Raw genomic sequence first — 56,107 nt, forward strand, 5'->3', positions numbered from 1 at the left:
ACTCCTCACCCAAACCGCCTAACTTAGCGGTATTGGCCGGCGGGCAGGCTCCAGGATGATGGACCCCAACGGGACCTCACCTTCGCGAGGTGGTCGAGTTGAGTGATCATCCCGTCGCCTGCGGTTTGTGCATATCACTTTGCCCCAGGGCCGCAAGCTTTGGTCTTTCGGCTGCGCGTTCCGGCGCATGTTGCGGCCCTGGCTCAAAGTGATCCACCGGTATCAGGCGACGGGATGATCACCCAACTCTCGGGTGTACTGCGGGCCTAACGGCCCCCCTAATCCTCATCCACCAGCAGCGCTTCCAGCGCCACCAAACCCGCCGCGAGATCCCGCTGCAGTTCCTCCGGTAGGCGGTCGATGCGCTTGTTCAGCTCGTGCACCCTCGTGGAACGCACGCCCGACAGCATCCGCTCGCCGTCCTCCGTGGCCGTCGCCAGCCAGGCTCGCCTGTCGATGGGGTCGGGTTCTCTGCGGGCGTAGCCGGACTCCACGAGTGACGCCACGATGCGGGACATCGTCGCCGCCGCCACGCCCTCCTTCACCGCCAGGTCGCCCAGCCGCATGGGGCCCGAGGCGACCAGCGTGGCCAGCGCGGAGATCGAACCGTGCCCCGGACCGGGACTGCCCGCCTGCCGCAAAGATCGTGACAGCCTGCCCACCGCCAGGAACAACCGCCCGGCGACGTCCTCGGTCGTCGACGTGTTCACCTCGAGCTCCTTCTGCTCGCCGTCCCCCGTTGCCAAGAGTTCGGACCACGATACGTGCACCCCACGTCTGGGTACGGTGAACACCGTAATCCGGACGTTCTCGGCAACCCAGGGTCAACGGGCGGGAGAAGAAGCCTGCGCCCAGAACCGTTGTGGAATGCGGCCCGCGCCCCGCGCCAGCCGTCCCGCGACGACCGCCGAGCGCATCGCCTGCGCCATCCGTTCCGGGTCCTGCGCGCGCGTCACGGCCGTGGACAGCAGCACCGCGTCGCAGCCCAGCTCCATCGCGAGCGCCGCGTCCGAAGCCGTGCCGATGCCCGCGTCGAGCACGATCGGCACGCTCGCCCTGGACACGATCAGCTCGATGTTGTGCGGGTTCCGGATCCCCAGGCCCGTCCCGATGGGCGCGCCGAGCGGCATCACGGCCGCACAGCCCGCCTCCTCCAGCCGCAACGCCAGCACCGGGTCGTCGTTCGTGTACGCCAGCACGGTGAACCCGTCGGCCACCAGACGTTCCGCCGCGTCGAGGGTCTCGATCGGGTCCGGCAGCAGCGTCCGGTCGTCGGCGTGGACCTCCAGCTTGATCAGGTCCGTCTCCAGCGCCTCACGCGCCAGTTGCGCCGTCAGCACCGCCTCCGCCGCGCTCCGGCAGCCCGCCGTGTTCGGCAACAGCCCGATACCCAGCCGCCGCACCAGTTCCAGCACCCCGGAACCGCCCTCGGCGTCCGCACGGCGCATCGCCACGGTCGTCAGCTCGGTGCCGGACGCGACCAACGCGCGTTCCAGCACCGCGAGGTTCGCCGCGCCGCCCGTGCCGATGATCAGCCGCGAGCCGAGTTTGTGCTCGCCGATGACCAGCTGGTCCCCGTCCACCGTCTCACCCACCTTGCACCGCCGTCAGGATCTCCAGCCGCGCGCCCGCCGGCACGACCACGTCGTCCCAGTCGCCCCGCCGGACGACTTCGCCGTCCAGCGCCACGGCGATGCCACGCGGCGCCGTGCCGAGCGCCTCGACCAGCCCGGCGACCGTGGTGCCGTCGGGGAAGGCCCGCCACTCGCCGTTGACCTGTACTTCCATCTACTTCTCTCCCAGCCGGTGTGGATCGGCCGCCGCCACGTGCGGAGGCGGCGGGGCGCCGTCGAGTAGGGCGACGACCGCGTCCGCCGTGACCGGTGCCAGCAGCAGCCCGTTGCGGTGGTGACCGGTCGCCGCCAGCACGCCGGGGCCCAGTTCGCCGATGAACGGGATGGTGTCGACGCTCGCCGCGCGCAGCCCCGACGCGCATTCCACGAGCTCGTACTCGTCAATGCTCGGGAAGATCCGTTCGGCGCCTTCCAGCAGCTCACGCACGCCCCGCGCGCTCACTGTCTCGTCGAACCCGGCCTCGTACTGCGTCGCCCCCAGCACGAGTTCCCCGTGCTCACGCGGCACGAGGTAGATCGGGCGCCCCTCGACGACGCCCCGCACGGTGCGCGCCGGCGGTGGCAGGCTGGTGCGCCGCGCCCGCAACCGCAGGATCTCGCCCTTCAGCGGCCGGACCGCGAGCGCCGGGTGCAGCCGGCCGCTCCGCGCCCCGGCGGCGATGACGGCGACGTCGCACCGCACCTCACCGGCGAGCGTCCGGACCCGGCCGGGTTCGAGACCCGTCACCTCGTCGTCGGCGAACTTCACGCCCCGCCGGACGGCCGCGGCCTGCAACGACCGCAGCAGCCGCCGGTTGTCCACCGCAAGATCACCGGGCACCAGCAGCGCGCGAATCCCGTTGACGCCGGGCTCCAGCGCCCGCAACTGACGGCCGGTGACGGACTCGACCTCGCGCCCCAGTGAGGCGAGGTATCCGGCGAGCACTTCCAGCTGCCCCGCGTCACCCCGGTCGAGCGCGACCACGACTGTGCCCGCGGTCGACAACCCGGGATCACCCCCGTCGCGGGTCAGCTCGGCCGCGAACGCCGGCCACCGCCGGAGCGACTCCTCGCCGAGGTGCAGCGCGGCCTCCTCGCCGGGCCACGCCTCGGTGACCGGCGCGAGCATCCCGCCCGCGACCCACGAAGCCCCGCGACCGGGCGAAGGATCGACCACCGTGACGTCGTGCCCCGCGAGCGCGGCGCGCCATGCCACCGACAGACCGATGACCCCGCCGCCGATCACGGCTACTCGTTCGACCACAGAAATCACGCTCCCTGCGCCGGCATTATCCGGATCAGGTTCCACGGTCGGAGCGGTCGCGGCTCCCTCTCAGCCCGTGCCTCGGGCTCCCGTGCGGACCCCTCCACCATAACCCGTCGGCTACCGTGACGACCATGCCAGGGCTCAGCGGGGACCAGATCAGGAAGCGGCTCGACGAGGCACGGCTCTACCTGTGCACCGACGCGCGGCGGGACCGCGGCGACCTCGCGGAGTTCGCCGACGCGGCGTTGGCCGGCGGGGTCGACATCATCCAGCTCCGCGACAAGACGGGTGGCGCGCCGCTGGAGGCGAAGCAGGAGCTGGCGGCGCTGGAGGTGCTCGCCGAGGCGTGTGCCCGCCACGGCGCGTTGCTCGCCGTGAACGACCGCGCGGACGTGGCGCTCGCCGTGGACGCCGACGTGCTGCACCTGGGCCAGGACGACCTGCCGGTGCCGGTCGCGCGGCGCATCCTCGGCGACGGACCGGTGATCGGCCGCTCGACGCACTCCGTGGACCAGGCGCGCGCGGCGGAGGCGGAGCCGGGCGTGGACTACTTCTGCACCGGCCCGTGCTGGCCGACGCCGACGAAGCCGGGCCGTCCCGCGCCGGGGCTCGACCTGGTGCGGGCGACGGCCGGGGCACGCCGCCCGTGGTTCGCCATCGGCGGGATCGACGAAAAGCGCCTGCCCGAGGTGCTCGAGGCAGGCGCTTCGCGAGTGGTGGTGGTGCGGGCCATCACCGAGGCCGACGACCCGCGTGAAGCCGCCCGGCGGCTGGCCGAGCGGCTGCGCTGACGGCTCAGCCGCTGGTCGGGGCCGCGCTCTGGGTCGGCGTCGCCGACTGGGTGGGAGTGGCGCTGGTCTGCGACTGCGTCTCCTCCTGGGTGGGCGTCGCCGACTCCGACGTCGACGTCCGCGTGGTCGACGAAGGCGCCGACGAGCGCGAGCGCGACGACGGGGTCTCCGTGACCGTCCTGGTCGTGTCCGTGGTCGGCTCCGACCCGCCGGACTTGCCACCGCCGCCGACGACCTGGCTGAACGTCGTGCCCTTGCCGCCGGAGACCGCGTGCCCGGTCACGGACTCGAACCCGGTCAGCGCGAGCATGCCGATGACGAACGCCGCCACGCTCGTGCCCACGATGAGCGTCCACCGGTTCTTCCACCAGGGCTTCTTGGCCGGCTTCTCCGGCGCCGCCAGCACCGTCGTCCGCATCCCCGTCATGCCCGTCGCCCCCGGCTTCGGGATGTAGACCGTGCGCTGACCGGCGGCGGACTGCCCGGCGCCCGCCATCGGGATGTGCTGCGTCGGCTGTGCGGCGCCGCCCCCGGGTACCTGCCGCGTCGGCTGCACCAACGGGTTCACCGACGTCGCGGGCGGTTCGACGAACCGCGTCTCCTGGCGCAGTCGCGTGTCGTTGAGCGCCAGCATCTCCGCCGTCCTGCGCGCCGCTTCCTTCGTGCGTTTCAGCGAACGCAGGTACAGCTCACTGCCGATCGTCGTGATGATGCTGGCGATCCCCGCACCGGCGACCGTGCCGCCCACCCCCAGCGTCGAGCCCAGGAACGCGGCCGTGATCGCGGCCAGCGCCGACGCCACCACCTGTGCCGGCTTGAGGCCGGACTTCTCTTTTTCTTCCTCGGCCATGATTCCGATCTGCTCGCAGGTTGCCACGCCGTGATACCACGGTGTTCAACGTGTTAGTCGATCGAAATGCTCCCGGTGTTAGCAGTTTCGTGAGCCGCACCACGGCGTCTGTCCACAGTGGACTCGAATACTCACGGGTACTTCACCGGCCCAGCTGCGTCGGCGGCCCGTCGACCGCGCAGTGCAGGCAGTGCTGCCCATGGTCTTTCCCTTGTGGCCCAACGTGTTCCGGCTTCAACACGGAGTTGCTGACGCCGAGCGCGAGCAGGCCGCCGAGCGCCGCGAGACCGGCGCAGACGACCAGCGAAACCCGCCAGCCGGCGGTGAGCGCCACGGGATCGGCGTAGGACTCCCCGGACAGCCCGGCGACCGCGGGCAACACGGCGATCGCCAGCAACGTGCCCGCCCGCGCGATCGCGTTGTTGACCCCCGAGGCGACCCCGGCGTGCTCGGCGGGTGCCGCGGCGAGCACCGTCGCCGTCACCGGTGCGACCACCGCCGCCAACCCGAGCCCGAACACGAGGACCGCGGGCAGCACGGTCCCCAGGTACGACGAGCCCGGTCCGACGCGCGTCAGCAGCAGCATGCCCGCGGCCAGCACGAACGGCCCCGCGACGAGCTGGAGGCGGGGGCCGATCCGCTGCGCGAGCGCGCCGGACCGGCCCGACAGCACGAGCATGACGACCGTGATGGGCAGCCCGGCCAGGCCCGCGGCCGTCGGCGAGTACCGCAGCGACACCTGCAACTGCAGCACCAGCAGGGTCATCACGCCGCCGAGCGCCGCGTACACGACGAACGTCAGCGCGTTGGACGCCGTGAACGTGCGGTCGGCGAACATCCGCGGCGGCACGAGCGGGTCCGCCGACCGCCGCTGCCGCACCACGAACGCGGCCAGGGCGACGAGCCCCACCGCGCCCGCGACCAGCACCAGCGGGTCCGCCACACCCCGGGCCGGCGCCTCGACGAGCGCCGCCGTGACCCCGGCGAGCCCGGCCGCGCCCAGCACCGACCCGGTCACGTCCAGCCGCCCTTCCGCGGTCTCGTCGCGCGACTCGGGCACGTAGCGGCGGGCGAGCCAGACGCACGCGACCGCCACCGGCAGGTTGATCAGGAAACCCAGCCGCCACGACCACGCCTGCACCAGCAACCCGCCGACCAGCGGCCCGGCCGCCGCCGCGAGCCCGCCGAGCCCCGACCACGCGCCGATCGCCCTCGGCCGGTCCTCCTGCGCGAACGACGACTGGAGGATCGCCAGCGAACCCGGTGTCAGCAACGCGCCGCCGACACCCTGCAGCACGCGCGTCACGACGAGCATCGGCGTGGACACGGCGAGCCCGCACAGCAGCGAAGCCGCGCCGAACCAGACGACCCCGACGAGGAACACGCGCCGCCTGCCGAAGCGGTCGCCCAGCGAACCCGCGATCAGGATCAACGCCGCCAGCGCGAGCAGGTAGCCGTCGAGGATCCACTGCAGACCCGCCACCGAGGCGTCGAACTCCGCCCCGATCCTGGGCAGCGCGACGTTGACGATCGAACCGTCGAGCATCGCCATCCCGGACCCGAGGATGGTGGTGGCGAGGACACCGCGCGCCCGCGCGGTGCCCCAGCGCACGGTCACGGGGTGGTCAGGGTGGTGACGAACTTGTACCGGTCACCGCGGTAGATGGAACGGACGAACTCCACGGGCTTGCCGTCCGAACCGAACGAGTGCCGGGACAGCAGCAGCACCGGCATCCCGACGTCGGCGCCGAGCAGCTCCGCCTCGACGGGGCCGGCGAGCGAGGTCTCGATCGTCTCCTCGGCGCGTTCCATCTGGACACCGAACTGCTCGCGCAGAACCGCGTACAACGAGCCGCCGCCCGAGATGTGCTTGCGCAGCCCCCGGAACCGGGACAGCGGCAGGTGCGTGGTCTCCAGCGCCATCGGCTCGCCGTCAGCGAGGCGCAGCCGGCGCATGCGCAGGATCTTGGCGCCGCTGCGGATGCCGAGCAGCTTCGACATCTCCGGTTCGGACGGCAGCTCCTCGATCTCCAGCAGCTTCGACGACGGCTCGCGGCCCTGCGCCCGCATGTCCTCGGTGTACGACGACAGCTGGAGGCGCTGGGCGAGCTTGGGTTCCGCGGCGAAGGTGCCCTTGCCCTGCACGCGGTGCAGGCGCCCTTCGGCGGTCAGGTCGGCGAGCGCCTGGCGGACGGTCGTGCGGGAGACCCCGAAGTCGGTGGCGAGCGCACGCTCGGTGGGGATGGGCGAACCGGGGGGCAGGCTCTCCAGGAGGTCGAGGAGGTGCTGCTTCAACGCCCAGTACTTCGGTTCGCGCTGCCCGCGCGTGGGTGACTCCAACATGACCGACTCCCTCTTTCGACACGCCTCCCGGCGCGAGAAGAAACTACCCTTTCGCCCCGTCTTCCCGCCCGGGTTTAGTATTGGTCTAGACCTTAAAGGGGTAATGCTGCGAAGATGCGGGAAAACCTACCGGATTCCGGCCTCGGTTCGCCCTGGCGGCACGGTGCCGACCACGCGCACAATCGCAGGAGCACGAAAGGGAGAACTATGACCCGCCCCGGACAGCACATGGCAGCGGAGATCGCCGAGCAACCTGAGGTGCTGGCCGGCCTCGTGGCCCGGCGCGCGGAGATCGCCGAGGTGGCGCAGGTCATCGCCCACCGTCCGCCGCGGTTCGCGCTGCTGGCCGCGCGCGGGTCGAGCGATCACGCGGCGTTGTACGCGAAGTACCTGATCGAGGTAATGCTCGGGCTGCCGGCGGGGCTCGTGTCCCCGTCGACCGTCACACTCTACGGTGCGCGCCCCGACCTGCGCGACGTCCTGCTCGTGTCCGTCAGCCAGAGCGGCGGCTCCCCTGACCTGCTGGAATTCACCGAGACCGCGCGCAAGCAGGGGGCGCTGACCGTCGCGGTCACCAACACGCCGGACAGCCCGCTGCACCGCGCGGCCGAACTGGGCGTGAACATCGGCGCGGGCACGGAGCGTGCCGTCGCCGCCACCAAGACGTACTCCGCCACACTGCTGGCGCTGTACCTGCTGATCGACGCCGTGCGCGGGGGCGACGGCTCCGCGGCCGCCGAGCTGGGCCCGCTCGCCGAGCAGGCGCTGCAGGCGCCCGTGCAGCGCGCGGTGGACCGGTACCGCTTCGTCAACCGCATCATCACCACCGGCCGCGGCTACTCGTACGCCACGGCGCTGGAGTCGGCGCTGAAACTCGCCGAGACCAGCTACCTCGCCGCCCGCGCGTACAGCGGTGCTGACCTGTTGCACGGTCCCGTCGCGGCGATCGACGAGGACACCGCGGTGCTCGCCGTGACCGGCACCGGGCGCGGCGGTGCGGCGATGCAGGACGTGCTGAAAGCGGTTGCCGAGCGGGGCGCGGACGTGCTGGCGCTCGGTTCCGCGGCCGACGACGTGCCCGCGGCGCTGCGGATCCCCGTCCCGGCGGTGGCCGAGGAGCTGGCGCCGGTGCTGGAGGTGCTGCCGGTGCAGCAGCTCGCGCTGGGCCTGTCGGTCGCGCGCGGTGGCGACCCGGACAGCCCGCGCGGCCTGCTGAAGGTGACCAGGACGCGATGAGCTTCGTCATCGGGGTGGACGCGGGCGGCACGTCCACCCGCGCCATCGCCGTGGACGCGGCGGGCACGGTGCTCGGCACCGGCCGCTCCGGTGGCGCGAACCCCAACTCGCACTCGCCGTCGATCGCGGTCGCCCACCTCGCGGAAGCGATCGAGGGCTGCCTGTCGGGGCTGAACGTGCAGGAGGCAAACGCTTGCGTCGTCGGCATGGCCGGCAGCAGCAAGCTCACCGACCCCGCGGTGGCGGAGCTGTTCGACGCCACCTGGCAGCGGCTCGGCCTCGGCGAGGTCCAGGTGCGGACGGATCCCGAGGTGGCGTTCGCGTCGGCGACCTCCGCCCCGGACGGCACGGTGCTCGTCGCGGGCACGGGGTCGATCGCGGGCCGCATCCGCAAGCGGCGTCTGGTCGCCACGGCCGGCGGTTACGGCTGGTTGCTGGGCGACGAGGGTTCGGCGTTCTGGCTCGGCCGCGAGGCCGTCCGCGCGACGCTGGACGCGCTCGCCGCCCGGCGCGAACTCGGCGAGCTGGCGCGGTCCGTGCTCGCGGAGGCGGAGGTGGAGACGGATGATCCGCTCCTGGCGTGGCAACAGCTGATCACGGTGGCCAACGCGGAGGCGCCGATCCGCCTCGCCCGGTTCGCCCCGCTGGTCAGCACGGCGGCCGACGCGGGTCCGATCCTCGACCGGGCCGCGGACCTGCTGGCCGGCCTCGCCCGCGAGGCCCGGGAGCCGGGCGAGGACACGCCGGTGGTGCTCGTGGGGAGCGTGCTGGCGGGCCCCGTCGGCGAGCGCGTGCGCGCGAAACTGGCCGGGCTCGACGTCCTGACCAGCACCGATGGCGTGCTGGGCGCGGCGTGGCTCGCCGCGGTCGAGGCCTACGGCGAGGGCGCCGTCAGGCCTGCTCCTCCTGCTCCGGCTCCTTGAGCCGCAGGCCCGGATGGTCGTCGGGCAGGGTCCGGTAGAGCACCCAGCCGCTCACCGCGATCGTCAGCGCCTGCAGCGGCCACGTCAGCACCGTGCGCGCGATGCCGAGCGCGACCAGCTGGCCCGTCCACCACAGCGGCAGGTAGACCGCCACCCGCAGCAGGTACTGGCACGACCACGTCAGGCTCGCCCGTGAGTACGCGCGCAGCAGGTCCGGGTCACGGCGCCAGCGCGTCTTCTGCCCCAGCAGCAACCCGACGACGACCCCCAGCAACGGCCACCGCACCACCACGCTCGCCGCCCACAGCAGGGCGCTCGCGATGTTCGACAGCAGCTGGATCAGGAAGAAGTCCTGCGCGCGCCCGGTGTGCAGGGCGATCAGCGCGGCGACGATCACGGCGGCGAGGCTCACCACGACCGCCCGCGCCTTGTCCCCCCGCACCAGCCGGAACACGCCCACGACGACGGCCGTCGCGATGGCGGCCGCCGAGCCCCACGCGATCGAGTTCCCCGCGATCAGCCAGCCGAGCACGAAGGCCAGCGGCGGCAGGCTCGCGTCCACCGCACCCTTGCGGCCACCGAGCACCGTGGCCAGCGACTCCCGCTCCCGCGTCCCTTGTGAGGTCACCCTTACATGCTGCCCGAAGAATCCCGTTCCGGGAACGTCCGGGGAGATCTTGCCCACAGGGCGCCGCGCACGGCGGTAATACGGAGGCGCGGGTGACCGACAACGTAAGAGACTGTGACCTCACGGGAAACCGACGGTGGCGCAGGTCGGGAACAGGAGTGCATCCTCGCGGTGTTGGCTCCTGGGGGGAACTGAATATCGGTGCTGGAGAGAGGGGATCGCAGCGTGTACGGCTACGACAGCTATGTCGCCCTGGGTGACAGCTTCACCGAGGGCCTCAACGACGAACTCCCCGACGGCACCTTTCGCGGCTGGGCCGACCGGCTCGCCGGGATCCTCGCGGGGGACACACCCGGTTTCCAGTACGCCAACCTTGCGCTGCGCGGCAAGATGCTCGCCGAGATCGTCGACGAACAGGTACCCGTGGCGCTCGAACTCAAACCCGATCTGGTGACGTTCTGCGGTGGTGGCAACGATGTCATCGTCCCCGGCACCGACGTGGACGAGATCTCCGCGCAGATCGACTCGGTGGTCGCCGCGCTGCGGGGCGCCGGCATCGAGGTGCTGCTGTTCAACGGTCCCGACACGAAGACGCTGTCGGTGATGAGCGTGCTGCGCGGCAAGATCGGCATCTACAACACGAACCTGTGGGCGATCGCGGCCCGGCACGGCGCGCAGGTGGTTGACCTGTGGACCATGGACGTGCTGCGGGACCCCCGCGCGTGGAGCGACGACCGGCTGCACTTCACCGCCGAGGGCCACCGCCGGATCGCCTTGCGCGCGGCGGAGATGCTGGGCGTCCCGGTGACGGAGGACTGGCGCGAGCCGTGGCCCGCGCTCGACCTCCCGCGCAACTGGGTGGCGCTGCGCCGGGCGGACCTGGCCTGGGGCAAGACGCACCTGCTGCCGTGGATCCGCCGTCAGCTGCGTGGCGAGTCGATGGGTGACGGCCTGTCCCCGAAGCGCCCGCAGCTCACGCCGTTCGTGCTGCCGTCGCTGTCGTCCTCGGACGAGCACGCGCACACCCGCTGAAGCAGGGTGGTGGGTGGCGCCGATGGTGCCGCCCACCACCCTGGCCAGTGCCGTAGGTACCACTGATAGGGCCAGCCACTTCCCCACCACCACCCTCAACAGAGACGCTCCGCGCCACTGCTAAGGCCAGCCACTTCCCCACCACCACCCTCAACAGAGACGCTCCGCGCCACTGCTAAGGCCAGCCACTTCCCCACCACCACCCTCAACGGAGGCGCTCCGCGCCGCTGCTAAGTTCTCAGGCATGCCGCTCCCGCACTGGACCATGGAGGGCGTACTCCCGCCAGGGCGGCTGCCAGCCGATCTCGCCGACATCTACGAGCGGCTCGTCTTCGACGCGCCGCACCAGAACGAGCGGGAAATCCTGTTCAGCGCGCTCAACAGCTACCTCGGCGCGGTCGCCCGCGTCATCCCCAGCGGACGGGCCTGGATCGGCGGCGCGTTCATCGCCCGCACCGAGCACGTGCCCAGCGGGCTGGACGTGGTCCTCATGCCGGACGACTGGGGCAGCCTCAAGCGCATGACCGGCCCGGTCCGCGACGCGCTCTACGGCCTGCTCACGCTGCGCGGGGTGATCATCGGCCAGCCCGCGATGTACCTGGACCAGGTGCAACCGGTGGGCGGCCTGCTCGACGGCTTCCTGTGCTTCCCCGGTGACGAGGACATCTGGGCGCAGACCTGGTCGATGTCCGGCACGCGCGGCTTCCCCGAGGTGATCTGGTGACGGAGTTCCGCAGGATCGCCGACGACATCCCCGGCGGCACCTGGCTCGACGACCTGGCGCGCGCGTCGGCGATGGCGGCGCACGCGAAGTTCGAGCGCACGTCGCGCTCCCCGCTGTTGCGGGTGTCGATGCTGGGCTCGACGAACCTCGACGCGTACACGTTCTCCGACATCAGCCGCGCGCTGCAGGACGCCACGGCCAAGATCGGGCACATCATCCGCAACCCGCAGGCCGAGGTCACCTACGTCCAGCCGACGGACCGGGACAAGGCGCCGCTCATCCAGCGCGGTCAGGCGGGCAACACGATCTTCTTCGGCTTCCCCGAGCCCGCGCTCGACGACGCGCTGATCCACGACGGCATCGAGAGCCTGTCCGAGCGCGCGGTGAAGGAGCTGTGCGACTTCCTGCCCGCCAACGGCTCCGACGACGGCGCGCTCGACGCCGTCCTGCTGCAGCGCGACACCGTGCGCAACGCGGTCAGCGACATCGTCAACGCGGTGGTCAAGAACGTCGGCATCGGCATCCAGCTGACCCCCACCTCGGGTGACGACGTGGCCCGCAGCATGACCCTGGACCAGGCGAAGGTGCTGCACGGCAGCCTGCGCGAGTCCCGCGAGGCGGTCGGGTACGAGACGGTCTCCGGCCGCCTCGACGGCGTCCGCACGCGGCGGCGGATCTTCTACCTGGAGCGCGAGTCGGGCGGGACCATCCAGGGCGCCGTCGCGCCGGACCTGCTGGGCCAGATCAAGGAGAACCTCGACCGGCCCGTGACCGCCCGGCTGCGGGTGGTCCGCACGACGACGATCGACGGCCGCCGCGGCCGCCCGGTGCACGAACTGCTGGAGATCACGCCCGAGGTCAACCTCTTCGACCAGTGACAGGGGCCCACCCCCGCCCCCGATCTCGCATCGTTCAACGGCCGTCACGGTGCGTCAAGGGCGCCTCCGGCGTCGCTTCGCGATGGCTTCGCCACCCTGGACCCACCGCGCCGGCCGCTGGGGAAGCTGGGGATCGGGAACGAGGGTGGGGTGTGGGCGGTGGGCCACCGGGTCGCGCCGCCGGGTTCCATATCCACCGCCGGGCAGCGAAAACGGACAACGAAACGGCCTCGTGCCACCAGTCCCGATCTGGTGGCACGAGGCCGTCCCGGTGAAACATGCGACGGGGCGGAAAACGCCCCCGCCGATCTCATTGTCAGCGGTCGTACAGGACTCACCCGAGCAAGGAGAACCCACACCACCGACGACAACCTGGGGCCGCTCCGGACTCCGCCGTTGCGGTGGCGCTCACCGTAACAGCCTGCGCTGGAGCGGCTACAACCGACCCACGGTTCGCCGGTGTGATTTCCCGCTCACCGCGTGATGGGCGTGAACTCCCTGCTGCCGATGAACGTGGGCCGGGGCTTGCTCGCCGCGAACGGCTCCACGAGCGCGTTCTCGACACTGTTGAACACCAGGAAGATGTTCGACCGCGGGAACGGCGTGATGTTGTTCCCGGAGCCGTGCATGATGTTCGAGTCGAACCACAGCGCCGAGCCCGCCGGGCCGGTGAACTGCTCGATGCCGTACTCGGCGGCGAGCTTGGTGATGTCCGCCTGGCTCGGCACGCCGATCTCCTGCTCCTTCAGCGAGGACTTGTAGTAGTCCTCCGGGGTCTCGCCGACGCACGGCACGAACGTGCGCTGCGAACCCGGCATGACCATCAGCCCGCCGTTGAACGGGTAGTTGTCGGTCAGCGCGATCGAGCAGCTCACCGCCCGCGGCCGCGGCATCCCGTCCTCGGCGTGCCACGTCTCGAAGTCCGAGTGCCAGTAGAACCCGGTGCCCTTGAACCCGGGCATGTAGTTCACCCGGCTCTGGTGGATGTACACCTCGGAGCCGAGGATCTGCCGCGCCCGGTCCAGGATCCGCGGATCACGGATGAGCTCGCTGATCAGCTCGCTGATCTTGTGCACCTCGAAGATCGACCGGACCTCGCCGCTCGCCTTCTCGGTGATGACCCGCTCGTCGGCCTTCAGCTCCTCGTCGCCGGACAACCGGACCAGTTCCTGCCAGTAGGTCTGCACCTCGGCGGGGGACAGCAGCCCCTCGACGACGTGGTAGCCCTTCGCGTCGTGGGACGCGAGCGTCGCCGCGTCGTCCGGGCCGTCGGCCTCCGTGCCCCAGACCGTCGGGTCGGTCCGGTCGATCGGTTCCGCGGTGCCGGTGACCCGCGTCGGGTAGAGGTCCTCGATCCCGGTGTCCATGGTGGTCAAAACGGTTCGCCTCCTCGGCTTCCCTTTCTTCGTGCGTGGCGGGGGTGGTGCGTCAGTCCTCTTCGGTGATCAGGGGGTACACGCCGTTCTCGTCGTGCACCTCGCGGCCGGTGACGGGCGGGTTGAACACGCAGATGGTCTTCATGTCGGTCTTCGGGCGGACCTGGTGCTTGTCGTGGTCGTTGAGCACGTAGATCGAGCCGGGCCGGAGCTGGTGGGTCTCGCCGGTCGCCTTGTTGGTGACCTCGCCTTCACCCTCGTAGACGAACACCGCTTCGATGTGGTTGGCGTACCAGAAGTCGTTGACGGTGCCCGCGTACAGCGTGGTCTCGTGCACCGAAAAGCCGACGCCGTCCTTGGCGAGCAGGATGCGCTTGCTCCGCCAGTTCGGCTCCTTGATGTCGGCCTCGGTGTCGGTGATCTCGTCGAGGGTACGGACGATCAAAGCTTCTCTCCCGTTCTACTTGCCCAGTACTGCCTTGACGGAGGCGTCGATGATCTCGAGCCCCTCGCCCACTTCGGCGTCGGTCAGCGTCAACGGCGGCAGCATCTTGGCCACCTCGCTGTCCGGGCCGGAGGTCTCCATCAGCAGGCCCCGCTCGAACGCCGCGGCGCACACCTTCCCGGCGATCTCGCCGCTTTCGAACTCGAGGCCACGCGCGAGGCCACGCCCCTTCGCGGTCAGGTTCGCCTCGGGGTAGGCCTCGACGATGCCCTGCAGCGCCGCGCCGATCCGCTCGCCCTTGGCGCGCGTGGACTTCTCCAGCTCGTCGTCGCTCCAGTAGGTCCGCAGCGCCTCGGCGGCGGTGACGAACGCGGGGTTGATGCCGCGGAAGGTGCCGTTGTGCTCGCCGGGCTCCCACACGTCCAGCTCGGGCTTGATCAGCGTCAGCGCCATCGGCAGCCCGTAGCCGCCGATCGACTTCGACAGGCACACCATGTCCGGCTTGATGCCGGCGTCCTCGAAGCTGAAGAAGGGACCGGTGCGGCCGCAGCCCATCTGCACGTCGTCGACGATGAGCAGGATGTTGTGCCGCTCGCACAGGTCGGACAGGCCACGCAGCCACTCCAGGCTCGCCGCGTTGATGCCACCCTCGCCCTGCACGGTCTCCACGATCACCGCGGCCGGCTCGTTCAGCCCGCTGCCGGAGTCGTCGAGCAGCCGCTCGAAGTACAGGAAGTCCGGGTAGGCGCCGTCGAAGTACTGGTCGTAGGGCATCGGCGTGGCGTGCACCAGCGGGACACCGGCGCCGCTGCGCTTCATCGAGTTGCCGGTGACCGACAGCGCGCCCAGCGTCATGCCGTGGAAGGCGTTGGTGAAGTTGATGACGGACTCGCGCCCGGTCACCTTGCGGGCCAGCTTCAGCGCGGCCTCGACCGCGTTGGCGCCGCCGGGACCGGGGAAGATGACCTTGTAGTCCAGCTCGCGCGGCTTGAGGATCTTGTCCTCCAGCGTCTCGAGCAGGTCACGCTTGGCGACGGTGAACATGTCGAGCGCGTGGGTCACGCCGTCGCGGGCGATGTAGTCGAGCAGCGCCTGCTTGAGGACCGGGTTGTTGTGCCCGTAGTTGAGCGCCCCCGCCCCCGCGAAGAAGTCGAGGTACGGGGTGCCGTCCTCGGCGTAGAGGCGGCTGCCCACGGCCCGGTCGAAGACGACCGGCCAGCCACGGCTGTAGCTGCGCACCTCGGACTCGAGTTTTTCGAAGATGCTCACTGGCTATTCCACTCCCGACTGCTGGCTTGCGGATCGCCGAATTCCACGTTATTGCGCGGAAAGCGGGCCTATTCGGTACAGATCCTCTTGCTCGTGCGGCCCGCTGTCCGCCGGAAAGTCCGAGCGGGCGAACAGTTCCGTGTGCTCCATCGGCGCGTTCCAGCGTTTCGCGAACGACGCGAACGTCCTTATCGATGCTTCGTTGTCCGGGGTCACGGTCGTCTCCAGGTAGCGGACGCCCCGGCCCACCAGACGCGTGAACAACTCGTCCAGCAATGCCCCGGCCAGGCCACGTCCGCGCTGTGACGCGTCGACGGCCACCTGCCACACCAGCGCGGTGTCGGGCGCCGAAGGCCTGCGGTACCCGATCACGAAACCGACCGCCTGACCGTCCACTTTGGCCACGACGGAGGTGTCAGCGAAATCCCGGCACCACAACAAATACGCATATGGCGTGTTGAGATCCAGCTTCTGCGAATCCCGTGCGATTCGCCACAGCGCAGCGCCGTCGGCCTTGGTCGGGAAGTCGATCAAGTGCTTTCCGGACATGTCAAAACAAGCTAACAGAGGTTCTTAGCCCGTTCAGCGCAAGACGAAGCGCGCACGTTGACTACCTGCAACGACGACGAAACACATGTGACAATAACAACAAAAATGTACCTTTTCGCGGCTGGATGTGCTATACGCCCAGCACGGACCCGCCGCGGTGGCCGGTTTCCCGGATCGCCACCGGAGAAGCGCTGCGGCTGCCGGTTTCGTTACACGGTAGTGGTCCGGGTCACGTCACGCGAATCGGCCGCCGTCGGATCGCAGGACGCCCAGAAGCGGGACCCGAACCGCGACAGTCGCAGGGTGTGACGGACCAGCTTGACCCGGCGCGCCCCGGCGGCCGCTGTCCGCACCAGCTCGTCGGTCGCCAGCACCTCGTACTGCGAACCGAGCGCCGGGTCCTCGGCGGTGACGTCGACGAGACCGAGCCCGGCGAGCCGGGTCACGTAGCTCGGGACCTCGTCGGGCAGGGTCACGCCGGCGGCTTTGCCCACGGTCGAGGCGTTGCGCAGCAGGATCTTCTCGCCGCGGGCGACGACGTCGAGCACGGGATACGGCTCGCCGTCCGACAGCACGACCAGGATGCGGGCCTCGTCCGGGGTGAGCTGCCGCAGGACCGTGGCGTACAGGTACTCGCGGGCGCGGTCCCGGTCGAAGGTGACCGACCGGTCCAGCAGCTCCTTCATCGCGGCGCGCAGGGGCTCGGGCGCCGGCACGACCTCACCGGACGGTTCGCGCGTCCCCGCGGCGCTGAGCGCCACGACGTACGGGTCGTCGAACTCGTCGAGGCGACGGCGCAGGCCGCTGAGGACCTGGCGTTCGACCTGGCGCAGGCCCTCGCCCGCGTTCTCCAGCCCGGGCAGCCTGCCTGCCAGCGACGCGCCCGTGCGCGCGGCGAGACCGGCGAGCCTGCCGACGCGGCGCAGCAGGCCGTCGTCGTCTTGCGCGGCGTTCACGGCGGACAGGCCCTCGCTGGTCACGCCGCAAATGCTAGCGGCAGCGTGCCGCCGGTCAGCGGACCGCTCGGCTCGCCCGTTTGGTCGCCCGCCGCAGCTGCATGATCCGGGCCGCGCCGATGAGCGCGACGAGCACCGCGCCGCCGATCGCGGCGAGCAGCAACGCGACGCCGAGCGGCAGGCCGGCGCTCATGCCGAGGAAGTTGACGGTCGCCGACGCCAGGTTCTGCAGGATGAAGATCAGCAGGAAGACCAGGACGATCAGCGCGACGATCACCGCCACCCACGTGCCGCTGACGCGGGTCCGTTTGATCGGCGCCGGACGCGGCGGGGCGGTGGGCTCCACCGGGGCGTCCGGGGTTGGCTGTCCCGCGGGAGACGCTGGTTCGGGTCGTGCCGCGGTGGTGGACTCGGGGTCCTGCGCGGAAGTCATGTCCGAATTATCGGCCGGACGGCGGAGTCTCGCTGGTTCACACCGTCCGATCGGGTGACCAGACCAGCGTCCGGAGGCGGCGTTTTTCCAGCGGCTCGCGTTCGAGCACGGCCGCCACTTCGGCGGTCCGCTCGACGCCGAGGCACAGGCGGCGGCGCGTGACGGCGACCAGTTCGTCGAACGGCATCGGGGCGGCGTCCTTCTCCCAGCACACGACCTCGGGCTCGAACCCCAGCTCGCGGACGGCTTCGACGGCGTCGGCGGCGGTCGGCCCGTCGGGGCGCTCGATGCCGTGGAAGTGCCGCCACAGGGGGTTCATCCGCGCCATCGGGTGCCGTTCGGTCAGCTCGACGACGACCCGCCGGGCGTGCCGCGCGAGTGCTGTGAGGAAGGGCGGCAGGTCCGGCACGTTGTAGAGGACGTTCGCGCACACGGCGACGTCGAACTCGCCCACCTGCTCGTGCACGTCGGGCCAGCGGCCCTCGACGGCTTCGTACGGCAGGGAAAGCGCTTTCGCGCGCTCGGCGAACGAGGCGAGCAGGGCGGAGTCGGTGTCGACGGCGGTGATGCGAGTGAGCTTGGCGGCGCAGGGCAGGCTCGCCGCGCCCGCTCCGGCGCCGACGTCGAGCACTGCCCCGCTGACGGCCCGGTGCGTGGGAGTCGCGGGCTCACCCAGCTGGCGGTCCACCCGGCGGACGAACACTTCGCGGGTCGGCTCCCAGGGCGATTCGGGCGCCCGCGTCAGGATTTCCGGCGGGATGGCCCATTCGGCGAGGCGCGTGGCCCACCGCTCGACGGCGCTCATGCCGCCGACGATAACCAGCGCTTCGCCTCCGCCCCGGCGTCGAGGGGGATCTGGTGCCCGCCGGGCTCCCTCACTGGTCCGGTCCGCTCTCCGGAACGGTTCCGCCATCTCCGCCCTCGATCAACTCGTACTCCAGCGTGGTCACGCCCGCTCGGGGTTGTTCTCGCTGGGCAGGTTCAGCTTGGGCAGCGTGTGCTCGATCTGCTCGCGGTCGGGCTCCAGCCACGGCGGCAGCTTGAGCGCGCGGCCCAGCTCCAGCAGCGGCTCGTCGATCGCGAAGCCCGGGGCGTCGGTGGCCACTTCGAGCAGGGTGCCGCCCGGTTCGCGGAAGTAGATCGACCGGAAGTACTGGCGGTCGAGGATGGACGTGACGTTCACGCCGCGGTCCACCAGCTCCTCGCGCCAGGAAGCCTGGGTCTGCTCGTCGGGCGCCCGCCACGCGACGTGGTGGACGGTGCCCGCCGCGACGAGGCCGCGCGGTGCGTCCGGGGTGACGAGCACGTCGACGATCGTGCCGGGACCGCCCTCGCCGGCGCTGAACCGCAGGCGGTTCGAGTCCTGACCGGTGAACGTCAGGCCCAGCTCGCGGAACATCTCCGCGGTCGCCTCCTCCTCGGCGACCGACAGCGTGACCGAGTGCAGGCCGCGGATGGCGTGCTCGGCGGGCACGTGCCCGTTGTCCCACGGGTCGCGCGGGTCGCCCTGCGGGTGCGCGACGAGAGCGAGCCGCAGCCCGTCCGGGTCGTCGAAGGTCAGCACGTCCTCGCCATCCCGGTTGGCGATGCGGCCGGTGGTGATCCCGGCCTCCGCGAGGTGGTCCTTCCACCAGCCGATCGAGTTCGGCGGCACGGAGAACGAGGTGGTGGTGGCCTGGCCGGTGCCGCGCGTGCCGCTCGGGGCGTCGCGCCAGGGGAAGAACGTCATGAGCGAGCCGGGCTTGCCGGACTCGTCGCCGTAGTACAGGTGGTAGGTGCCCGGGTCGTCGAAGTTCACGGTGGTCTTCACCAGCCGCAGCCCGAGCGTGCGCAGGTAGAAGTCGGCGTTGCGCTGCGGGTCGCCGCCGATCGCGGTCACGTGGTGCAGGCCGCTGGTCTTGATGGACATCCGGTCCTCCTTCGAGGGGATGGGAAGAAGCTATCTCGGAAACCTCTCGCTCGCAAGATATATTCCCGCAAGATACCTCCGCGTATACTGTTCGCGTGGCAGAGGATGACGAGATCGTGACGTGGTGGGGCCTGGTGATCGAAGGCTACGTCGCGACGCAGGACAAGTTGATGGGTGAGATCGGTGAGCGGTTCGGACTCTCGCCCGCGCAGTTCGACATCCTGATCCGGCTCGTCCGCACGCCCGGGTACCAGATGCCGATGACGCGGCTGGCCACCGAGGCGGCGCTGTCCAGCGGGGGGTTCACGAAGGTCGCGGACCGCCTGGTGGCGGCGAACCTGATCGTCCGCCGCCCGAGCCCGAACGACCGGCGGGTGACCTACGCGTGCCTGACGGAGTACGGGAAGCGGGTGGCCGAACAGGCGCGCGAGTTCTGCGCGTCCATCCTCCGGCGGAGGGTTCTGGAGCCGCTGGGCCCGGACGCCTCAAAGGCCCTCGCCGAGGCGATGCGCACGCTGCGGAGCGTCAACGGGGAGTAGCTGGAAGGCCGGTCTTGCTCCGCGCGGTGAGTTTGGCTCCGCAGGAGGCGGGGGTGGGTCGGTGACCGGGGTGGGTTCGGACGGCGGGCTTGCCTCGGTCCGGGGACGGCGAAACGGCCCCGGGTCCCCGGGGCAGCGACTGGGAGCGGTAGGAAGCCGCGAAGGCGGATTCGGGAAGCGGGGCTTGCCTCGGCCCGCGGACGCGAAACGGGCCCGGGGCGGCGGCGGGGAGCGGTAGGAAGCCGCGAAGGCGGGTTCGAGAGGTGGGGCGTGCCTCGGCCCGAGGACGGCGAAACGGGCCAGGGCGCCGGGGGCGGCGGCTGGGGCAGCGGCGAGGAGCGGCGGGAAGCCGCGAAGGCGGATTCGGGAAGCGGGGCTTGCCTCGGCCCGCGGACGCGAAACGGGCCCGGGGCAGCGGCGAGGAGCGGCGGGAAGCCGCGAAGGCGGGTTCGGCGGGAGGGAGCTTGCCTCGCCCCGGACCGACGACGGCGAACACCGGGTGGCGGAGAGCGGCAGGAAGTCCCCTGGCCACAAAGGCCGGATCGGGAGGCAGGGCCTGCTTCGGCCGGATCAAGATCCTCGTCTGGTAGCAAGCGGGGCCCACGACTGGGGCCGGGCTCACACCCCAGCCGCCATGCGATCGCTCAAAGAAAGATCCTTGCGATGTCCAGCCACTTCTGGGCGTCTTCGCCGGTGGCGGTGAGGTCGGTCTCGGCTCGGGGTCTGCGTTGGGTCACCCGCAGGCAGAAGTCGAGAGCACTGCCCCGGACCCGCTGCCGGGCGTCTTCCGGGCCCCAGGTCCAGACCTCCCCACCGGGACCCGCCAGCTCCACCCGGAACGGCTCCGCCGGGAGCGGCAATCCGGCGACGTGGAACGAAAGTCCGCGCCCCACGAACCCCAACGTGGCTATGTGCCGCAGCCGATCGGTCGGGCGGCGCCGAACCCCCACCGTGTCGAGGACGTCCTGCCCGTGCGCCCAAGTCTCCATCAGCCGGAGCGGGACCATGAGCGCCGCGGTCAGCTGGGAGCCGAACCACGGAAACGTGTGCTCCAGCGGAACGTCACGCAGCGCCGCCGCCACCTCGGTCCGGCCGGCGCGCCACCGTTCCAGCAGCTCCGACCGCGGCTGCGCCGCACCCGCGGCGGCCTCCCGGTCCGCGTGCCCGCTGCCCCCGGCTTCCACCTCCTCCAGCACCGCGCCGAACGCCTCCGGCGTCCGGATCGCGATGAGGACGTTCGCATCGGCCGCGGCCAGGTGCGCGATCTGGTGGGCGATCGTCCACCCCACCGCGGGCGTCGGTTTGGACCAGTCGGGTTCCGCCGACACCACCGCGTCCAGCTCGTCCCCCTCCGCCACCAGACCGGACAACACCAGGTCCCGCGGAACCCCGGACAGGTCAAGGCCGTAGTCCACCATCGAAGTCACCCGGCCAGGCTAGGCCGGAGCGGTACCGGGCCGCCGAACTTTTCCCCTTCGAACGCCGTCCTTACCCCGCACCCCCTAAACGCCCAGACCCGGGAACAGCTTCGCGGCGTTGCCGGACAGGACCGCGCGTAACACAGCCGCCGGGAGACCCAACTCCGCCAGCGCGCGCACATTTCGGGCCGTGCCGGGCACACCTGGCCAGTCCGTGCCGAAGACGAACTTCTCCGCCAGCCGCGCGAAGTCGAAACGGGCGTAGTACTCCGGGAGCTTCTTCGGCGGCAGGCCGGCCAGGTCCAGCCACACGTTGTCCTTCGCCAGCGCCAGGAACGCCGCCACGTCGTACCACCAGCCGCGACCACCGTGGGCGAACACGAACTGCACGTCCGGGAAGTCTTCGACCACATCGGACATCAGCTCCGGATTGCCGAAACTCGCCCGCGCGCCGGGAAAACTGCTCGTGCCCGAGTGGATGATCACCGGCACCCCGCGTTCCGCGCACACCTGGTACGCCGCGTACAGCTCCTTCTCCGCGGGCGAGAAAGCGCCGTGCACCGGGTGGATCTTCAGCGCCACCGCGCCCAGCCCCAGCTGCCGCTCCACCTCCGCCGCCACCGGGTGGTGCAGGTACGGGTTGACGTTCGCGACCAGCCGGAACCGCGATGGGTTGTGCTCCACGATCGGCAGCAGGTCCTCGATCGGCTGGATACCCGTCGCCCGTGGGCTGTACTCGCAGAACAACAACGCCCGGTCCACGCCCTCGGCCTCGAGCAACGAGTCCAAAGCGGACGGAACCGGATCGCCGGCCGAGTCGTACGCCGCGCGCCAGTCGTGCGGGCCCGAGAACTTATCCGCCCAGTCCAGCCACGCCTGTTTCAACGTCGAAAGCCGGGGCACGTGGACATGCGCGTCCACCACCGTGAAACCGTCGATCACGCGAGCGCCCCCGGGCGCAGCGAGTCACGGACCTGCTCACGGATCACGTTCCGGCGGATCTTGCCCGTCGCCGTCTTCGGCAGCTCCGCGACCGCGACCACGGCACGCGGCCGCTTGAACGACGCCAGCCCCTCCCGGCAGAACTCGATCAGCGCGCCGGGCTCGACCACCCGCCCGGCCACCGGCACGACACACGCGACCGGCTTGTCGATACCGTCCGCGTCCGGCGCCGCCACCAGGGCCGCCTCCGCCACATCCGGGTGCTGCAACAGCCTCTGCTCCACTTCGGCGGGCGACACCCAGATCCCGCCCGCCTTCAGCATGTCGTTGAACCGTCCCAGGCAGGTGTAGGTGCCGTCGGCGTTGCGCACGTAACTGTCACCCGTCCGCAGCCACTCCCCCTGGAACACGCGCTTGCTCGTCTCGTACCGGCTCCAGTACCCGAACGCAGTCGACGGCCCGCGCACGAACAGCTCACCCGGCTCGCCCACCGCGTCGATCGGCACGCCGAGCGCGTCCCGGATCTCCACTTCGTAGCCCGGTACCGCTGTGCCGGTGGTTCCGGGCACCACCGCGCCGGGACGGTTGGACAGGAAGATGTGCAACGCTTCCGTGGACCCGATGCCGTCGAGGATCTCCACGCCGAACCGGGCCAGGAACCGTTCAAAAAGGACAGACGGCAGTGGTTCACCGGCTGAAACCGCCTGCCGCACAGAGACAAACGTGTCATCGGGGATGTCGCTCGCGAGCAGGGCGGCATAGAACGTGGGCACGCCGAAGAACAACGTGGGGCGTTCCGCGCGGACCCGTTCGGCCACCGACTGCGGACTGGGGCGTCCGGCTTCCAACACGACGGAGGCGCCCACGGACAACGGGAAGAACGCCGAATTCCCGATGCCGTAAGCGAAAAACAGCTTGGCGACCGAAAAACAACGGTCCCCGGGGCGGATGCCGAGCACCTGGCTGCCGTAGGTCTCGCACACGGCGCGCACACTGGCGTGCCGGTGCATCGCGCCCTTCGGCTCGCCCGTGGTGCCCGACGTGTACAGCCACAGCGCCGGGGAGTCCTCCCACGTGTCGAACGGCAGTACAGGGTCCGAAGTGGACAGCTCGGACCAGTCGTGCGTGTGCACACCGGGGAAATCCGCCGGATCCGCGCGGTCGAGCACCACCGCCGCGACCTCCGGCGCCCGGCCGACCGCCTCGCTCGCGGCGGCCGCGAACTCCGCGGACACGCACAGCACGCGCGCACGGGAGTCCGCGAGCACCTTGCCGAGCTCGGCGCCGGTGACCATCGTCGACACCGGCACCGGGACGGCACCCGCGTACATCGCCCCGAGGATGCCGGTGAGCAGCTCGACGCCGTCGACCATGCACAGCATCACGCGTTCCTCGGGCCGCACGCCGATCGCGGTGAGGCCGCCCGCGACGCGGTGCACCGCGTCGGCCAGTTCGGCGTACGTGAGCGTCCTGGCCGGGGTGACCACGGCGGTCCGGCTGCCGTCACCGTTTCGCACGTGCCTGTCGAGCAGGTAGTCCGCCGCGTTGAACCCCACCGCCGCCTCCTAGAGGTACACGTACTCGTAGTCGAAGGGCTTGCCGTTGATGCCCTGCCGCGGCGGCGCGACCCAGCTGGCGATCTTGCCGCGCTCGTACACCGGCCGCATCAGCGAACGGACGAACGCGAGGTCCTCACTGGTGGGCAGCCAGTGCTTCCGCCCCTCCCGCCAGGTCCGCTCGTCCACGATCGTTCCGTCCGGGGTGATGTGGTGGCCGGAGTTTATGCCGACCTGCCGGTTGAAACCAGGGTGCGGCAGCGCGAACCGGAACGAGATCCCCGCGTCCTCGAGTATCCGGTTCCACCGTTTGACCCCGGACTGGCAGTCGTCGATGTACTCCGTGCGCAGGTCCAGGTTGAGCAGCAGGATCTTCTGCAGCTCCTCGGTCTCCCACGTGCCGTCCTCGCGGGGGCGCGGCAGCTCGGCGGCGTCGTCGGTGAGCCGGTGGTCGTCCTTGCGGCGGGTCTCCATCCAGCGGCCCTTCAGCCCCGCCGTGTAGTAGTTCGCCGCGTTGGTCGACGTCTCGCTGCCGAACAGGTCGAGCGACACGCTGTAGTGGAAGTTCAGGTACCGCTGCACGATGTCGAGCGGGATGCCGCCGTGCGGGGCGATGTCCATCGTGTCGTGCTCGCGGATCAACTCGGCGGAGCGCTGCACCACGCGGTCGATCCCGGTGGTGCCCACGAACATGTGGTGCGCCTCCTCCTTCAGCATGAACTCGCACGTCCGCGACAGCGGGTCGAACGCCGACTCCTTGAGCGTGCCGAGCTGGTACTTCCCGTCCCGGTCGGTGAAGTACGTGAACATGTAGAAGGCGAGCCAGTCGGCGGTCTCCTCGTTGAACGCGCCGAGGATGCGGGGCGAGTCGGGACTGCCGGAGTTGCGGTGCAGCAACGCTTCGGCCTCCTCGCGCCCCTCACGGCCGAAGTACGCGTGCAGCAGGTAAACCATCGCCCACAGGTGCCTGCCCTCCTCGACGTTGACCTGGAACAGGTTCCGCAGGTCGTACAGCGAAGGAGCCGTGAGCCCCAGCAGCTTCTGCTGCTCCACGGACGCCGGTTCGGTGTCGCCCTGGATGACGATCAGCCGTTGCAGGTCGGCGCGGTACTCGCCGGGCACCTGCTGCCACACCGGTTCGCCCTTGTGCTGCCCGAAGGCGATCCGCCGGTCCGGATCGCGCTCGGCGAGGAAGATGCCCCACCGGTAGTCCGGCACGTTGACGTGGTCGAAGTGCGCCCAGCCGTCGCGCCCGACGCTGACCGCCGTGCGCAGGTAGACGCCCTGCGTTTCGAGCGTCGGGCCCATTTCGGCCCACCAGTTCAGGAACTTCGGCTGCCAGCCCTCCAGCGCGCGCTGGAGCCGCCGGTCGTCGGCGAGCCCGACGTTGTTGGGGATCTTGCTGTCGTAGTCGATCTTCTCCGGCATGTCACACCCGCCTGCGGTCGAAGGTGGCCTGCTGCCCGGTGCCGTAGCGGCGGAGCGCGCCGTCGGGTCCGGACGCGTTCGGTCTGGTGAAGATCCAGTTCTGCCAGGCGGACAACCGTCCGAAGATCTTGGTCTCGATCGTCTCCGGCCCGACGAACCGGTGGTTGGCCTCCATCCCGGTCAGCGCGTCCGGGGACAGCGCGGCGCGGCCCTCCAGCGCGAGGCGGATCTCGTCCTCCCAGTCGATGTCGTCGGGGGCGTCGGTGACCAGGCCCAGCTCGACGGCCTCCGCGGCGCCCAGCGGCCGCTCGCGTTCGCGCTTGAGCCAGTCGAGGTGGTCGTTCTCGCCGTAGAACCGGGATTCCAGCCGGGACAGGCCGTTGCCCATCGGGAACACGCCGAAGTTCGCCTCGGTGAGCATGATCGACGCGCGTTCCTCGCTGTCCTCGTCGTCGATGGGAGGCCCGTCGAGCAGGTACTGCCGGTCGCACGCCAGCGCCAGCTCCAGCAGCAGGCCGGCGAAGCAGCTGCCGGGCTCGATCAACGCGAACAGGCTCCGGCTGGTCACGTCGAGCCGCTTCAGCGTGCGCTTGTAGTAGTGCAGGACCTCCTTGGACAGCCAGTCCCCCGCGCCGAGCAGGCGCCGTTCGTGCGCGAGCACGGCCTCGGGGTCGCCTTCGGTGCGGAACACCCACGTGCCCAGCTCGGGTTCGTTGGTGCGCAGGCGGAGGATGAGGTCGTCCAGCTCGCGGGTCATCGGGAGCAGCCACTCGTCGCCCCGCGGGCCACGGACGGTGATCTCGACGCTGTGCTTGCCGAGCTTGGCCGTGACGTGCGGATAGCGGATCTCGTCCTCGGTCTCGGTGCGCGTCAGCGGCGTCAGTTCGATGCCCTTCTCCGCCCGCGGGCGGGCCAGTTCGCGGGCGCGGGCCGCGACGACCTCGCGGAACTCCTGCCGTGGCACCAGCTCGTCCACCAGACGCCACTCCACCGCGGTCCTGCCCTTGACGCCGTCCGGCCGGGTGGCGAAGACGTCCGCGCGGTCCTTGCGCACCCGCCGTTTGTCGGTCACGCGCGTCAGCCCGCCGGTGCCGGGGAGCACGCCGAGCAGCGGCACCTCGGGCAGCGCGACGGTCGAGGAGTTGTCGTCGACGAGGAGGATCTTTTCGCAGGCCAGCGCGATTTCGTAGCCGCCGCCGGCACAGCTGCCGTTCACCGCGGCGAGGTAGACCTGCCCGGAGTTCTCGGTGGCGTCCTCGATGCCGTTGCGGGTCTCGTTGGTGAACTTGCAGAAGTTCACCTTCCACTCGTGGGAGGAGGCGGCGAGCATCCGGATGTTCGCGCCGGCGCAGAACACCTTGTCCTTCGCGCTGGTGATGATCACCGCGCCCACCTCGGGGTGCTCGAAGCGGAGGCGCTGCACCGCGTCGTACAGCTCGATGTCGACGCCGAGGTCGTAGGAGTTGAGCTTGAGCTCGTAGCCCTCGACGAGGCCGCCGTGCTCGTCGACGTCGAGTTCGAGCCACGCGATCGGCGGCTCGACGCGCAGCTTCCAGTGGCGGTAGGAGCCGGGTTCCCGATCGAATGACACCTTCGTCATGCCCTCGATTGTCTACAGCTGCCTTTCGATCGTCAACATTGTGTAGATAGTGGATCACCGGCCTAGGGTGCTGGACATGGCCGACCTCAAGCCCCGCTCCCGTGACGTGACCGATGGTCTCGAACGCGCCGCCGCGCGCGGCATGCTCCGCGCCGTGGGCATGGGCGACGACGACTTCGCCAAGCCCCAGATCGGCATCGCGTCGTCGTGGAACGAGATCACCCCGTGCAACCTGTCGCTGCAGCGGCTCGCGCAGGCGGGCAAGCAGGGCGTGCACGCCGGCGGCGGGTTCCCGATGGAGTTCGGCACGATTTCGGTGTCGGACGGCATCTCGATGGGGCACGAGGGGATGCACTACTCGCTGGTCTCCCGCGAGGTCATCGCCGATTCGGTGGAGACGGTGATGCAGGCCGAGCGGCTCGACGGCGCGCTGCTGCTCGCCGGGTGCGACAAGAGCCTGCCGGGGATGCTGATGGCCGCGGCTCGGCTCGACGTCGCCGCCGTGTTCCTCTACGCCGGCTCGATCCTGCCCGGCACGGTGGACGGCCGCGAGGTGACGATCATCGACGCGTTCGAGGCCGTCGGCGCCTGCGCGCGGGGCCTGATCTCCCGTGAGGAGGTCGACCGGATCGAGCGCGCGATCTGCCCCGGCGAGGGCGCGTGCGGCGGGATGTACACGGCGAACACGATGGCGTGCGCGGCGGAGGCGCTGGGCATGTCGCTGCCGGGTTCGGCGAGCCCGCCCTCGGTCGACCGGCGGCGGGACCGGTTCGCGCGGGAGAGCGGTGAAGCGATCATCGGGCTGCTCGCCAAGGGCCTGACCGCACGGGACATCCTGACGCGCGAAGCGTTCGAGAACGCCATCGCCGTCGTGATGGCGCTGGGCGGTTCGACGAACGCGGTGCTGCACCTGCTCGCCATCGCGCACGAGGCCGAGGTGGAGCTGACGCTCGACGACTTCACCCGCATCGGTGACCGCGTGCCGCACCTGGCGGACGTGAAGCCGTTCGGCAGGCACGTGATGACCGCGGTGGACCGCGTCGGCGGGGTGCCCGTGGTGATGAAAGCGCTGCTCGACGCGGGGATGCTGCACGGCGACTGCGTGACCGTGACCGGGAAGACGCTCGCGGAGAACCTCGCCGAGCTGGCCCCGCCCGAGCTCGACGGTGAGGTCATCCGCAAGCTGACCGAGCCGATCCACCCGACCGGCGGCATCACGATCCTGCACGGTTCGCTCGCCCCCGAAGGCGCGGTGGTCAAGAGCGCGGGCTTCGACTCGTCACGTTTCGAAGGCACCGCAAGGGTTTTCGACGGCGAGCAGGCCGCGATGGACGCGCTGGGCACGCTCGTGCCGGGGGACGTCGTGGTGATCCGGTACGAGGGGCCGCGGGGCGGGCCGGGGATGCGCGAGATGCTGGCGGTCACCGGCGCGATCAAGGGCGCCGGGCTCGGCAAGGACGTCCTGCTGCTCACCGACGGCCGCTTTTCCGGTGGTACCACGGGGTTGTGCATCGGGCACGTCGCGCCGGAGGCCGCGCACGGCGGCCCCATCGCGCTGGTGCGCGACGGGGACCCGATCGTGCTGGACATGACGTCCCGGACGCTCGACGTGGCGGTGCCGGAGGAGGAACTCGAGCGGCGGCGTGCGGAGTGGACCGCACCCCGGGCCCCGAGGCGGACGGGCGTGCTGGCGAAGTACGCCGCCCTCGTCGGCTCGGCCGCCCGGGGCGCGGTCTGCTCCTAGCGCAACCCCTCGAAGAAGGTCACCACGTCGTTCACCAGGGTCTTCGTCGCGTCGTGGGCGGCGTAGTGGCTGCCTTCGTCGTAGGTGTGCCACGAGACGATGTTCACGTGGTCGCGCTCGGCGAAGCGCCTGATGGACTGGAAGTCGTTCGCGAAGGCGGCCAGGCCCAGCGGCACCGTCGTCTGCCCCGAGGGCGGCTCCGCCAGTGAATCCTCGCGGTACAGCCGCATCGACGACGCCGCTGTACGGGTGAACCAGTAGATCGCCAGGTTCGCCACCGCGAACTCGACGTCCTGCTCCACCATCAGCTGGCCGTTCCAGCCCGCGAGTCCCGCGGGCGAGTCCACCAGGGCGTGCGCCACCGTCTGCGGCTGCTGCGAAAGCAGGACGTTGAACGCGCCGATGGTGTCCCAGAACCACTTCAGGTGCGCCAGCCCCGCGGCCTCCTCCTCGGTGAGGTCCGCCATCTCCGCCGGATCCCCGCTGGGGAACGAGAAGATCTGCGTGACGTGCACGCCCACGACGCGCTCCGGCGCCAGGCGGCCCACCTCGGGTGAGATCATCGCCCCGCCGTCGTTGCCGACCGCGCCGTACCGCTCGTAACCGCAGCGCGCCATCAGTTCCGTCCACGCCCGCGCGATGCGGTACCGGTTCCAGCCGGTTTCGCGCGTCGGACCGGAGAACCCGAAACCGGGCACCGACGGCAGCACGACGTCGAACCCGGCCTCGGTGAGCGGGTCGAGCACGTCCAGGTACTCGACGATCGAACCGGGCCAGCCGTGCGTGAGGATCAACGGGAGCGCGCCGTCCTTCCCGGAGCGCACGTGCAGGAAGTGGATCAGCTGCCCGTCTATCTCGGTCGTGAGCTGCGGATACGAGTTGAGTCTCGCTTCCAGTGCGCGCCCGTCGAAGCGGTCACGCCAGTGTTCGACCAGTTCGCGGACGCGGGCCACCGGCACGCCGAAGCCGGGCAGTTCGTCGGCGAACCGGGTGCGGGCGAGGCGGTCGGCGCGGTCGTCGAGGTCGGCCTGGGGGACGTCGATGCGGAAGGGCTGGATGTTCGTCATGCCCGTCACGCTGCCAGTCCATTAGGCAAGCTTCGTTCCTAATGAAGTGCCACACTGGAAAAATGTTGGAAACCTCGGCGCGGCTGCTCCGGTTGCTCTCGTTGCTGCAGTCCCCGCGTGACTGGACAGGCGCGGAGCTCGCCGAACGCCTCGAAGTCAGCCCGCGGACCGTGCGCAACGACATCGAACGGTTGCGCGGGCTCGGCTACCCCGTGCACGCCGTACGCGGCTCGACGGGCGGCTACCGGCTGGGCGCCGGCGCCGAACTACCGCCGTTGCTGCTCGACGACGAAGAGGCCGTCGCCGTGGCGATCGGGCTGCGCACCGCGGGCACGGTCACCGGCATCGAGGAGACGTCGTTGCGTGCGCTGGCGAAGCTGGAGCAGGTGCTGCCGTCCCGGCTGCGCAACCGCGTGCACACCCTGCAGACCTACTCCGTGCGCGCCCAGACCGAAGCGGGGCCACGCGTCGGCGCGGACACCCTGACGGCCATCGCGGCGGCGTGCCGGGACCACGAATGCCTGCGGTTCGACTACGTCACGCACGAGGGCGGGCAGACGCGGCGCACCGCCGAGCCCTACCGGATCGTGAACTGGGGCCGCCGCTGGTACCTCGTCGCGTGGGACGTCGATCGCGCGGACTGGCGCACGTTCCGGGTGGACCGCATGGTCCCGCACACCCCGAACGGCCGCCGCTTCACCCCTCGCGACCTGCCGGAGGAGGTGACCGACCGCGTCATGCGCGGGGCGTCCTCGGCGGCGTGGCGGTACCGGGCGGACGTCGTCGTGCACGCGCCCGCGGAGGTCCTCACCGAGCGCCGAAGCGCGCGACGAGGGGACGTGTGTGCTGCACACCGGCGCGGACACCGTCGAGACGCTCGCCGTGCACCTCGGCCTGCTGGGCTTCGACTTCACGGTGACCGCACCACCGGAACTGGTGGAGCACGTGGGCGAACTGGCCGAGCGTTACCGGAAAGCGGTTTCCTGATGTTCGAGACCATCTCCGTCCACGACGCCCCCGAGGTGCGCGCACCCGACGGATCCGCGGTGCGCCCGCTCTGCCGCCTCGCGGGGGCGAGCTTCGCGCGGTTCGAACTCGCGCCGCACCAGGTGTCGCTGGCGGTCTCCCACGCCACCGTCGAGGAGATCTGGTTCGTCCTCGACGGCAGCGGCGCGATGTGGCGCCGGGAAGGCGACCGCGAGGAGGTCACGACACTCGAGCCCGGGCTCTGCCTGACCATCCCGCTCGGGACGACGTTCCAGTTCCGGGCCGGGGAGCACGGGCTGCGGGTCGTGGCGGTCACGACACCGCCCTGGCCCGGCACTCCGGAGGAGGCCAGGCCAGGGCGGGGTCCGTGGGACGCTCAGAGCCTCCCGTCACCGGAGGTGTAGGGGCCTCCCTGCTCCAGGTTCGGGCTGACGTGGGCGACCCGGCCCTCCTGGCCGGGGACCGGCTGCACCGTCGGCTCGTTGAGCTGCCGGTCGATCGTGGCGCGGCTCTCGACGACCCGGTTGTTGTAGTCCTCGACCGCCTGCTCCTCCCGCATCCGGGCGAGCACGCTGATCGCGATCGCGTGGGCCACCGCGATGACCAGCAGGGTCACGCCGAGCCGCCCGACCACGGACGGCAGGGAGCTGCCGCCGGGGAAGTGGATGGTGGACAGCAGCGCGATCGCCCCCAGCACCACGAGGTGGAACAGCACCGTGATCAGCCGGGTCATCGAAGACTCCGCCTCGGGGTTGCCCCGCGAGTTCAGCAGGTACCGCTTACCGCTGTGGTAGATGATCTGGCCGTCGACCACGACCATCAGGATCGCCACCACCAGGTAAGCCACGTAGGCGTTCGTGTCCACGACGGCCTCCTCTCCTACGGTCGGTTGGCTACCCGCGACGCTCCGGCGCGAAACGCCCGGAATTACCGCCCGACCTGCGGAGTTGTTCAGGATGTGGCTGACCTTGCCGAACGCGCCCTCGCCGCCGCGAACACCATCGCCGTGGTGGGGCTGAGCCGGGACCCGGCGAAGGCCGCGCACTCCGTGCCGGCGAACCTGCAGGCCGCGGGCTTCCGCATCATCCCCGTGCACCCCTCGGCCGACGTGCTGCTCGGCGAACGGGTGTACCGCTCACTGACCGACATCCCCGAGCCCGTCGACCTCGTGGACGTCTTCCGCCCCGCCGCGGAGGCACCGGGGATCGCCAGGCAGGCCGTCGCGATCGGGGCGAAAACCCTGTGGCTCCAGCAGGGCATCGTGTCCGCGGAGGCGCGGCGGATCGCGGAGGAGGCCGGGCTGGACTACGTCGAGGACCGCTGCACCGCGGTGGTCAGGGCCCTCGGGCGCATCCGGAAGAACTGATCGTCCACTTCGGACTCGATACCGGTCAGGTGGAACACGCCCCCGCCCGGTGAGGGACTTTCGGCCCTCACCGCGGCTACCCGCTATATGGCGCAATTTCCTCAGCACAGGGCGGGCACGAGAGGGAGTGACACCGTGACCGTGGAACAAATCGCACCGACGCTGCTCGACGAGTTCACGCCGCGCTTCGACTTCGCCTTCCGCGAGCACCTGCTGGTGCAGGGGCGGCCGGAGCAGACCTACCGGCGGTTCGGCGAACTGCCCGGCGCCTTCCAGCGGGCTCTGGACCGCACGGTCCCCCCGCGGCCGCGGAGATGCGCCCCCGGCTTCGACGAGATCCTGACGAAGGGCCGGTGGACGGTCCTGGCCAGCAGTCCGGGCGAGGAGGTCGTGCTCGGCGCCGCGGGCCGGTTCTGGACCCCGTTCTGCGACTGGCAGCAGGTCAGCGCGCAGGAGTTCGCCACGTACTCGCGGCGCCGCCGCGGCACGATCGCCATCTCCATCGGGCACCGCCCGTACGGCGACGAGCTGACGCTGATGACCTTCGAGGCCCGCGCGACGACCACCGACACCGTCGCCTACCGCTGGGCCGACTGGTACTGGCAGACGGTCAAGCCGACCGCCCGGCTGGTCGTCCGCGAGGTCCTGCGCAGGGCCGGGAGCTGACGAACTCGCCGGGGGTGCTGCCCGTCAGCGCCCGGAAGTCCCGGGTGAAATGCGCCTGGTCGGCGTAACCGCAGAAGTGCGCGACCTCCGCCGCCGGTGTCCGCTCAGCCGCTGCCAGGCGTGCTCGACTTCCGGCGCCGGACGAGGGCCGTGCGGCAGGCGCGCCGTCAGGAACCGGTCGACGAGTGCGAACCGGCGCCGCCAGGTGGCGGCTTCGGCGACCTGCTCGGTCAGCAGCGTGGCGTGCCTGCCCAGCAGCCGCTCCAGCGCGACCCCGTCAGGCGGTAGTTCTCCCAGCGGCACACCGAGCAGTGCGTACGCCGCGGCCGGGGACAGCCCCACGGTCAGCGTGCGCACGAGCCCCGGCTCCTCGGCGAGCGCGAGGGGACGGCTGCGCAACCCCAGCACCGGATCGCGGGGATGCGGGTTCGCGCCCTCTTCGTCGAGCAGCATCCGGGAAGGGGTTTCGAGGTCGAGCGTGACCGTCACCGCGCCGAGCACGGCCGGCCGCCACCGCAGCGGCGCGTCCAGCACCTGCTCACGTCCTGAGTAGCCGAGCACCTCTCCGGCGAGTGCCGGGTGCGGAGCCGCGAGGTGCAGCCCCGACGAGCGAACGGCCTCCGCGTGCGGCACGACGAGCGACCAATCCCCCATGTGGCACCCGACTTTCGTCCAAGACACGCGTGACGCCGGTTCCTACCGTCGAGGCTATGCGGAGAATCGGGCGTTTTTCCAGTGATGCGGCCGCGGAGCACTACTTCGCGGCCTACGACCGAGCGATGGCCCTGTGCCCGCCCGCCGAAGTCCTCGACGTGGACACCCACCACGGCACGACGCGGGTGTACCGGTTCTGCGACGGGCCGGGGGATCCGCTCGTGCTGCTGTCCGGCCTCTCGGGTACGGCCGCCGCGTGGGCACCGGGCCTGCCGGGGCTGCTCGACCGCGGGCACCCGGTGTACGCGCTCGACACCCTCGGCGAGGCGGGCCGCAGTGTGCAGCGGGAACCGATCACCAGCGCGGCCGAGCGCACCCGCTGGCTGGACGACGTGCTGGCCGCGCTGGAGCTGCCGCGGGTGCACCTCGTCGGCGCTTCCAGCGGCGAGTGTTACGCGGTGTACCAGGCCATCCACCGCCCCGGGCGGCTCGCGTCGGTCGCGGCGGTCGACCCGACGACGGTGACGGCGCGGTTCCGGCCCGCCGTGCTGTGGTGGAGCGCGGTCGGCGTGCTGGTCCGGCGGGACCGGGTGTGGGCGCGGATCCTGGCACAGCTCACCGGGGTGCCGGCCGACCGCCCGGACATGCGGCTGGTGCTCGCCGGGATCCGGGACCACCGGCCCCGGCTGCCACCACAACTGCGCCCGGCCCAGTCGGCGCTGCGGCGGATCGAAGTCCCGATGTTGCTGGTGTTCCTCGAAAAGAGCACGGCCCACAACGCCCGGCGCGCGGCCCGGCGCGCTCGGCGGCTCCTGCGCGCGGCGGAGGTGGAGCTGTGGCTGGGGCGGAAGCACACCCTGTCGCTCGAGGTGGCCGACCGGGTGCTGGAGTTCACGACCGCATGCAGAGAGGTTCGCCTTCCCCGCCGGGAAGACGAACCTCTCCGGGCGCTCCGGCTCAGGCCGTGAGCACCCGCTCGACGGGCTCCGCCGCCCGCGGCCGGTACCCCAGCCGGCCCCGGGTCACGGCGATCAGCACCACCGCGGCGACCGTCGAGGCGATCAGGAGGATGCGCGACGAGCTGTGCGGGTCTATGCCGGGGAACACCTCCAGCCACGCCACCGACATGTAGTTGTTCACGCTCGTGTGCAGCACCATCGCGACCGGCAGGCTTTCCCCGGAGCGGTTGAACACCCACGTCATCACGACGCTCAGCGCCGTGGCCGCGACGACGAACTCGACGACGCTGTACCAGTGCACGTCCGGCCAGCCACCCCACTCCGTGAGGAACAGCGGCAGGTGCCAGAAGCCCCACAGCGGGCCGAGGATGAGCGTGCCGCGCAGCGCGCCGAACCGCGGCTGCAGGTGGGGCAGCGCGAAGTCGCGCCAGCCGGGCTCCTCGGCGAGTCCGGTGGTGATCATCTGCAGGACCAGCGCGGGCAGGTACGCCACCAGCACCGACGCCCCCGGCACGGCGAACCCGTGTGCGAACGGCAGGCTGGCCAAGGTGAGCGCCACCGGCACGCCGAGCAGGGTGGCGGCGTACCACCACCACTTCACCCGCCACCGCAGCAGCCTGCCCGTCCACCGCCGCAGCCCCGGCCTGCCCTCCGCGACCGCCGTGACGATGAACGCGGACAGGATCGGCCCGAGGTACGCGCCGGGCAGCACGCCCAGCAGCTGCGGGGTGCCGAGCAGCTGCGGGAAGCGGAAGTGCACGACCCCGAGTCCGTTGTCCGACAACACATACGGCAGCCAGGCCAGCCAGCTGAGCGCGAACGCCATCGTGAAGAACGCGGGCAACCGGTGGCGGGTGATGAAGATGTGCAGTTTCATCTCTGTCTCCTCGGACGGTCAGTCGCCGACGCGCATCGCGGCCACCGGGGCCGGGCGGAGGGCGAACCGGGTGGGCAGTGCGATGGCGCCCCAGCCGAGTGCGACGGCGGCGGCGACGATCCCGAGGTAGGGCAGCGCGGGAACGCTCGGCAGCGGAGCGCCGGTGAGGCTGATGCTGATGCCGACGAGCGGCGGGAGCGCGGCGAGCGTGCCGAGCACGACCGCGGCCACGACGACGATCGCCGCCTCGCCGCGCATCATCGCCCGCACCTGCCGCGGTTTCGCCCCGACGAGCCGCAGCAGTGCGAACTCCCGCACCCGGGTGGCCGTGGCGAGCACCAGGATGTTCACCACCGCGATCGCGAGGAACCCGAGCAGCACGAGGTTCAGCAGCAGGGTGACCGCCGACTCCCCGCCGTCCGAAGGGGCGGTGAAGGCGCCGCGGTCGGTGGTCCGGACCTCCGGGTAGGCCTGGAGCGCCGTCGTCAGGGCCGTGAAGTCGTTGCCGGACACCAGGATCTCGTCGTTCAGCGGGTTCGCCACCACGTCCCGCGGCAGCGTGATGTCCCCGAAGCCGAGCCCGTTGCCGTAGATGGCCACGACCCGGCCGGTGTACGGCCTTCCGTCGCCGAGGCGGATGGACAGGGTCGAGCCGACGTCGGCGCCGAACGTGCCGGCGGCGCTCTTGCTCAACGCCAGCGTGCCTTCGGTGAGCCCGTCGAGCTCACCGCGCTGGACGTCGAGGTCCAGCACCTCGCGCAGCCCCGCGGGGGTCACGCCCTGCGCGGTGAACGCCCCGGTCGAGGGCTCGCCCAGTTCGTCGTAGGTCACGAGGGCCTGCGTGTGCACGACCGGCACCGCGGCCGTCACGCCGGGCGTCCGCCGCACGAGGTCGGCGACCTCGGGGGCGAGCCCGCCGTCGGCGACCAGCACGCGGTCGGCGACGAGGCCCTCGGCCGCCTGGTGCCTGGCGGCCGCATCCGTCGTGGTCAGCGTGAAGATCTGCACCGCGGCCATCGCCACGCCCATGATCAGCGGGGGCGCCGCGGAACCGATCCGCCGCGAACGCGCCCTCGTGTTGGCGTCGGCGAGGAAACCCGACGCGGGCCTGCCGAGCCCCAGCCGTCCGAGCACCGCGGCCGTCGCGGTCAGCAGCCGCGGGCCGAGCAGCGCCACCGCGATCACCAGCAGCAGCGCCGAACCGGCGGCACCCGCGGTCGCGCTCTCGCCCGTGGTCGTCAGCGGCAGGAACATCCCGAACCCGATGCCAACGGGCACCAGCGTCCAGCCCGCGACGAGCCGTGCCCGGCCCAGCCGGGGCGGTTCGACCTTCGCCTCGCCCAGTGCGTCGACGGGGCTGACGCGGGCCGCGCGCCGGGCGGCGATCAGGCCCGCCGCGAGAGCCGTGGCGACGCACAGCACGACGGAGCCCAGCACCGGCAACGGCCCGAGCGTGAACCGGAAGTTCTCCGGCACCACTCCGGCGGCCACGAACGCGTCGCGGAGCAGGAAAGTGAGCCAGGCCCCGGGCACCGCGCCCAGCACCGAGGCGGTGACGGCCAGCACCGCGGTCTCGGCCCCGACCAGCCTGCGGATCTGCCGCGGCGTCGCCGCGACCGCCCGCAGCAGCGCGAACTCGCGGCGCCGCTGCTGGATGGCGAGGCCGAGCGTGCTGGCGACCACCAGCGCGACGATCAGCAGCATCGTGCCGCCGAACGAGCCCGCCACCAGCACCAGGAACGAGCGCGCGGCCCCCACGTCGAGGAACTCCGCCTCCGCCCGGTCGTCGCCCGTGAACGTGGCGACCCCGGGCACGGCCTGCCCGATGCGCTGCGCGAGCGCGCCGGCGGACACGCCCGGCTCGGCGAACACGGCGACGGCGTCGACCTGGTCGGGCTTGCCGGTGAGCGCCCTGGCCCGCTCGTCGGACAGGAACGTGCCCGTGGCCGTGCCGACCACCCGGTACGGCGCTGCGACGGCACCGACCGCCAGCGAGACGGTGTCCCCCACGTGCACGCCCGCCTGCGCGGCGAGCGACGCGTCGAGCACGACCTCACCGGCACCGGCCGGCTCCCGGCCGTCGTGCGCGCCGCTCCCGAGCCTGATCGACGACCAGCCGTGTGCGACCAGCGGCAGGGTGCCGCCGGGCGAGCGCAGTCCGGCCCGGACGGTCACATCGTCCACAACGGACTGGACCCCGGGCACGCGGGCGATCTCGTCCGCGCGGGACACCGGCAGCGGCACGCGCTCCGCGAAACGCTGGTCCATGTCCTCGGTGACGGGCAGCACCTGCTGCGCCGTCACGACGACCGGCGCCGTGGCGTAACGCTGCGGCGCGGCCCCGGCGCGCAACCCGGAGTCCAGCAGCACGCCGCTCCCCGTGATCAGCACCGAACCGCAGAACACCGCGACGAACGCGGCCGCGAACGAGCCCCGCCGCGCGCGGATCATCCGCCATGCCATGGAGAACACGTCGATCACCACTCCCCGAGGTGCGTCATGTGCTCGGCGATGGCCTCGGGCGAGGACGGTCCGACCTCGCCCGCGATCCGGCCGTCCGCGAGGAACACCACCGAGTCCGCGTAGGACGCCGCCACCGGGTCGTGCGTCACCATCAACGCCGTCTGCCCCCACCGGTCCACGGCCTGCCGCAGCGTGCCGAGCACCTGCTTGGCGGTCCGCGTGTCGAGCGCGCCCGTGGGTTCGTCGAGGAACACCACGTCGGGCCGCGTGACCAGCGCGCGGGCGATCGCGACGCGCTGCTGCTGCCCGCCGGAGAGCTTGGCGGGCCGCCGGTCCAGCGGCACGGTCAGCTCCACCGAGCGCACCACCTCGGCGAGGAACTCCGGGTCGAACGGCCGGTTCGCCAGCCGCAGCGGCAGCACGATGTTCTGCTCGACGGTCAGCGCGTCGAGCAGGTTGTAGGCCTGGAACACGAACCCGATGCGGCTGCGCCGCAGCTCGGTCAGCTGGGCCTCGCGCAGCTTGGTCAGGTCGTCCTCGCCCAGCAGCACGCGCCCCGACGTCGGGCGGTCGAGCCCGGCGGCGCAGTGCAGGAACGTGCTCTTGCCGGAACCGGAGGGGCCCATCAGCGCGGTGAAACTGCCGCGCCGCAAGCCGATCGACACGTCGTCGAGCGCACGGACCGCGGTCTCGCCGCTGCCGTAGACCTTGCTCACGGACTCCATGCGCACCGCGCAGACGAGCCCGTCCTGGACTGTGGACATCCCCTTTTTCCTTCCTCTGAAGCTGATTTCGACGCTAGGCAGGGCGGGGGTGCGGCACACTGGCTCCAGCTCCCGGACCGGGGGTGTAGCCAGGTACACCCCGGCGGGTGTGCGCAGTAGAGTTCCGCAGCGTGCGGGGGGTGGCCTTGAAGGCAGCGATCAGGCGCAGCGCCGACGCGACGGGCGCGCTCGCCGGTGCGCTGCGGACCGCGCTGCCCGCGCTGCTGTCGCTGGCCGTGGTGCCGGTGTCGGTGCTCCTCCTGCCGGTGCTGCCCACCGCGGCGGAGCCCCTGCGGTACGTGACAGGGCTCGAACGGAACCGGCGCGGCATTCCCGCGCCCTACCGGCGGATCGCTCCCCTGCGCGATCCCGCGACGTGGCGGGACGTGGCGTGGCTCGTGGTGCACGGGGTCACCGGGCTTGCCGCCGGCATCCTCGCGGTCGCGCTGTGGCCCGCGATCCTGAGCAGCGTCACCACCCCGCTGTATTGGTGGCTGGTGCCGGACGGGGTGACGGCGCTCTTCGTGGACGTCAGGACGTGGCCGCAGGCGCTGACGCTGCCGTTCGTCCAGGCCGCGTGCTACGCCGCCATCCTGTACTGGCTCGTGCCCCTCGCGGCGCGCGCCCAGGAGTGGACGACACGCACGCTGCTCGGCCCCACCGACCACGACCTCCTGGTCCAGCAGGTCGAACGGCTCACCGAGACCCGCACCGAGGCGCTGGAGTCGCACGGCGCCGAGCTGCGCCGCATCGAGCGGGACCTGCACGACGGGATCCAGGCGCAGCTCGTGGCCGTCGCGGTGCGGCTCGGGCTCGCGGAGCGCGCGCTGGCCGCCGACCCCGACACCGCGCGGTCGCTGCTGAACGACGCGCAGTCCGGGATCGAGGACTCGCTGGGCAACCTGCGGGGCGTCATCCGCGGCATCTACCCGCCGATCCTCGCCGACCGCGGGCTCGGCGGGGCCGTGCACGCGCTGGCGAGCGGGCAGCGCGTCCCGGTCGCCGTGCACATCCCCGAGGACCTGCCGCGCCCGCCCGCGCCGATCGAGGCGGCGGCGTACTTCGTGGTCGCCGAATCGCTGACCAACGTGACCAAGCACAGCTCGGCTCAGCACGCGGAGGTCACGGTCGAGCGCGACGGGCCGAACCTGCGGGTGGTGGTCCGCGACGACGGGCAGGGCGGCGCGACCGAGGGCGACGGGAGTGGGCTGCTCGGCATCCGCCGCCGGGTCGCCGCGCTCGACGGCACGGCCCGCATCGAAAGCCCTGCCGGCGAAGGAACGACGATCGAGGTGCTGCTGCCGTGCGGATAGTGATCGCGGAGGACAACGCGCTGCTGCGGGAGGGCATCTCCCTGCTGGTCCGCACCGCCGGGCACGAGGTGGTCGGCAACGCGGCGAACGGTCCGGAGATCGTGCCGCTGCTGCTGGAGCACCGGCCGGACATCGCCGTGCTGGACGTGCGCATGCCCCCGACGTTCCGCGACGAGGGGCTGCGAGCCGCGATCGAGGCCAGGCGGTTGCTGCCGGGGTTGCCGATCCTCGTGCTGTCGCAGTACGTGGAGCACACGTACGCCACCGAGCTGCTCGCGAGCGGCGCGGGTGGGGTGGGCTACCTGCTCAAGGACCGCGTCGGCCGGGTCGAGGAGTTCCTCGACGCGCTCAACCGCGTCGCCGCCGGGGGCACCGCGCTCGACCCGGAGGTGGTGTCACAGCTGATGAACCGCCGCGACCCGCTCGACGCGCTGACCGCGCGGGAGCGCGAAGTGCTGCACCTGATGGCGCAGGGCCACGACAACGCGGCGATCGCGCGGCAGCTGGTGGTGACCGAGCGCGCGGTGACCAAGCACATCGGGAACATCTTCCGGAAACTCGACCTGCCGCCGACGGACAGCGGGCACCGGCGGGTGCTGGCCGTGCTGGCGTACGTGAACGCTTGAGGTAGGCCGTTTTCGGGCCTCCCTCAACCGGAGTAGCCCCTCCTGACGGATGGCGACAGGCCGCAGCAAGGCCCTCAGTCCTCTTCACCGGACCGGACACGAATCCGACTTGTGGAGAGAACCGATGCCTCGAACACCGAAAACCAGCAGGATCCGGAGAACCGCCGCGAGGTTCGGCAGCCTCGCCTCGGTGGCGGGGATCGCGGCGCTGGCCGTCGTGGGCGGCGCCACGACGGCCTCGGCCGCCGACAACCCGGTGGGCTGCGGTTACGCCACCAGCGGACCGGCCGCGAGCACGTTGTGCTGGCTGGACATGAGCGCCTACAACGACACCGCCGCCTCGTCCACCGCCGGGCAGAACATGACGGTGACCCTGCCCGGCGGGTACACGATGACGTTCAACGTCATCAAGCGCCCGGTCGGCTCGAACCCCTCGGTCGCGTTCGCGTCCCGTCCCGCCACCGGCCGCCCGCTCGGGGACCAGCTGTACCCCGGCCTGCCCGGGAACGCGGCGCTGGCGAACACCGCCGCCGCCAGCTTCTCCAACACCGTGACCCTGCGGAACATCGTGGTCCGGGACTCGGCGGGCGCCCAGGTCAGCGGCTACGCGATCGCCAGCGGGGACGCCGAGATCACGGCCGACACCGAACGCATCACGTGGACCTCGAACGCGCCGATCACCCAGCTCGGGTCCGTCGCCGCGGCGAACGGGTGCCAGGCGAGCACCGCGACGGGGTTCGGCACGACCACGGTGTCCTGCACCGGAACGGGACTGAGCGCCCCGTACGGCACGCTCGCGGTCAAGTCGGTCGGCGCGACGACGTTCTCGGCCAGGCTCGACAGCACCACGGGTGTCGAGGCGGTCGCCTTCGCGGTCCAGACCGCCAAGGTGACGCTGAACAAGCAGGTGGTCGACCGGCGCCTCCCGGCCGATTCGTTCGACCTCGCGGTCACCTCGCCCGAAGGCACCACGGTCGGGACGGCGACCACCGGTGGCGCGGACACCGCCACCACGGGCCCGTTGACCGCCATGCCGCGGACGGCGGGGCAGAGCTTCACGCTGAGCGAGGCGGCGAGCGCGGGCAGCTCGCTGGCGAACTACGACCAGTCGTGGTCCTGCACCAACGCCACCGCCGGCAGCACCACGTCCCTGCCCACCGGTACCGGCACCAGCGTGGCGGTCTCCCCGCAGCCGGGCGACGACATCTCCTGCACCGTCACCAACACGGCCAAGCAGACCGACCTGTCCATCGTGAAGGCGGGCCCGGCGACGGCCGGCGTCGGCGAACCGGTGACGTACACGCTGATCGTCTCCAACAACGGTCCCGGTGACTCGACCGGCTACACCGTCACCGACCAGCTCCCGGCGGGGCTGACCGGCGTCACCACGAGCACGCCGGGCTGCACGGTCACGGGCCAGGCGCTGACGTGCACCGGCGGTCCGCTGGCGTTCAACGAGCGCGCGGTGATCACGGTGTCCGGCGTCGCCGACGGCAGTGTGCAGACGCTCTTCAACACCGCGGCGGTCAAGTCCAACGAGGTCGACGGCAACCCGGGCAACGACACCTCCAACGAGGTCACGACCGAGGTGGTGCCGCTGGTGTCCGTGGCGGTCGGCGGTGGTGCGCTCGCGCTGCTCGGTGGCGGCTACGCGCTGCGCCGCCGCCCGAAGACGACGGCGTGACCCCGGAATGAGCAGGAGGCGGCGGAGTCGACCTCGTGAAGGGAACTCCGCCGCCCCTTCCCGAGAGCCGGCAAGGGGACTCGAACCCCTGACATCTTGCTTACAAGGCAAGCGCTCTACCAACTGAGCTATGCCGGCCGATGGCCCCGAGGCCGAGCCGATGATACCCCTACCACCTGACGGGCGGCTCCTTGCGCGGCACCCCCGGGGCGCGGAACGCTTTCCCCAGGCGCCGGGGAAGGAGGCCAGGGCGATGAACTCCGCCCGGATGGCACTGCACGCCGTGCGGCTGCTGGCCGCCCGCGGCTCGCTCACCGTGACCGAGCTGGCGCGCGAGCTGGCTGTCGCACCGTCGACCGCCCACCGCGTGCTCACCAACTGCGTCGCCGCGGGGTTCGCCCGGCAGGACCACGCGGGCGGGCCCTACCGCCCCGGCAAGGCGATGCACGAGCTCACCCTGAGCGTCACCTCGCCGGTCACCCTGCGTGAGGCCGGTGCGGCCGCGCTCGCCGACCTGCGGGACCGGACGGGCCTCACCGCGAGCCTGCTGGTGCTGGAGGGCCGCCGCGCCCGGTTCGTGCAGTCCCTCGAAGGCACCGGGCCACGCCGCGCCGCCGCCCGGCTCGGGCGCGTGCTGCCCGCGCACTGCGCCTCCGGCGGCAAGGCGATGCTCGCCTTCCACCCGCCCGGCGACCTGGCCCGCCGCTACCCCGGCCGCCGCCTGGAGCGCCTCACCGACCGCTCCCTGACCTGCTGGGACGACCTCCTGCGCGAACTGGCCCAGGTCCGCGCCCGCGGCTGGGCGGTCAGCCTCGGTGAGTGCGACCGCGCGGTGACCGGTCTCGGCGCGCCGATCCTGCTCGGCAGCGGCGAGCCCGTCGCCGCGCTGGCGCTCGCCGCGTCCGCCGCCCACGTCGGCACGCGCGCCGAGATCGCCCCGTACGTCGAACCCCTGCTGCACGCCGCGAACACCGTGCAGACGCAGCTGCGTGGCGGGATCCCGGTGCACCCTTCCGCATAGGGGAACGTCCGCGCACACGCTTGTCCGCCGGTGCCCGCCCGCGCTGTCGTGGAGCCCAGGAGCACCGGATCGAAGGAGATCGGCGTGTCGAGCACCGAGGAGACGACGGAGGCCGCGGAACTACGGCGCACGGTGGCGGAGCTGGCGGAGCGCGTGCGCACGCTCGAAGCGGCGTCGGCGATCCGCACCCTGCACCACAAGTACGGCTACTACCTGGACAAATGCCTGTACCAGGAGGTCGTGGACCTCTTCAGCGACGACGGGGAGGTGGTGTTCGCGGGCGGTGTGTACCAGGGCCGCGCCGGGGTCGAACGGCTGTACCTGCACCGGTTCCGCGAGCGCTTCACCCACGGCCACAACGGCCCGCTCCGCGGATTCCTGTTGGAGCACATCATGATGCAGGACGTCGTGACGGTGTCCCCCGACGGCCGGACCGCCTGCGCCCGCATCCGCGCGCTCATGCAGGCCGGGATCCACGAGTCCGCACCGGAACTGCGGGGCCGCACGTCGTTCGAGCAGTGGTGGGAGGGCGGCCTCTACGAGAACCGGTACGTGCTGGACGACGGCGTCTGGAAGATCAAGCGCCTCGGCTACTTCCCGTTCTGGCACGCCGAGTACACCAAGGGCTGGGCACACACCCCGCCGCTCAACGCGATGATCGCCACCAGGACCTACCCCGACGACCCGCTCGGCCCCGACGAACTGGTGGAGGGCTTCGAGTTCTTCCCCGCGACCGACGTGGTCCCGTTCCACTACCCGCACCCCGTGACGGGAAAGCGGTCATGAACTTCAACGCGCCGATGCGGGTCGAGGCCGACATCTACGACCTCGAAGTGGCACAAGGCGAAGTACCCGAACAACTCGACGGCACGTACTACCGCGTGGTGTGCGACCGGCAGTACCCGTCGTTCGTGCCGAATGACATCCCCTTCAATGCCGACGGCATGGTCACGTCGTTCCGCTTCTCGAAGGGACACGTCGACTTCAAAAGCCGTTACGTGCGCACGCCGCGGTTCCAGGCGGAGCGGAGCGCACGCCGCGCGTTGTTCGGCGCGTACCGCAACGCCTACACCGACGACCCGTCCGTCGCGGGGATGAACCGGACCTTGGCCAACACCAACGTGTTCTGGCACGGCGGGCGACTACTGGCGTCCAAAGAGGACAGTCCGCCGATCGAGATCGACCCGCTGACGCTGGACACGGTGGGCGTCCACACCTTCGACGGCGCACTCACGTCGCAGACCTCCACCGCGCACCCGAAATTCGACCCGCGCACGGGCGAAATGGTGTTCTTCGGTTACGCGGCGAAAGGTGAAGGCACGCCGGACATCGTGTACTACGAGGCCGACCCCGCCGGGAACCTCGTGCACGAAACCTGGTTCCAGGCCCCGTATCCGAGCATGGTGCACGACTTCGCGGTGACGCAGAACTTCGTCGTGTTCCCGATCATCCCGCTCGTGTCGGACCTGGGCAGGCTGCGGCAGGGCCTGCCGTTGTTCGCGTGGGACCCGGAAAAGGACGTGTTCCTCGGCGTGCTGCCGCGCAAGGGCGGCGTCGAGGACCTGCGCTGGTACCGCGGCAGCACGCGGTTCGCCAGCCACATCCTCGGTGCTTACGACGACGGGCGGCACATCCACGTCGACACCCCGGTTTCGGAGACGAACTACTTCCCGTTCTTCCCGGATCTGTCGGGCGCGCCCGTGGACCCCGAGAAGACCAAGGGCTACCTGTCCCGCTGGACGATGGACACCCTGGGCGACTCGGCGACGTTCACCGAGGAACGGCTGACCGCCCATGCCGGGGAGTTCCCGCGCATGGACGACCGGTTCGAGACGCTGCCCTACTCCTGGGGCGTGCTGGGCCTGTACGAGGTGCCGGGCGAGCCGCGGCCGGGCGGCGGGTTCCGGTGGATCGGCGCCGTGGACCTCGCCCGCAAGCGCACGACGTCCCACTACGTCGGTGACGCGTCGTCGGTCGGCGAGCCGCTGTTCGTGCCCGCGCACGCGGACGCCGCACAGGGCAAGGGTTACGTGCTGGCCGTGGTGGGCCGCCACGACGAGATGCGCAGCGACCTGCTGATCCTCGACGCGCAGCGGATCGACGCCCCACCGGTGGCGACGGTGAAGCTGCCGATCCGCGTGCCCTACGGCCTCCACGGCAACTGGGTGACGACAGCCGAACTCCAGGCGGCGGGGAAGGTCTAGCCGAACATCCCGACCTCGTAGCTGCCCGCGGGCTGCCGGATGATGACGTTCAGCCGGTTGTACGCGTTGATCGTCGCGATCAGGGCCACCAGCGCGCCGAGCTGCTCCTCGTCGTAGTGCTTCGCGGCGTTGGCCCACGCGTCGTCGCTGACGCCGCCCGCCGCGTCGGCGATGCGCGTGCCCTGCTCCGCCAGCTCCAGCGCGGCGCGCTCGGCCTCGGTGAAGACCGTGGCCTCCCGCCAGGCCGCGACGAGGTTCAGCCTCGTCGCGGTCTCGCCGGCGTGCGCGGCGTCCTTGGTGTGCATGTCGGTGCAGAAGCCGCAGCCGTTGATCTGGCTGGCGCGGATCTTCACCAGCTCCCGCGTCGCGGCGGGCAGGGACGAGTTCTCCGCCACGGCGACCGCGTTGTTGAACCGCCGCACGAACTGGGCGGCGAGGGTGTTTTCGAAGAGGTTCAGACGGGCTTCCATGTCGGCTCCCTCGAAGGTGTCGGTGCTTCCACCACCCCTGACGGACCCGGCCGCGAAGATGTGACCGGTGGGGTCACCGGCCGCGCCGGTGACCCCACCGGTCAGGGGGCTAGGTTGTGTTTCATAAGCGGCGTCAGCCGCTTGCTGTGGGCCGTCAGCTTGCACCGCCGCGGGTTCTGAGGTGGTTCCTCGCGAGGACAGCGCCTCCGTGGTGACTGGCGGTCATGAGGAGGCGATCCCGGAGCGAGGAGCCGCCTCAGGTTCCGCTAGCCGCACCGGCTCGCACGCCACTTCTGAAACAGGACCTAGTGCCCCATCGCGGTGCTGCGGCGGCCGGTGCCGCTGTGCGACCTCTTCGGGTACACCGCCGACGCGATCGCCACCACGACGACCGATCCGATGATGTCCAGGACCCAGCGGAACCACGGCAGGCCACCGTTCGCGTTGGTGTAGCCCACCCAGCTGGCCACCAGGTTGCCGAGGAAGGCACCCACGATCCCCGCCAGGATCGTCAGCCACAGCGGGATGCCCTGCTTACCGGGCAGGATCGCCTTCGCGATCAGGCCGAACACGAGGCCCGAAACGATCAGCACGATCAGTCCCCACACACCTCCGAAGAAACCCATTTCGAACCCTCCTCTGGTTCGCTGTTCTTCCCTGGCACCCCGAGGCATACCCGGCCGGGACGAGCCGACGGGGTCTCGATCAGGTGACGTGGGGTACCCGTCGTGTGGAAGATCGGCAGGGTGGCGCACGCCACTGTTTCTTTCTTGCAACAGCGGACATGGCCGTGGCGATGGTCCCCGGGGACATCCCCTGCGAGGAGGTGAAGGGCCATGAAGAGCACCCAGCGCGCCCGGACCGCCGCGGTCCGGCGGCGTGGCTGGCACATCCTGGAAGCGCCCCGGGATCAGAACGTCGAAAGAGAGCACCGGCGCAAGCAAGGCGGGCCCCGGCGGCGGGCCTGGCACATCCTGGAAGCCCCGACCGGCGAGCAGCCGGCACTCGAGACCGGCGCCGAGCACGGCCCGGCACTCCCCGACGACGCCACCGTCAACTTCGTCCTCGACCTGGCCCTGCGCATCGGCGAGGTGCAGATGGCCAGCGGCGCGGGCGCCTCCGACGTCACCGCGACGATCCTCGCGCTGACCTCGGCACTCGGCCTGCCGCACTGCGAGGTCGACGTCATCTTCACGTCCATCACCGTGACGTGCCACCGGGGTACGGACATGAACCCGGTCAGCGCGCTGCGGGTCGTCCGCTCCCGCAGCCTCGACTACACGCGCCTGTCCCAGACCGAGATGCTGGTCCGGCAGATCACCCGCGGCCACATGGGCGCGGAGGAGGCGTACGCCGAGCTGCACCGCATCACGACCGCCCCGCACCCGTACCCGCGCTGGGTCGCGACGCTCGCCTGGGGCGGGATGGCCTTCTTCATCACCCTGCTCATCGGCGGTGGTTTCGACATCGCGGTCGGCGCGCTCGTCATCTCCGCGCTGATCGACCGGCTCGGCCGCCAGCTCAACAAGTACGCGCTGCCGTTCTTCTTCCAGCAGGTCGTCGGCGGGCTCGTGGCCACCATGCTCGCGACCGTGGCCGTCGAGACCGGGCTGGTGCCCACCAGGTTCTCCACACTCGTGGCGGCCGCCGCGATCACCGTGCTGCTGTCCGGGCTGTCGACCGTGTCGGCGGTGCAGGACGCCATCACCGGCTACAACGTGACCGCCGCGGGCCGCACGATGGAAACCGCGTTGATGAGCGCCGGGCTGATCACCGGTGTGGCACTCGCGTTGAACCTCGCCAGAGCCCTCGGCTTCACCCAGGTCGTGCCCGAGATCCCGGCCCAGACCGCGCTCGGTCTCCCCGTCGTCGTCCTCGCCGGTGCCGGCTCGGCCGCGTGCTTCGCCGTCGGCAGCTACGCCACGCTCCGATCGATGCTGGTCGCGGCCGCGGCGGGCGCGATCGGCGCCGGGGTCTACGGGAGTATGGTGCTCGCGACCTTCGACACCATCACCTCGTCCGCGGTCGCGGCGACGCTCGTCGGTTTCTGCGGCGGGGTGCTCGCGCGGCGGCTGCGCGTCACGCCGCTCGTCGTCGCGGTGTCGGGCATCACGCCGCTCCTGCCCGGTCTGTCGACATATCGTGGCCTTTACGAACTCGCGACGCAGGCGAACGGCAACGTCTCTACCCTGATGAAGGCGGTCGCCATCGGACTGGCGCTGGCGGCGGGCGTGGTGCTCGGTGAGTACCTGGCCCAGCCGGTCCGCACCGGGCTGGGCAGGCTTGAGCGCAAGCTTGCGGGCCCGCGGATGGCCGGACCGTTGCGCCCGTCGGAAGGACGGCTGGAGTAGCACCTCCGGCACCGCGCGGTCGATCTTGGTCGCCGGTCACGGGATAGTCTTTCGTGGCGCCGCGCCCGAAGAGCAAGGGAGCACGAAGCGTGAGTGAGCAGGAGATCGGGAACGGCTCGGCGGACTTCGTCGTCGTCGCCAACCGGCTGCCCGTCGACCTCGAAAGGGGCCCCGACGGGTCGCAGCGGTGGACGGCGAGCCCCGGCGGCCTGGTCTCCGCGCTCGAGCCGTTCCTGCGGTCCCGCAAGGGGGCGTGGGTCGGCTGGCCCGGGGTGCCCGGCGTCGAGGTGGACCCGTTCAGCGACGAGGGCATGGTGCTCTACCCCGTCACGCTGACCGCCGACGACGTCCGCGACTACTACGAGGGCTTCTCGAACGCGACGCTGTGGCCGCTCTACCACGACGTCGTCGAGCGGCCGGTGTTCGACCGCGGCTGGTGGGAGAGCTACGTCAAGGTCAACCGCCGGTTCGCCGAGGCGGCCGCGGACGTCGCGGCGGGCGGCGCGACCGTGTGGGTGCAGGACTACCAGCTCCAGCTCGTGCCGAGCATGCTCCGCGAGCTGCGGCCGGACCTGCGCATCGGGTTCTTCCTGCACATCCCGTTCCCGCCGGTCGAGCTGTTCATGCAGCTGCCGTGGCGTGCGGAGATCGTGCGCGGGCTCATCGGCGCCGACCTCGTCGGGTTCCACCGGCCCGGCGGCGCGCAGAACTTCCTGTGGCTGGCCCGCACCCTGGTCGGCCTGGAACCGAGCCGGGGCGCCGTCGGCGTGCGGTCCCGGCCCGGCATGATGCAGGTCGGCAACCGGACCGTCCGCGTCGGCGCCTTCCCCATCTCCATCGACTCCGCCGGACTGGACGGCCTCGCGCGCACCAAACAGGTCAGCGAGCGGGCCGCCCAGATCCGCCACGACCTCGGCAACCCCAAGACGGTGCTGCTGGGCGTGGACCGGCTGGACTACACCAAGGGCATCGACCTGCGCCTGCAGGCGCTGCACGAGCTGCTCCAGGAGGGCCGCGTCAAACCGGAAGACGTCACCTTCGTGCAGCTCGCCACGCCCAGCAGGGAACGGGTCGAGCACTACCAGCGGATGCGCAGCGACATCGAGCAGATGGTGGGCCGGATCAACGGCGAGTTCTCGCGCGTGGGCCACCCGGTGGTGCACTACCTGCACCAGTCGGTGAGCCGCACCGAGCTGGCCTCGTTCTACTCCGCTGCCGACGTCATGGTCGTGACCCCGCTGCGCGATGGGATGAATCTGGTCTGCAAGGAGTACGTGGCCTGCCGCCACGATCTCGGCGGCGCGCTCGTGCTGTCGGAGTTCGCGGGCGCCGCGGCCGAGCTGACCAGCGCGTTCCTCGTCAACCCGCACGATCTCGACGGGGTGAAGAACGCGCTGGAGGCGGCCATTACGCTCGACCCTGCCGAGGGCAGGCGCCGGATGCGAGCATTGCGGCGCCAGGTCCTCACCCATGACGTAGACCGGTGGGCCCGATCATTCCTGGAAGCGCTCGGAACCGAGACGACTTCCTGAATCCCGCCAACTTGTCGACATTGCTGCTTTGAACTCCCCGAGGAGGAGTGGTGACCGCCGAGTCCCTGCCCGCCGAGCTGCGCCGCGCGATCGTGCAGATCGCCCGCACGCCGCGACTGCTGGTCGCGTGCGACTACGACGGGACCTTGGCTCCGATCGTGACCAACCCGGACGAGGCGCGACCGCTGCCCGAGTCCGTCGGCGCGCTGCGTTCGCTCGCCGGGCTGCACGAGACGACCACCGCCGTGATCTCCGGTCGCGCGCTGCGGGACCTCGCGATCCTGTCCCGGCTGCCGTCCGAGGTGCACCTCGTCGGCAGCCACGGCTCGGAGTTCGACATCGGGTTCGTGCACGCGCTGGACGCGCAGGCCCGTGAACTGCACCGGAGGCTGGAGACGGCGCTGGACGAGCTGGTGTCGGGCACGCCCGGCGTGCAGCTGGAGGTCAAGCCCGCCAGCATCGCCGTGCACGTCCGGCGCGCCGACCGGACCGACGCGCAGCGCATCCTCGAGGCGGTCCACAACGGACCGTGCACGTGGGACGGTGTCACGACGACCGACGGCAAGGAGGTCGTGGAGCTGGCGGTGGTCCAGACCGACAAGGGCCGCGCGCTGGACACCCTGCGCCACCAGGTCGGTGCCACCGCCGCGGTGTTCCTCGGCGACGACGTCACCGACGAGAAGGCGTTCGCCCGCCTGTCCGGCCCTGACCTCGGCGTGAAGGTCGGCGACGGGGAGACGCTGGCGGCGTTCAGCGTGCCCGGCACCGAGGACGTCGCGACCGTGCTCGCGTTCATCCTGGAGGAGCGCCGCAACTGGCTCTACGGCGAGCAGGCGCCGCCGATCGAGCGGCTGTCGATGCTGGCCAACGAGCGCTCGGTCGCGCTGGTCACCCCGGACGCGCGGCTGACGTGGATGTGCCACCCCGGTCCCGACGCGCCCGCGGTGTTCGCCGACCTGCTCGGCGGCGCCGGTGCCGGGCACTTCTCGATCCGGCCCTCGCGCGGCGCGCTGCCGCTGGGCCAGCGCTACCTGCCCAACACCATGACCGTGGAGACCCGCTGGTCGCGGCTGCTGGTCACCGACTACCTGGAGCCGGAAACCCCGGCGCACCGCACGGACCTGGTGCGGGTGATCTCGGGGGCGAGCGAGGCGACCGTGGTGTTCGCGCCGCGGCCCGAGTTCGGTGCGGTGCCGGTGAGCCTGGTGCCGGAGGAGGACGGCCTGCGCGTGGTCGGCACGTCCGAGCCGATCGTGCTGCGCTCGCCGGGTGTCCGGTGGGAGATCAGCAACGACGGCCTGCACGACACCGCGACGGCGACGGTGCAGCCCACGCCGGAGCAGCCGGTGGTGCTGGAACTGCGGTGCGGCACCACGGAGCTCGGCCCGGCCGAGCTGCCCGAGGTGGAGCGGCGCGCGAAGGCGGGCCGGTACTGGAGCGAGTGGGCGTCGGCGCTGAAGCTGCCGAACGTGGAGCCGGAGCTGGTGGCCCGGTCGGCGCTGACGCTGCGCGGGCTGTGCAACACCGACACCGGTGGGGTGCTGGCGGCGGCCACGACGTCGCTGCCGGAGGAGATCGGCGGCGTGCGGAACTGGGACTACCGGTACTGCTGGATCCGCGACGCGGCGATGACCGTCCGCGAGCTCGTCGGCCTCGGTTCGCTGGAGGAGGCCGACGGCTACCTGAACTGGCTGCACGGCGTCCTGTCCACGCTCGCCGGTCCGGAGCGCCTGCACCCGCTGTACACCCTGTCCGGCAACCAGCTGGGCGCGGAGGCCGTCATCGACACCCTGCCGGGGTACGCGGGCTCGCGGCCCGTGCGCGTCGGGAACCTGGCGAACCACCAGGTGCAGCTGGACGTGTTCGGCCCGGTGGTGGAGCTGGTGTGCGCGCTGGCCGAGGCCAGGGGCGACCTGCGGGACCAGGACTGGCAGATGGTGCGCGCGATGGCGGAGGCCGTGACGCGGCGCTGGTCGGAGGCGGACCACGGCATCTGGGAGGAGCGGCACGTGCCGCGCCACCGGGTGTACTCGCGCGTGATGTGCTGGGTGACGATCGACCGCGCGATCAAGCTGGGCGAGGTGTACGAGCGGGAGATCCCGGCGGCCTGGCACGAGCTGCGCGAGACCATCGCGAGGGACGTGCTGGAGAACGGCTGGAACGATGAGGTCCAGGCGTTCACCACGGCGTACGACGGCACGGACCTGGACGCGGCGTCGCTGTTCGTGGGTCTGACCGGGCTCATCGACCCGTCGGACGAGCGCTTCCAGTCCACGGTGACCGCGATCGAGGCCGAGCTGCGCAGCGGGTCGACGGTGTACCGCTACCGCAGGGATGACGGGCTGCCCGGCGGTGAGGGCGGGTTCCACCTGTGTGCCGCGTGGCTGATCGAGGCGTACCTGCTGACGGGCCGCCGCACCGAGGCGGAGGAACTGTTCGAGCAGATGGTCGATGCGGCCGGCCCGACGGGCCTGCTCCCGGAGCAGTACGACCCGATCGCGGAGCGTTCGCTGGGCAACCACCCGCAGGCGTACTCGCACATCGGCCTCATCCGCTGCGCCAAGCTCCTCGCGGCGCAGTAGGCGCGGCGGGGGTTGCCGGGCCCCTGCGGTGCTGGGACCGACCACGGTCGAGGAATGGCTCGCGCCGAGAGATCTCGGCTCGAGCTGCTCCTGGGCCACCTCGCGCCCGCCTCACCGCGGCGGGCCGCGTCCGCGGCGGGGGCTTGCCGGACCCCTGCGGGAAGCTGGCCCCGTGCTGGGACCGACCACGGTCGAGGAATGGCTCGCAGCCGAGAGATCTCGGCTCGAGCTGCTCCTGGGCCACCTGTATGCACCGTCGCGCCCGTCGGGCTCTCACCAACGGGCGTCGTTCCGGCTGGCTCGCGCCGTCGATGACTCGCTGCAAGCCGTCGGCCGCCGTGACCTGGAGGTACTGCCCGCGGTCGCCGTGCGGATCAGCACGCCCTTCCGCACCGTCCTCGTCCCCGACCTCGCGGTGGTGAAGGTCGGCGAGGACCGCCGGCTGTACGAACGTGGCGACGTGCTCCTGGCGGTCGAGGTGTGGTCGCAGGACAACAGCCAGGACGAACGCGAGACCAAGACGGCCGCCTACGCTCAGGTGGGCATCCCGCACCTCTGGTTGTTCGACCCTCCCGTCAGCTTCACCGCCTACCGGCTCGAGGACGCGAAGTACGTCGAGGTGGTGCACGCCGACAACGGCGAGACCGTCACCGCTCCCGGCCCCGTCCCGGTCGAGATCGACACCGCCAAGCTGCCCTAGGCCTTCATCGCAGCGTTCAACGCCTCCGCGACCGTCGCCACCTCCAGGACCCGGATGCCGTCCGGCAGCTTCCCCGGATCGGGCGGCACGATGGCGTGCGTGAACCCCAGCCGCACGGCCTCCGCGAGCCTGCGGCCCACCCCGGTCACCCTGCGGATCTCCCCCGCGAGCCCCACCTCGCCCAGTGACACGAGCCGCGGGGACAGGGCCACGTCCTGCACCGACGAGGCGATCGCCAGCACCACCGCGAGGTCCACGGCAGGCTCGGTCACCTTCATCCCGCCGACCGTCGCCGCGTAGACGTCCTGCTCCCCGAACCGCACGCCGCCGCGCTTCTCCAGCACCGCCAGCACCATGCCCACCCGCGCCGAGTCCAGCCCGCTCACGGCACGCCGCGGCTGCGGCAGGCTCGACTTCGACACCAGCGCCTGCACCTCGCACAGCAGCGGCCGCTTGCCCTCGACGGTCACGGTGATCGCGGTGCCCGGCACGGCGTCCTCGTGCCGGTTCAGGAACAGCCCCGACGGGTCCGGCACCCCCACGATCCCGTCGTCACGCAGCTCGAAACAGCCGATCTCGTCTGCGGGCCCGAACCGGTTCTTCACGCCGCGCACCAGCCGCAGCGTGGAATGCCGGTCACCCTCGAAGTGCAGCACCACGTCCACCAGGTGCTCCAGCACGCGCGGCCCCGCGACCGAACCGTCCTTCGTCACGTGCCCCACCAGCACGATCGGCAGGTTCCGCTCCTTGGCGAGCGCCACGAGCCCCGCCGTGACGGCCCGCACCTGCGTCACCCCGCCGGGCGCCCCTTCGACCTGCGGGGACGCCATGGTCTGCACGGAGTCGACGATCAGCACGCCCGGCCGCACCGCGTCGACGTGCCCCAGGATCGCCGACAGGTCGCTCTCGGCGGCCAGGAACATGCGCTCGTGCAGGTTGCCCGTCCGCTCGGCGCGCAACCGCACCTGACCGGCCGACTCCTCGCCCGTGACGTACAGCGCGGGCTGCTCCGCCGAGGCCGCCCACTGGTGCGCGACCTCGAGCAGCAGCGTCGACTTGCCGACCCCGGGCTCGCCCGCGAGCAGCACCACCGCACCGGGCACGAGCCCGCCGCCGAGCACCCGGTCGAGCTCCGGCACCCCGGTGGCCCGCGCCCGCGCGGACTCCAGGTCGACCTGACCGATCGGCCGCGCCGGCGCGCTCGGCGCACCGGCCGCCACCCGCGCTATCGCGGGCCGGGCGTCACCACGCTCCTCGAGCGTGCCCCACGCCTGGCACTCCGGGCAGCGGCCCACCCATTTCGCGGCCTCGTAGCCGCACTCCCCGCAGCGGTAGCTGATGCCCTTCTTGCCCACGGACGCAGACGCTAGCGGGGGGTACCGACAATCTCAGTGACCCTCGCCGGCCTTCGCCGGCTGCGGCTCGCAGGTGAGGGTCTTCGTCGGCGCCGCGACGGGCAGCTGGACGGTGACCGGCCCGGCGTTGCGGAAGACGAACGTGACCGGCATGGTCTGCCCCGGCCACACGACGGTCTTGATGCCCTGCAGCTCCACGACGGCGCGGCCGATACCGGCACCCTCGTTGCCCACCGGGGTCGAGCTGGTCGGGGCCGACGCCGACGAGGACGCCGAAGCCGAGGACGAAGCCGGCCGGGACGACGAAGGCGAGGTCGAGGAGGTCGGCGTGGAGCCCTGCGAGGCGGCACCGGCCTCGGCGGCGTCCTGCCTGCCGATGACGAGCGTGCTGCCGCCGACGATCGCCCGCTGGCCGTCGATGGTCGCGCCGGCCGCGTTCGCGGACGAGACCGAGACGAGCTCGTCGTCCTGGCCGCTGTCGTTGGCGATCGTCAGCACGAGCGGGGCGGTGGAGCCCGGCGCGTACGCCTGCTCGCACTCGTCGCTGTTCGCGATGGCCGCGTTGCGCAGCGAAATGTGGCCGACCTGGGCGAGCGCACCGTTGACCGCGGGCAGCATGGTGTCGGTCTGGGTGATCTGCCCGGCACCACACCCGGCCAGCGCCAATGCGGCGCCGAGGCCCAGTACGCCCGAGGTGAGCACACGACGTTTCTGCAGCCTCACGGTCTTCAGTCCCTCCTAGAGCCCGCGCGTTACCAATGCGGAGCCTAGCCGGGGCCGTTCCACCCGGCAGAACCCGGTGGCCACTGGCCGCCGCGAACCGTCCACAGTGGATTCGTGATCAACCGGTGGACCACCTGCATGAGCACGCCGAAAGGAGATTTGTCAACCCCCCGCCGAACCCCCTTCAGGCCCCTGACCTGCGAGGACGATCTCGGCCCGCTAGGTGGGCCCCCTCGCCGCGTGCTAGTATGGAGTCAGCGAAAGGGGCAGAGGACACATGGTTTTCAAGGTCGGAGAGACCGTCGTCTACCCGCACCACGGTGCCGCACTCATCGAAGCCATCGAGACCCGGGTGATCAAGGGCGAGGAGAAGCAGTACCTCGTGCTCAAGGTCGCCCAGGGTGATCTCACGGTTCGCGTTCCCGCCGACAACGCCGAGATCGTCGGCGTGCGGGATGTCGTCGGGCAGGATGGTCTGAACCGCGTCTTCGACGTGCTGCGTGCTCCCCACACCGAAGAGCCCACCAACTGGTCTCGTCGGTACAAGGCCAACCTCGAGAAGCTCGCCTCGGGCGACGTGAACAAGGTGGCCGAAGTGGTGCGCGACCTCTGGCGGCGTGAGAAGGACCGGGGCCTTTCCGCTGGCGAGAAGCGGATGCTGGCCAAGGCTCGGCAGATCCTGGTGAGTGAACTCGCCCTGGCGGAGGGCACCGACGAGGGCAAGGCGGAGACCCTCCTCGACGAGGTGCTGGAAACCGCGACGGTCTAGCCGGACGGCGCGGCACGGGGTCGGGCACAATCCGCTGATGATCACGGCTGCGCTCGTTCTCGCCGACACCGAGGGGCTGGACACCAGCGTCCGTGGTGAGCCGTTGCTGGCCCACTGCGTGCGTGGCGTGGCCGAGGCGGGCTGCGCCGGGCAACTGGTCGTCCTCGCCCCCGAGCGGCGAGTCGTCACATTCGAAAAAATCCTGCAGGCAGTACCCGGTACCGGGCAACGGTGCCGGGTACTGCCGTGTTCGCCCCACCGCGCCGAGTCGATCCGCTCGGCGCTCGACAGCCTGACCGGCCCGGCCCCCGACGTCGTCCTGCTGTGTGAGGCGGCGCGCGCGTTCGTGCCGCCCCCGGTCATCCGTGCGGTCGCGGAAACCGTTTTCGCGGGGGCGCCCGCCGCGGTTCCGGTGCTCCCCGTCACGGACACCGTCAAGCTCGTGGACTCCCGAGACGTGATCATCGCCACCGAGGACCGCGCCCGCCTGCGCACCGTACAGGGGCCGCTCGGCTGCACGCCCGA

General features: G+C 71.2%; 55 protein-coding genes, 1 tRNA gene, 1 pseudogene and 1 riboswitch (1 of these 58 cut by a window edge). Of the genes and pseudogenes, 25 read left to right on the forward strand and 32 right to left on the reverse strand.

The features are described from left to right. Positions 1-278: 278 nt before the first annotated feature. The 4 genes from ABFX51_RS25935 to thiO all read right to left on the reverse strand — a co-directional run bounded on the left by ABFX51_RS25935 (position 279) and on the right by thiO (position 2,877). Positions 279-710, reverse strand: coding sequence for a MarR family winged helix-turn-helix transcriptional regulator (locus ABFX51_RS25935; RefSeq protein ID WP_091514526.1), 432 nt, complete (start codon positions 708-710; stop codon positions 279-281). Positions 711-824: 114 nt separating this feature from the next. Further along, positions 825-1,595, reverse strand: coding sequence for a thiazole synthase (gene thiG, locus ABFX51_RS25940; RefSeq protein ID WP_346055192.1), 771 nt, complete (start codon positions 1,593-1,595; stop codon positions 825-827). Beyond that, positions 1,588-1,788, reverse strand: coding sequence for a sulfur carrier protein ThiS (gene thiS / locus ABFX51_RS25945; RefSeq protein WP_091514351.1), 201 nt, complete (start codon positions 1,786-1,788; stop codon positions 1,588-1,590). The genes thiG and thiS overlap by 8 nt, the downstream gene beginning before the upstream one ends. Beyond that, the gene (gene thiO, locus ABFX51_RS25950; protein WP_346055193.1) at positions 1,789-2,877 is read right to left on the reverse strand and encodes a glycine oxidase ThiO; all 1,089 of its coding nucleotides are present in this window, start codon (positions 2,875-2,877) and stop codon (positions 1,789-1,791) included. Then, a riboswitch (TPP riboswitch) is annotated at positions 2,872-2,980 on the reverse strand. Its footprint overlaps the gene before it by 6 nt. 31 nt (positions 2,981-3,011) lie before the next feature. Between thiO and thiE the strand changes: the two genes are divergently transcribed. After that, entirely contained in the window at positions 3,012-3,671 is a 660-nt protein-coding gene (gene thiE / locus ABFX51_RS25955) for a thiamine phosphate synthase (RefSeq protein WP_346055194.1), read from the forward strand. A 4-nt stretch (positions 3,672-3,675) separates the two neighbouring features. On the opposite strand, the gene ABFX51_RS25960 is transcribed toward thiE, so the two are convergent. From ABFX51_RS25960 to ABFX51_RS25970, 3 genes are all read right to left on the reverse strand, one after another. Beyond that, positions 3,676-4,521: a hypothetical protein gene (locus ABFX51_RS25960; RefSeq protein WP_091514359.1), complete on the reverse strand. Its 846-nt coding sequence runs from the start codon at positions 4,519-4,521 to the stop codon at positions 3,676-3,678. Between the two features lie 142 nt (positions 4,522-4,663). Further along, complete coding sequence (locus tag ABFX51_RS25965; RefSeq protein ID WP_346055221.1) at positions 4,664-6,073, reverse strand: MFS transporter; 1,410 nt, start codon at positions 6,071-6,073, stop codon at positions 4,664-4,666. Positions 6,074-6,135: 62 nt separating this feature from the next. Further along, positions 6,136-6,864 carry a GntR family transcriptional regulator gene (locus tag ABFX51_RS25970; RefSeq protein ID WP_091514362.1) on the reverse strand — a complete coding sequence of 243 codons (729 nt, stop codon included), beginning with the start codon at positions 6,862-6,864 and terminating at the stop codon, positions 6,136-6,138. A gap of 228 nt (positions 6,865-7,092) precedes the next feature. On the opposite strand from ABFX51_RS25970, the gene ABFX51_RS25975 reads away from it, so the two are divergent. Beyond that, positions 7,093-8,100, forward strand: a complete 1,008-nt coding sequence (locus tag ABFX51_RS25975; RefSeq protein ID WP_091514364.1) for an SIS domain-containing protein — start codon at positions 7,093-7,095, stop codon at positions 8,098-8,100. Then, entirely contained in the window at positions 8,097-9,023 is a 927-nt protein-coding gene (locus tag ABFX51_RS25980; protein WP_091514366.1) for an N-acetylglucosamine kinase, read from the forward strand. Before ABFX51_RS25975 ends, ABFX51_RS25980 begins: the two co-directional genes overlap by 4 nt. On the opposite strand, the gene ABFX51_RS25985 is transcribed toward ABFX51_RS25980, so the two are convergent. Beyond that, positions 8,992-9,651 carry a DUF3159 domain-containing protein gene (locus ABFX51_RS25985; protein WP_091514368.1) on the reverse strand — a complete coding sequence of 220 codons (660 nt, stop codon included), beginning with the start codon at positions 9,649-9,651 and terminating at the stop codon, positions 8,992-8,994. The two genes, ABFX51_RS25980 and ABFX51_RS25985, sit on opposite strands and share 32 nt — an antisense overlap. A 225-nt stretch (positions 9,652-9,876) precedes the next feature. Between ABFX51_RS25985 and ABFX51_RS25990 the strand changes: the two genes are divergently transcribed. The 3 genes from ABFX51_RS25990 (at position 9,877) to ABFX51_RS26000 (ending at position 12,285) form a co-directional block, all read left to right on the forward strand. Continuing rightward, complete coding sequence (locus ABFX51_RS25990; protein WP_177228928.1) at positions 9,877-10,683, forward strand: SGNH/GDSL hydrolase family protein; 807 nt, start codon at positions 9,877-9,879, stop codon at positions 10,681-10,683. 244 nt (positions 10,684-10,927) lie between these two features. Next, a complete protein-coding gene (locus ABFX51_RS25995) occupies positions 10,928-11,407 on the forward strand; it encodes a DUF6932 family protein (RefSeq protein WP_091514373.1) in 480 nt (159 codons plus the stop codon). Beyond that, complete coding sequence (locus ABFX51_RS26000; RefSeq protein WP_091514375.1) at positions 11,401-12,285, forward strand: hypothetical protein; 885 nt, start codon at positions 11,401-11,403, stop codon at positions 12,283-12,285. The genes ABFX51_RS25995 and ABFX51_RS26000 overlap by 7 nt, the downstream gene beginning before the upstream one ends. 473 nt (positions 12,286-12,758) lie before the next feature. Here the strand turns inward: ABFX51_RS26000 and thpD are convergent, their stop codons facing one another. From thpD to ABFX51_RS26040, 8 genes are all read right to left on the reverse strand, one after another. Then, on the reverse strand, positions 12,759-13,652 hold the full coding sequence (thpD, locus tag ABFX51_RS26005; RefSeq protein ID WP_091514378.1) for an ectoine hydroxylase: 894 nt from the start codon (positions 13,650-13,652) through the stop codon (positions 12,759-12,761). A 61-nt stretch (positions 13,653-13,713) separates the two neighbouring features. Continuing rightward, the gene (locus ABFX51_RS26010; protein WP_346055195.1) at positions 13,714-14,106 is read right to left on the reverse strand and encodes an ectoine synthase; all 393 of its coding nucleotides are present in this window, start codon (positions 14,104-14,106) and stop codon (positions 13,714-13,716) included. 15 nt (positions 14,107-14,121) lie between these two features. Next, positions 14,122-15,375, reverse strand: a complete 1,254-nt coding sequence (ectB, locus tag ABFX51_RS26015) for a diaminobutyrate--2-oxoglutarate transaminase (protein ID WP_091514382.1) — start codon at positions 15,373-15,375, stop codon at positions 14,122-14,124. Between the two features lie 48 nt (positions 15,376-15,423). Next, on the reverse strand, positions 15,424-15,924 hold the full coding sequence (gene ectA / locus ABFX51_RS26020) for a diaminobutyrate acetyltransferase (protein ID WP_091514385.1): 501 nt from the start codon (positions 15,922-15,924) through the stop codon (positions 15,424-15,426). A gap of 209 nt (positions 15,925-16,133) precedes the next feature. After that, on the reverse strand, positions 16,134-16,904 hold the full coding sequence (locus ABFX51_RS26025) for an Abi-alpha family protein (RefSeq protein WP_218153575.1): 771 nt from the start codon (positions 16,902-16,904) through the stop codon (positions 16,134-16,136). A gap of 31 nt (positions 16,905-16,935) precedes the next feature. Beyond that, positions 16,936-17,313, reverse strand: coding sequence for a LapA family protein (locus ABFX51_RS26030; protein ID WP_091514387.1), 378 nt, complete (start codon positions 17,311-17,313; stop codon positions 16,936-16,938). Between the two features lie 37 nt (positions 17,314-17,350). Continuing rightward, positions 17,351-18,118 carry a class I SAM-dependent methyltransferase gene (locus ABFX51_RS26035; protein ID WP_091514389.1) on the reverse strand — a complete coding sequence of 256 codons (768 nt, stop codon included), beginning with the start codon at positions 18,116-18,118 and terminating at the stop codon, positions 17,351-17,353. Between the two features lie 141 nt (positions 18,119-18,259). Next, entirely contained in the window at positions 18,260-19,222 is a 963-nt protein-coding gene (locus ABFX51_RS26040; RefSeq protein WP_091514392.1) for a ring-cleaving dioxygenase, read from the reverse strand. Positions 19,223-19,317: 95 nt separating this feature from the next. On the opposite strand from ABFX51_RS26040, the gene ABFX51_RS26045 reads away from it, so the two are divergent. Further along, on the forward strand, positions 19,318-19,761 hold the full coding sequence (locus ABFX51_RS26045; RefSeq protein ID WP_091514393.1) for a MarR family winged helix-turn-helix transcriptional regulator: 444 nt from the start codon (positions 19,318-19,320) through the stop codon (positions 19,759-19,761). 644 nt (positions 19,762-20,405) lie between these two features. On the opposite strand, the gene ABFX51_RS26050 is transcribed toward ABFX51_RS26045, so the two are convergent. The 5 genes from ABFX51_RS26050 to boxC all read right to left on the reverse strand — a co-directional run bounded on the left by ABFX51_RS26050 (position 20,406) and on the right by boxC (position 26,705). After that, positions 20,406-21,179, reverse strand: coding sequence for a TIGR03084 family metal-binding protein (locus tag ABFX51_RS26050; RefSeq protein ID WP_346055222.1), 774 nt, complete (start codon positions 21,177-21,179; stop codon positions 20,406-20,408). Between the two features lie 84 nt (positions 21,180-21,263). Continuing rightward, on the reverse strand, positions 21,264-22,121 hold the full coding sequence (locus ABFX51_RS26055; protein WP_346055196.1) for an amidohydrolase family protein: 858 nt from the start codon (positions 22,119-22,121) through the stop codon (positions 21,264-21,266). Next, positions 22,118-23,677: a benzoate-CoA ligase family protein gene (locus ABFX51_RS26060; protein WP_346055197.1), complete on the reverse strand. Its 1,560-nt coding sequence runs from the start codon at positions 23,675-23,677 to the stop codon at positions 22,118-22,120. Before ABFX51_RS26060 ends, ABFX51_RS26055 begins: the two co-directional genes overlap by 4 nt. A 9-nt stretch (positions 23,678-23,686) precedes the next feature. Further along, positions 23,687-25,105, reverse strand: a complete 1,419-nt coding sequence (gene boxB, locus ABFX51_RS26065; RefSeq protein WP_091514401.1) for a benzoyl-CoA 2,3-epoxidase subunit BoxB — start codon at positions 25,103-25,105, stop codon at positions 23,687-23,689. A gap of 1 nt (position 25,106) precedes the next feature. Continuing rightward, positions 25,107-26,705 (reverse strand): 2,3-epoxybenzoyl-CoA dihydrolase, encoded by a 1,599-nt coding sequence (boxC, locus tag ABFX51_RS26070; RefSeq protein WP_425425876.1) that lies wholly within the window; start codon positions 26,703-26,705, stop codon positions 25,107-25,109. A 76-nt stretch (positions 26,706-26,781) separates the two neighbouring features. Between boxC and ilvD the strand changes: the two genes are divergently transcribed. Beyond that, positions 26,782-28,449, forward strand: coding sequence for a dihydroxy-acid dehydratase (ilvD, locus tag ABFX51_RS26075; protein WP_091514537.1), 1,668 nt, complete (start codon positions 26,782-26,784; stop codon positions 28,447-28,449). On the opposite strand, the gene ABFX51_RS26080 is transcribed toward ilvD, so the two are convergent. Then, positions 28,446-29,516, reverse strand: a complete 1,071-nt coding sequence (locus ABFX51_RS26080) for an epoxide hydrolase family protein (protein ID WP_346055198.1) — start codon at positions 29,514-29,516, stop codon at positions 28,446-28,448. The genes ilvD and ABFX51_RS26080 overlap by 4 nt on opposite strands. 62 nt (positions 29,517-29,578) lie before the next feature. Between ABFX51_RS26080 and ABFX51_RS26085 the strand changes: the two are divergent. Further along, positions 29,579-30,503 (forward strand): annotated as a pseudogene (locus ABFX51_RS26085) (helix-turn-helix transcriptional regulator). Next, a complete protein-coding gene (locus ABFX51_RS26090; RefSeq protein ID WP_177228929.1) occupies positions 30,503-30,907 on the forward strand; it encodes a cupin domain-containing protein in 405 nt (134 codons plus the stop codon). The pseudogene ABFX51_RS26085 and the gene ABFX51_RS26090 overlap by 1 nt, the downstream one beginning before the upstream one ends. Here the strand turns inward: ABFX51_RS26090 and ABFX51_RS26095 are convergent. Beyond that, positions 30,880-31,368, reverse strand: coding sequence for a hypothetical protein (locus tag ABFX51_RS26095; protein WP_091514409.1), 489 nt, complete (start codon positions 31,366-31,368; stop codon positions 30,880-30,882). The two genes, ABFX51_RS26090 and ABFX51_RS26095, sit on opposite strands and share 28 nt — an antisense overlap. A 93-nt stretch (positions 31,369-31,461) precedes the next feature. Here ABFX51_RS26095 and ABFX51_RS26100 point away from each other — a divergent pair, with 93 nt between their 5' ends. Together ABFX51_RS26100 and ABFX51_RS26105 are read left to right on the forward strand one after the other, a co-directional pair. Beyond that, positions 31,462-31,869 carry a CoA-binding protein gene (locus ABFX51_RS26100; RefSeq protein ID WP_091514411.1) on the forward strand — a complete coding sequence of 136 codons (408 nt, stop codon included), beginning with the start codon at positions 31,462-31,464 and terminating at the stop codon, positions 31,867-31,869. Between the two features lie 135 nt (positions 31,870-32,004). Next, positions 32,005-32,535, forward strand: a complete 531-nt coding sequence (locus ABFX51_RS26105; protein ID WP_091514414.1) for a hypothetical protein — start codon at positions 32,005-32,007, stop codon at positions 32,533-32,535. On the opposite strand, the gene ABFX51_RS26110 is transcribed toward ABFX51_RS26105, so the two are convergent. Further along, complete coding sequence (locus tag ABFX51_RS26110; RefSeq protein WP_346055223.1) at positions 32,480-32,740, reverse strand: helix-turn-helix domain-containing protein; 261 nt, start codon at positions 32,738-32,740, stop codon at positions 32,480-32,482. The genes ABFX51_RS26105 and ABFX51_RS26110 overlap by 56 nt on opposite strands. A 505-nt stretch (positions 32,741-33,245) precedes the next feature. Here ABFX51_RS26110 and ABFX51_RS26115 point away from each other — a divergent pair. Next, positions 33,246-34,157 (forward strand): alpha/beta fold hydrolase, encoded by a 912-nt coding sequence (locus ABFX51_RS26115; protein WP_091514419.1) that lies wholly within the window; start codon positions 33,246-33,248, stop codon positions 34,155-34,157. On the opposite strand, the gene ABFX51_RS26120 is transcribed toward ABFX51_RS26115, so the two are convergent. From ABFX51_RS26120 to ABFX51_RS26130, 3 genes are read right to left on the reverse strand one after another with little or no spacing between them, the layout of a single operon-like run. Then, entirely contained in the window at positions 34,147-35,025 is an 879-nt protein-coding gene (locus tag ABFX51_RS26120; RefSeq protein ID WP_091514421.1) for a CPBP family intramembrane glutamic endopeptidase, read from the reverse strand. The two genes, ABFX51_RS26115 and ABFX51_RS26120, sit on opposite strands and share 11 nt — an antisense overlap. 18 nt (positions 35,026-35,043) lie before the next feature. After that, positions 35,044-37,506 carry an ABC transporter permease gene (locus ABFX51_RS26125; protein WP_346055200.1) on the reverse strand — a complete coding sequence of 821 codons (2,463 nt, stop codon included), beginning with the start codon at positions 37,504-37,506 and terminating at the stop codon, positions 35,044-35,046. After that, positions 37,503-38,252, reverse strand: a complete 750-nt coding sequence (locus tag ABFX51_RS26130; RefSeq protein ID WP_091514423.1) for an ABC transporter ATP-binding protein — start codon at positions 38,250-38,252, stop codon at positions 37,503-37,505. The genes ABFX51_RS26125 and ABFX51_RS26130 overlap by 4 nt, the downstream gene beginning before the upstream one ends. Positions 38,253-38,392: 140 nt before the next feature. Between ABFX51_RS26130 and ABFX51_RS26135 the strand changes: the two genes are divergently transcribed. The 3 genes from ABFX51_RS26135 to ABFX51_RS26145 all read left to right on the forward strand — a co-directional run bounded on the left by ABFX51_RS26135 (position 38,393) and on the right by ABFX51_RS26145 (position 41,875). Next, the gene (locus tag ABFX51_RS26135; RefSeq protein WP_245783336.1) at positions 38,393-39,565 is read left to right on the forward strand and encodes a sensor histidine kinase; all 1,173 of its coding nucleotides are present in this window, start codon (positions 38,393-38,395) and stop codon (positions 39,563-39,565) included. Continuing rightward, positions 39,556-40,191, forward strand: coding sequence for a response regulator transcription factor (locus tag ABFX51_RS26140; RefSeq protein ID WP_177228930.1), 636 nt, complete (start codon positions 39,556-39,558; stop codon positions 40,189-40,191). Before ABFX51_RS26135 ends, ABFX51_RS26140 begins: the two co-directional genes overlap by 10 nt. 190 nt (positions 40,192-40,381) lie before the next feature. Further along, entirely contained in the window at positions 40,382-41,875 is a 1,494-nt protein-coding gene (locus ABFX51_RS26145) for a DUF11 domain-containing protein (protein ID WP_245783337.1), read from the forward strand. A gap of 65 nt (positions 41,876-41,940) precedes the next feature. Here ABFX51_RS26145 and ABFX51_RS26150 read toward each other — a convergent pair. Next, positions 41,941-42,013 (reverse strand) — tRNA-Thr (locus ABFX51_RS26150). 115 nt (positions 42,014-42,128) lie between these two features. Here ABFX51_RS26150 and ABFX51_RS26155 point away from each other — a divergent pair. From ABFX51_RS26155 to ABFX51_RS26165, 3 genes are all read left to right on the forward strand, one after another. After that, complete coding sequence (locus tag ABFX51_RS26155) at positions 42,129-42,896, forward strand: IclR family transcriptional regulator (RefSeq protein ID WP_346055201.1); 768 nt, start codon at positions 42,129-42,131, stop codon at positions 42,894-42,896. A gap of 84 nt (positions 42,897-42,980) precedes the next feature. Continuing rightward, positions 42,981-43,682, forward strand: a complete 702-nt coding sequence (locus tag ABFX51_RS26160; protein ID WP_177228932.1) for a nuclear transport factor 2 family protein — start codon at positions 42,981-42,983, stop codon at positions 43,680-43,682. Continuing rightward, complete coding sequence (locus ABFX51_RS26165; protein WP_091514432.1) at positions 43,679-45,100, forward strand: carotenoid oxygenase family protein; 1,422 nt, start codon at positions 43,679-43,681, stop codon at positions 45,098-45,100. The genes ABFX51_RS26160 and ABFX51_RS26165 overlap by 4 nt, the downstream gene beginning before the upstream one ends. Here the strand turns inward: ABFX51_RS26165 and ABFX51_RS26170 are convergent. Beyond that, positions 45,097-45,570 carry a carboxymuconolactone decarboxylase family protein gene (locus ABFX51_RS26170; RefSeq protein ID WP_346055202.1) on the reverse strand — a complete coding sequence of 158 codons (474 nt, stop codon included), beginning with the start codon at positions 45,568-45,570 and terminating at the stop codon, positions 45,097-45,099. The two genes, ABFX51_RS26165 and ABFX51_RS26170, sit on opposite strands and share 4 nt — an antisense overlap. A 305-nt stretch (positions 45,571-45,875) precedes the next feature. Beyond that, on the reverse strand, positions 45,876-46,196 hold the full coding sequence (locus tag ABFX51_RS26175) for a GlsB/YeaQ/YmgE family stress response membrane protein (protein WP_091514436.1): 321 nt from the start codon (positions 46,194-46,196) through the stop codon (positions 45,876-45,878). Positions 46,197-46,406: 210 nt separating this feature from the next. Here ABFX51_RS26175 and ABFX51_RS26180 point away from each other — a divergent pair, with 210 nt between their 5' ends. The 4 genes from ABFX51_RS26180 to ABFX51_RS26195 all read left to right on the forward strand — a co-directional run bounded on the left by ABFX51_RS26180 (position 46,407) and on the right by ABFX51_RS26195 (position 52,735). Continuing rightward, positions 46,407-47,921: a threonine/serine exporter family protein gene (locus ABFX51_RS26180; RefSeq protein ID WP_091514439.1), complete on the forward strand. Its 1,515-nt coding sequence runs from the start codon at positions 46,407-46,409 to the stop codon at positions 47,919-47,921. An 89-nt stretch (positions 47,922-48,010) separates the two neighbouring features. Then, a complete protein-coding gene (locus ABFX51_RS26185; RefSeq protein WP_091514441.1) occupies positions 48,011-49,453 on the forward strand; it encodes an alpha,alpha-trehalose-phosphate synthase (UDP-forming) in 1,443 nt (480 codons plus the stop codon). A 50-nt stretch (positions 49,454-49,503) separates the two neighbouring features. Further along, positions 49,504-52,035: a trehalose-phosphatase gene (otsB, locus tag ABFX51_RS26190; protein ID WP_346055203.1), complete on the forward strand. Its 2,532-nt coding sequence runs from the start codon at positions 49,504-49,506 to the stop codon at positions 52,033-52,035. Positions 52,036-52,207: 172 nt separating this feature from the next. Then, positions 52,208-52,735 (forward strand): Uma2 family endonuclease, encoded by a 528-nt coding sequence (locus ABFX51_RS26195; RefSeq protein WP_177228934.1) that lies wholly within the window; start codon positions 52,208-52,210, stop codon positions 52,733-52,735. Here the strand turns inward: ABFX51_RS26195 and radA are convergent. Both radA and ABFX51_RS26205 read right to left on the reverse strand, forming a co-directional pair. Then, positions 52,732-54,090 (reverse strand): DNA repair protein RadA, encoded by a 1,359-nt coding sequence (gene radA / locus ABFX51_RS26200; protein WP_091514445.1) that lies wholly within the window; start codon positions 54,088-54,090, stop codon positions 52,732-52,734. The genes ABFX51_RS26195 and radA overlap by 4 nt on opposite strands. A 33-nt stretch (positions 54,091-54,123) precedes the next feature. Next, positions 54,124-54,813, reverse strand: a complete 690-nt coding sequence (locus tag ABFX51_RS26205; RefSeq protein ID WP_091514448.1) for a hypothetical protein — start codon at positions 54,811-54,813, stop codon at positions 54,124-54,126. Between the two features lie 277 nt (positions 54,814-55,090). Between ABFX51_RS26205 and ABFX51_RS26210 the strand changes: the two genes are divergently transcribed. Both ABFX51_RS26210 and ABFX51_RS26215 read left to right on the forward strand, forming a co-directional pair. Then, positions 55,091-55,582, forward strand: a complete 492-nt coding sequence (locus tag ABFX51_RS26210) for a CarD family transcriptional regulator (RefSeq protein WP_017985377.1) — start codon at positions 55,091-55,093, stop codon at positions 55,580-55,582. 37 nt (positions 55,583-55,619) lie between these two features. After that, positions 55,620-56,107 carry the 5' portion of an IspD/TarI family cytidylyltransferase gene (locus ABFX51_RS26215; RefSeq protein ID WP_091514451.1) on the forward strand. 154 nt of this gene lie beyond the right edge of the window, so the window shows 488 of its 642 coding nt (coding positions 1-488); it begins with the start codon at positions 55,620-55,622; its stop codon lies off the right edge, out of view.

Source organism: Amycolatopsis dongchuanensis, from assembly GCF_039542405.1.
Classification (GTDB): domain Bacteria; phylum Actinomycetota; class Actinomycetes; order Mycobacteriales; family Pseudonocardiaceae; genus Amycolatopsis_E; species Amycolatopsis_E sacchari.

Excerpts from the sequence above, each read along its gene's own strand:
- thiS (WP_091514351.1), bottom strand. The coding sequence starts at position 1,788 with ATGGAAGTACAGGTCAACGGCGAGTGGCGGGCCTTCCCCGACGGCACC.
- thiE (WP_346055194.1), top strand. The coding sequence starts at position 3,012 with ATGCCAGGGCTCAGCGGGGACCAGATCAGGAAGCGGCTCGACGAGGCA.
- ABFX51_RS25960 (WP_091514359.1), bottom strand. The coding sequence starts at position 4,521 with ATGGCCGAGGAAGAAAAAGAGAAGTCCGGCCTCAAGCCGGCACAGGTG.
- ABFX51_RS25965 (WP_346055221.1), bottom strand. The coding sequence starts at position 6,073 with ATGGCGATGCTCGACGGTTCGATCGTCAACGTCGCGCTGCCCAGGATC.
- ABFX51_RS25970 (WP_091514362.1), bottom strand. The coding sequence starts at position 6,864 with ATGTTGGAGTCACCCACGCGCGGGCAGCGCGAACCGAAGTACTGGGCG.
- ABFX51_RS25975 (WP_091514364.1), top strand. The coding sequence starts at position 7,093 with ATGGCAGCGGAGATCGCCGAGCAACCTGAGGTGCTGGCCGGCCTCGTG.
- ABFX51_RS25980 (WP_091514366.1), top strand. The coding sequence starts at position 8,097 with ATGAGCTTCGTCATCGGGGTGGACGCGGGCGGCACGTCCACCCGCGCC.
- ABFX51_RS25995 (WP_091514373.1), top strand. The coding sequence starts at position 10,928 with ATGCCGCTCCCGCACTGGACCATGGAGGGCGTACTCCCGCCAGGGCGG.
- thpD (WP_091514378.1), bottom strand. The coding sequence starts at position 13,652 with ATGGACACCGGGATCGAGGACCTCTACCCGACGCGGGTCACCGGCACC.
- ectA (WP_091514385.1), bottom strand. The coding sequence starts at position 15,924 with ATGTCCGGAAAGCACTTGATCGACTTCCCGACCAAGGCCGACGGCGCT.
- ABFX51_RS26030 (WP_091514387.1), bottom strand. The coding sequence starts at position 17,313 with ATGACTTCCGCGCAGGACCCCGAGTCCACCACCGCGGCACGACCCGAA.
- ABFX51_RS26035 (WP_091514389.1), bottom strand. The coding sequence starts at position 18,118 with ATGAGCGCCGTCGAGCGGTGGGCCACGCGCCTCGCCGAATGGGCCATC.
- ABFX51_RS26040 (WP_091514392.1), bottom strand. The coding sequence starts at position 19,222 with ATGTCCATCAAGACCAGCGGCCTGCACCACGTGACCGCGATCGGCGGC.
- ABFX51_RS26050 (WP_346055222.1), bottom strand. The coding sequence starts at position 21,179 with ATGGTGGACTACGGCCTTGACCTGTCCGGGGTTCCGCGGGACCTGGTG.
- boxB (WP_091514401.1), bottom strand. The coding sequence starts at position 25,105 with ATGCCGGAGAAGATCGACTACGACAGCAAGATCCCCAACAACGTCGGG.
- boxC (WP_425425876.1), bottom strand. The coding sequence starts at position 26,705 with ATGACGAAGGTGTCATTCGATCGGGAACCCGGCTCCTACCGCCACTGG.
- ilvD (WP_091514537.1), top strand. The coding sequence starts at position 26,782 with ATGGCCGACCTCAAGCCCCGCTCCCGTGACGTGACCGATGGTCTCGAA.
- ABFX51_RS26080 (WP_346055198.1), bottom strand. The coding sequence starts at position 29,516 with ATGACGAACATCCAGCCCTTCCGCATCGACGTCCCCCAGGCCGACCTC.
- ABFX51_RS26090 (WP_177228929.1), top strand. The coding sequence starts at position 30,503 with ATGTTCGAGACCATCTCCGTCCACGACGCCCCCGAGGTGCGCGCACCC.
- ABFX51_RS26115 (WP_091514419.1), top strand. The coding sequence starts at position 33,246 with ATGCGGAGAATCGGGCGTTTTTCCAGTGATGCGGCCGCGGAGCACTAC.
- ABFX51_RS26120 (WP_091514421.1), bottom strand. The coding sequence starts at position 35,025 with ATGAAACTGCACATCTTCATCACCCGCCACCGGTTGCCCGCGTTCTTC.
- ABFX51_RS26130 (WP_091514423.1), bottom strand. The coding sequence starts at position 38,252 with ATGTCCACAGTCCAGGACGGGCTCGTCTGCGCGGTGCGCATGGAGTCC.
- ABFX51_RS26155 (WP_346055201.1), top strand. The coding sequence starts at position 42,129 with ATGAACTCCGCCCGGATGGCACTGCACGCCGTGCGGCTGCTGGCCGCC.
- ABFX51_RS26165 (WP_091514432.1), top strand. The coding sequence starts at position 43,679 with ATGAACTTCAACGCGCCGATGCGGGTCGAGGCCGACATCTACGACCTC.
- ABFX51_RS26170 (WP_346055202.1), bottom strand. The coding sequence starts at position 45,570 with ATGGAAGCCCGTCTGAACCTCTTCGAAAACACCCTCGCCGCCCAGTTC.
- ABFX51_RS26175 (WP_091514436.1), bottom strand. The coding sequence starts at position 46,196 with ATGGGTTTCTTCGGAGGTGTGTGGGGACTGATCGTGCTGATCGTTTCG.
- ABFX51_RS26180 (WP_091514439.1), top strand. The coding sequence starts at position 46,407 with ATGAAGAGCACCCAGCGCGCCCGGACCGCCGCGGTCCGGCGGCGTGGC.
- ABFX51_RS26210 (WP_017985377.1), top strand. The coding sequence starts at position 55,091 with ATGGTTTTCAAGGTCGGAGAGACCGTCGTCTACCCGCACCACGGTGCC.